This is a genomic window from Campylobacter sp. RM12640 (genome assembly GCF_020137595.1).
Taxonomy (GTDB): Bacteria; Campylobacterota; Campylobacteria; order Campylobacterales; family Campylobacteraceae; genus Campylobacter_E.
Map to the genome: position 1 here is coordinate 1 of NZ_JACGAU010000016.1, position 42,794 is coordinate 42,794.

The 42,794-nt window shown below is 28.3% G+C and carries 42 protein-coding genes, 1 pseudogene and 1 riboswitch; of the genes and pseudogenes, 30 read left to right on the top strand and 13 right to left on the bottom strand.

The window, feature by feature from the left end:
• Positions 1 to 253 precede the first annotated feature (253 nt).
• Positions 254 to 655: a putative quinol monooxygenase gene (locus AVBRAN12640_RS06875; protein WP_214150678.1), complete on the top strand. Its 402-nt coding sequence runs from the start codon at positions 254 to 256 to the stop codon at positions 653 to 655.
• A gap of 376 nt (positions 656 to 1,031) precedes the next feature.
• Here AVBRAN12640_RS06875 and AVBRAN12640_RS06880 read toward each other — a convergent pair whose 3' ends face one another.
• A complete protein-coding gene (locus AVBRAN12640_RS06880; protein ID WP_336608805.1) occupies positions 1,032 to 1,700 on the bottom strand; it encodes an HAD family hydrolase in 669 nt (222 codons plus the stop codon).
• Positions 1,701 to 1,811: 111 nt separating this feature from the next.
• Between AVBRAN12640_RS06880 and AVBRAN12640_RS06885 the strand changes: the two genes are divergently transcribed.
• Genes AVBRAN12640_RS06885 through hemH form a run of 7 tightly spaced genes read left to right on the top strand, consistent with a single transcriptional unit; the run spans position 1,812 to position 7,687 of the window.
• On the top strand, positions 1,812 to 2,210 hold the full coding sequence (locus tag AVBRAN12640_RS06885) for a MarR family winged helix-turn-helix transcriptional regulator (protein ID WP_214118266.1): 399 nt from the start codon (positions 1,812 to 1,814) through the stop codon (positions 2,208 to 2,210).
• A 9-nt stretch (positions 2,211 to 2,219) separates the two neighbouring features.
• A complete protein-coding gene (locus tag AVBRAN12640_RS06890; protein WP_214118268.1) occupies positions 2,220 to 3,470 on the top strand; it encodes an MFS transporter in 1,251 nt (416 codons plus the stop codon).
• Between the two features lie 8 nt (positions 3,471 to 3,478).
• Complete coding sequence (fabG, locus tag AVBRAN12640_RS06895; protein WP_336608804.1) at positions 3,479 to 4,222, top strand: 3-oxoacyl-ACP reductase FabG; 744 nt, start codon at positions 3,479 to 3,481, stop codon at positions 4,220 to 4,222.
• A gap of 55 nt (positions 4,223 to 4,277) precedes the next feature.
• Positions 4,278 to 4,511, top strand: a complete 234-nt coding sequence (gene acpP / locus AVBRAN12640_RS06900; protein WP_214118272.1) for an acyl carrier protein — start codon at positions 4,278 to 4,280, stop codon at positions 4,509 to 4,511.
• Positions 4,512 to 4,520: 9 nt separating this feature from the next.
• A complete protein-coding gene (locus AVBRAN12640_RS06905) occupies positions 4,521 to 5,774 on the top strand; it encodes a beta-ketoacyl-ACP synthase II (RefSeq protein WP_214118274.1) in 1,254 nt (417 codons plus the stop codon).
• A gap of 5 nt (positions 5,775 to 5,779) precedes the next feature.
• Positions 5,780 to 6,715 (top strand): acetyl-CoA carboxylase carboxyltransferase subunit alpha, encoded by a 936-nt coding sequence (locus AVBRAN12640_RS06910; protein WP_214118277.1) that lies wholly within the window; start codon positions 5,780 to 5,782, stop codon positions 6,713 to 6,715.
• A 42-nt stretch (positions 6,716 to 6,757) separates the two neighbouring features.
• The gene (gene hemH, locus AVBRAN12640_RS06915) at positions 6,758 to 7,687 is read left to right on the top strand and encodes a ferrochelatase (protein ID WP_336608803.1); all 930 of its coding nucleotides are present in this window, start codon (positions 6,758 to 6,760) and stop codon (positions 7,685 to 7,687) included.
• Positions 7,688 to 8,980: 1,293 nt separating this feature from the next.
• Here hemH and AVBRAN12640_RS06920 read toward each other — a convergent pair.
• From AVBRAN12640_RS06920 to nrfH, 3 genes are all read right to left on the bottom strand, one after another.
• On the bottom strand, positions 8,981 to 9,523 hold the full coding sequence (locus AVBRAN12640_RS06920; protein ID WP_336608802.1) for a hypothetical protein: 543 nt from the start codon (positions 9,521 to 9,523) through the stop codon (positions 8,981 to 8,983).
• A gap of 184 nt (positions 9,524 to 9,707) precedes the next feature.
• Positions 9,708 to 11,387 (bottom strand): ammonia-forming cytochrome c nitrite reductase subunit c552, encoded by a 1,680-nt coding sequence (locus AVBRAN12640_RS06925; protein WP_336608801.1) that lies wholly within the window; start codon positions 11,385 to 11,387, stop codon positions 9,708 to 9,710.
• An 11-nt stretch (positions 11,388 to 11,398) separates the two neighbouring features.
• On the bottom strand, positions 11,399 to 11,866 hold the full coding sequence (gene nrfH / locus AVBRAN12640_RS06930) for a cytochrome c nitrite reductase small subunit (RefSeq protein ID WP_214118286.1): 468 nt from the start codon (positions 11,864 to 11,866) through the stop codon (positions 11,399 to 11,401).
• Between the two features lie 279 nt (positions 11,867 to 12,145).
• On the opposite strand from nrfH, the gene napA reads away from it, so the two are divergent.
• The 9 genes from napA (at position 12,146) to AVBRAN12640_RS06975 (ending at position 21,046) form a co-directional block, all read left to right on the top strand.
• Positions 12,146 to 14,917: a periplasmic nitrate reductase subunit alpha gene (napA, locus tag AVBRAN12640_RS06935; protein ID WP_214118288.1), complete on the top strand. Its 2,772-nt coding sequence runs from the start codon at positions 12,146 to 12,148 to the stop codon at positions 14,915 to 14,917.
• A gap of 5 nt (positions 14,918 to 14,922) precedes the next feature.
• A complete protein-coding gene (gene napG, locus AVBRAN12640_RS06940) occupies positions 14,923 to 15,675 on the top strand; it encodes a ferredoxin-type protein NapG (RefSeq protein WP_214118289.1) in 753 nt (250 codons plus the stop codon).
• Positions 15,675 to 16,478 carry a quinol dehydrogenase ferredoxin subunit NapH gene (napH, locus tag AVBRAN12640_RS06945; protein ID WP_336608800.1) on the top strand — a complete coding sequence of 268 codons (804 nt, stop codon included), beginning with the start codon at positions 15,675 to 15,677 and terminating at the stop codon, positions 16,476 to 16,478. The genes napG and napH overlap by 1 nt, the downstream gene beginning before the upstream one ends.
• Positions 16,475 to 16,996 carry a nitrate reductase cytochrome c-type subunit gene (locus AVBRAN12640_RS06950; RefSeq protein ID WP_214118292.1) on the top strand — a complete coding sequence of 174 codons (522 nt, stop codon included), beginning with the start codon at positions 16,475 to 16,477 and terminating at the stop codon, positions 16,994 to 16,996. Before napH ends, AVBRAN12640_RS06950 begins: the two co-directional genes overlap by 4 nt.
• Positions 16,993 to 17,820, top strand: a complete 828-nt coding sequence (locus tag AVBRAN12640_RS06955) for a hypothetical protein (RefSeq protein ID WP_336608799.1) — start codon at positions 16,993 to 16,995, stop codon at positions 17,818 to 17,820. The genes AVBRAN12640_RS06950 and AVBRAN12640_RS06955 overlap by 4 nt, the downstream gene beginning before the upstream one ends.
• Positions 17,820 to 18,131 carry a chaperone NapD gene (locus AVBRAN12640_RS06960; protein WP_214118302.1) on the top strand — a complete coding sequence of 104 codons (312 nt, stop codon included), beginning with the start codon at positions 17,820 to 17,822 and terminating at the stop codon, positions 18,129 to 18,131. The genes AVBRAN12640_RS06955 and AVBRAN12640_RS06960 overlap by 1 nt, the downstream gene beginning before the upstream one ends.
• Positions 18,132 to 18,264: 133 nt before the next feature.
• Positions 18,265 to 20,349, top strand: a complete 2,085-nt coding sequence (locus tag AVBRAN12640_RS06965) for a carbon starvation CstA family protein (protein WP_336608798.1) — start codon at positions 18,265 to 18,267, stop codon at positions 20,347 to 20,349.
• On the top strand, positions 20,330 to 20,488 hold the full coding sequence (locus AVBRAN12640_RS06970) for a CstA-like transporter-associated (seleno)protein (protein ID WP_214118306.1): 159 nt from the start codon (positions 20,330 to 20,332) through the stop codon (positions 20,486 to 20,488). Before AVBRAN12640_RS06965 ends, AVBRAN12640_RS06970 begins: the two co-directional genes overlap by 20 nt.
• Positions 20,489 to 20,668: 180 nt before the next feature.
• A complete protein-coding gene (locus AVBRAN12640_RS06975; RefSeq protein WP_214118308.1) occupies positions 20,669 to 21,046 on the top strand; it encodes an NINE protein in 378 nt (125 codons plus the stop codon).
• 678 nt (positions 21,047 to 21,724) lie between these two features.
• On the opposite strand, the gene AVBRAN12640_RS06980 is transcribed toward AVBRAN12640_RS06975, so the two are convergent.
• Positions 21,725 to 22,333, bottom strand: a complete 609-nt coding sequence (locus AVBRAN12640_RS06980) for a LysE/ArgO family amino acid transporter (protein ID WP_336608797.1) — start codon at positions 22,331 to 22,333, stop codon at positions 21,725 to 21,727.
• Between the two features lie 53 nt (positions 22,334 to 22,386).
• On the opposite strand from AVBRAN12640_RS06980, the gene AVBRAN12640_RS06985 reads away from it, so the two are divergent.
• The 3 genes from AVBRAN12640_RS06985 to AVBRAN12640_RS06995 are packed head-to-tail and all read left to right on the top strand — an operon-like array spanning position 22,387 to position 23,296.
• Complete coding sequence (locus tag AVBRAN12640_RS06985; RefSeq protein ID WP_239802921.1) at positions 22,387 to 22,908, top strand: thermonuclease family protein; 522 nt, start codon at positions 22,387 to 22,389, stop codon at positions 22,906 to 22,908.
• Positions 22,909 to 22,962: 54 nt separating this feature from the next.
• Positions 22,963 to 23,118, top strand: coding sequence for a CstA-like transporter-associated (seleno)protein (locus AVBRAN12640_RS06990; protein WP_214120529.1), 156 nt, complete (start codon positions 22,963 to 22,965; stop codon positions 23,116 to 23,118).
• A gap of 46 nt (positions 23,119 to 23,164) precedes the next feature.
• On the top strand, positions 23,165 to 23,296 hold the full coding sequence (locus tag AVBRAN12640_RS06995) for a hypothetical protein (RefSeq protein ID WP_275591981.1): 132 nt from the start codon (positions 23,165 to 23,167) through the stop codon (positions 23,294 to 23,296).
• Positions 23,297 to 23,377: 81 nt separating this feature from the next.
• On the opposite strand, the gene AVBRAN12640_RS07000 is transcribed toward AVBRAN12640_RS06995, so the two are convergent.
• Positions 23,378 to 24,298, bottom strand: coding sequence for a bile acid:sodium symporter family protein (locus tag AVBRAN12640_RS07000; protein WP_336608796.1), 921 nt, complete (start codon positions 24,296 to 24,298; stop codon positions 23,378 to 23,380).
• Positions 24,299 to 24,428: 130 nt separating this feature from the next.
• On the opposite strand from AVBRAN12640_RS07000, the gene polA reads away from it, so the two are divergent.
• Genes polA through motB form a run of 4 tightly spaced genes read left to right on the top strand, consistent with a single transcriptional unit; the run spans position 24,429 to position 29,729 of the window.
• On the top strand, positions 24,429 to 27,035 hold the full coding sequence (gene polA, locus AVBRAN12640_RS07005) for a DNA polymerase I (protein ID WP_336608795.1): 2,607 nt from the start codon (positions 24,429 to 24,431) through the stop codon (positions 27,033 to 27,035).
• Between the two features lie 11 nt (positions 27,036 to 27,046).
• Positions 27,047 to 28,189 carry a GGDEF domain-containing protein gene (locus AVBRAN12640_RS07010; RefSeq protein WP_214118318.1) on the top strand — a complete coding sequence of 381 codons (1,143 nt, stop codon included), beginning with the start codon at positions 27,047 to 27,049 and terminating at the stop codon, positions 28,187 to 28,189.
• A 35-nt stretch (positions 28,190 to 28,224) separates the two neighbouring features.
• Positions 28,225 to 28,998, top strand: a complete 774-nt coding sequence (gene motA, locus AVBRAN12640_RS07015) for a flagellar motor stator protein MotA (protein ID WP_214118320.1) — start codon at positions 28,225 to 28,227, stop codon at positions 28,996 to 28,998.
• Between the two features lie 2 nt (positions 28,999 to 29,000).
• A complete protein-coding gene (motB, locus tag AVBRAN12640_RS07020; RefSeq protein WP_336608794.1) occupies positions 29,001 to 29,729 on the top strand; it encodes a flagellar motor protein MotB in 729 nt (242 codons plus the stop codon).
• Between the two features lie 285 nt (positions 29,730 to 30,014).
• Here the strand turns inward: motB and thiD are convergent, their stop codons facing one another.
• The 5 genes from thiD to AVBRAN12640_RS07045 are packed head-to-tail and all read right to left on the bottom strand — an operon-like array spanning position 30,015 to position 33,760.
• On the bottom strand, positions 30,015 to 30,770 hold the full coding sequence (thiD, locus tag AVBRAN12640_RS07025) for a bifunctional hydroxymethylpyrimidine kinase/phosphomethylpyrimidine kinase (protein WP_336608793.1): 756 nt from the start codon (positions 30,768 to 30,770) through the stop codon (positions 30,015 to 30,017).
• Positions 30,739 to 31,293, bottom strand: coding sequence for a hypothetical protein (locus AVBRAN12640_RS07030; protein WP_336608792.1), 555 nt, complete (start codon positions 31,291 to 31,293; stop codon positions 30,739 to 30,741). Before AVBRAN12640_RS07030 ends, thiD begins: the two co-directional genes overlap by 32 nt.
• Complete coding sequence (thiE, locus tag AVBRAN12640_RS07035; protein ID WP_336607409.1) at positions 31,269 to 31,886, bottom strand: thiamine phosphate synthase; 618 nt, start codon at positions 31,884 to 31,886, stop codon at positions 31,269 to 31,271. The genes AVBRAN12640_RS07030 and thiE overlap by 25 nt, the downstream gene beginning before the upstream one ends.
• A complete protein-coding gene (gene thiM, locus AVBRAN12640_RS07040) occupies positions 31,870 to 32,664 on the bottom strand; it encodes a hydroxyethylthiazole kinase (RefSeq protein WP_336608791.1) in 795 nt (264 codons plus the stop codon). Before thiM ends, thiE begins: the two co-directional genes overlap by 17 nt.
• Complete coding sequence (locus AVBRAN12640_RS07045) at positions 32,627 to 33,760, bottom strand: cytosine permease (protein WP_336608790.1); 1,134 nt, start codon at positions 33,758 to 33,760, stop codon at positions 32,627 to 32,629. The genes thiM and AVBRAN12640_RS07045 overlap by 38 nt, the downstream gene beginning before the upstream one ends.
• A 44-nt stretch (positions 33,761 to 33,804) precedes the next feature.
• Positions 33,805 to 33,905: riboswitch (TPP riboswitch) on the bottom strand.
• Between the two features lie 216 nt (positions 33,906 to 34,121).
• Between AVBRAN12640_RS07045 and AVBRAN12640_RS07050 the strand changes: the two are divergent.
• From AVBRAN12640_RS07050 to AVBRAN12640_RS07070, 5 genes and pseudogenes are all read left to right on the top strand, one after another.
• Positions 34,122 to 34,898: pseudogene (locus tag AVBRAN12640_RS07050) on the top strand (putative hydro-lyase); the annotation flags it as partial.
• A gap of 29 nt (positions 34,899 to 34,927) precedes the next feature.
• Positions 34,928 to 35,587 carry a 5-oxoprolinase subunit PxpB gene (pxpB, locus tag AVBRAN12640_RS07055; protein ID WP_214120413.1) on the top strand — a complete coding sequence of 220 codons (660 nt, stop codon included), beginning with the start codon at positions 34,928 to 34,930 and terminating at the stop codon, positions 35,585 to 35,587.
• The gene (locus AVBRAN12640_RS07060) at positions 35,584 to 36,507 is read left to right on the top strand and encodes a biotin-dependent carboxyltransferase family protein (RefSeq protein ID WP_214118339.1); all 924 of its coding nucleotides are present in this window, start codon (positions 35,584 to 35,586) and stop codon (positions 36,505 to 36,507) included. Before pxpB ends, AVBRAN12640_RS07060 begins: the two co-directional genes overlap by 4 nt.
• A complete protein-coding gene (locus AVBRAN12640_RS07065; protein ID WP_336608789.1) occupies positions 36,497 to 37,234 on the top strand; it encodes a 5-oxoprolinase subunit PxpA in 738 nt (245 codons plus the stop codon). Before AVBRAN12640_RS07060 ends, AVBRAN12640_RS07065 begins: the two co-directional genes overlap by 11 nt.
• A complete protein-coding gene (locus AVBRAN12640_RS07070) occupies positions 37,234 to 38,406 on the top strand; it encodes an NRAMP family divalent metal transporter (protein ID WP_214118343.1) in 1,173 nt (390 codons plus the stop codon). Before AVBRAN12640_RS07065 ends, AVBRAN12640_RS07070 begins: the two co-directional genes overlap by 1 nt.
• Positions 38,407 to 38,455: 49 nt before the next feature.
• Here the strand turns inward: AVBRAN12640_RS07070 and AVBRAN12640_RS07075 are convergent, their stop codons facing one another.
• Both AVBRAN12640_RS07075 and ppsR read right to left on the bottom strand, forming a co-directional pair.
• Entirely contained in the window at positions 38,456 to 39,433 is a 978-nt protein-coding gene (locus AVBRAN12640_RS07075; protein WP_336608788.1) for a catalase, read from the bottom strand.
• 76 nt (positions 39,434 to 39,509) lie between these two features.
• Positions 39,510 to 40,328 (bottom strand): posphoenolpyruvate synthetase regulatory kinase/phosphorylase PpsR, encoded by an 819-nt coding sequence (gene ppsR / locus AVBRAN12640_RS07080; RefSeq protein WP_336608787.1) that lies wholly within the window; start codon positions 40,326 to 40,328, stop codon positions 39,510 to 39,512.
• Between the two features lie 55 nt (positions 40,329 to 40,383).
• Here ppsR and ppsA point away from each other — a divergent pair, with 55 nt between their 5' ends.
• Positions 40,384 to 42,744 (top strand): phosphoenolpyruvate synthase, encoded by a 2,361-nt coding sequence (gene ppsA / locus AVBRAN12640_RS07085; RefSeq protein ID WP_336608786.1) that lies wholly within the window; start codon positions 40,384 to 40,386, stop codon positions 42,742 to 42,744.
• Positions 42,745 to 42,794: the final 50 nt, after the last annotated feature.

Below are 42,794 nucleotides of genomic sequence, written 5' to 3' on the forward strand. Positions count from 1 at the left end.
AAGAATGTTTTATTATGGTGTGTGTGTTTAATTGTTTTTAGTAGTTAGTGAAGGTTATTTTTAGAATGAGATTTTAATTGCTTTTTAGTTTTTAATTTAAAGTATTGCTTGTGTTGTTTAGAGTGGTTGGGGGGGGGGTTAATGGGTGTTTTTAGTATTTAATGGATTGGTGGTTTATGGTGGTGGTGGGGGGGGGGAATAGTTTATGTATTTATAGTATATTGTTTGGTTTAAAAAATTGAAAGGTTGAAAAATGAAAAAAATATTAGCTTTAATTTTATCGCTATTTGGATTATCTTCTAATATTTATGCTGATGATAATATTAATAATAAAATGTTGGTTAGAATTTCTGTTGTTGAAGTTTATCCAGAGTATCTTGATGAATACCTTGTTATTGCAAAAGAAGTTGCTGAAGCTTCAATTGAAAAAGAAAAGGGTGTAATATCTATTTATCCAATGATGCTTGTAAAAAATAATAATATAATTAATATTTTAGAAATTTATAAAGACCAAGAATCTTATAATAAACATATTAATTCCGAACATTTTCAAAAATATAAAAAAGGCACATTGCATATGGTAAAATCTCTTGAATTACTTGATTCTTATCAATTAAGTGATAAAAATTTTAAAGCAATTTTTAAAAGACAATAATTTCTATATGTTTTTTAATTAAAAGTATTAAATAGATTGTGTGTTTTATAGACAAGGAGTATAATAATTTATTTTAATATAAATTAATTTAATTAGTAATTATTATCTTAATTAATTATAGCAGTAATTTTTATAGTATTTTTAATGTATGTATGGATACTTAATTGCACTAAAATATATTATAAATATCAAAATATTATATTTTATACAGATATAATAGTCCTTATTAAACAATAGGTTTAATTAAGTGGTAATAATGAATATTTTATATAGTTAAAATTAAAATAAATATATTTATTAGTTTTTTAAATTCCATTCTAATTTATTGATATAAGTAAAACTAATTTTTTATTAAATTAGTTTTACTTTATAATATTTATTTTTTTAAAATATCTTGAACGCATTCAAGTGGGGTTTTAAATATTTTATCGCAACTTTGCTTGAGAGTATTCATATCTGTGTATTCAAATAAAGTTACATAAGCATTCACTTCAGCAGCTTTAGCAGCTTCTGTATCGTTTAAAGTATCTCCTATCATATAAATTTTACTAAAGTCAAATTCTTTTTTAAGTTCGTTAATTGCAAGCATTTCAGAGCCTTTTAAACGACTTAGTGCTTTATAAATTGGTTCTGGATTTGGTTTGCAGTATTTTACTTCATCACCACCCACAACTACGCTAAAATCATCTAAAATATCAAAATCTTTTAAAATTTCTTTAGCAAAATAAACAGATTTTGTAGTTACTAATCCTACTTTAGCATTTTTACTAGCAAGTTTTACTGCTTCTTTTGCCCCATTTAAAAGACTAGTTCCGTCTTTATAATATATTTTATAATTTTGTCTATATAATTTAACTATATCAGCAACTTGCTCTTTTGGCACTCCTATTGTTTCAAACATTCCTTCAGTAGACATTCCAATTAATGTTTTTATATATTCATCACTTAAATTAAAATTATAACTTTCTAAGGCTTTTCTAAGACTAGTAATTATTGGCTGGGTAGAATCGATTAAAGTTCCATCTAAATCAAAAAATATAATCATTTGTATCCTTTTTTTATTTTAAGCTTAGCAAAATAAAGCTAATTTATTGACAATTTACAAATTTAATTATAAAATCTAATTTAATTGACTTTATCAACTATTAGGAATAACATGTTTTTTAAAAAAATTACCTATGCAAATAGAAAAATCATCAGTAAAGTAAATGAAATTTTAAAGCCATTTAATATTAATGCGACTGATTGGAGAGTGTTTTATTATCTTAGCTCAACAAAAAGTGCTAGTTTAAGTGAGATTTGCGAGTTTTATCAGATGGATAAGGCTATTGCGTCTAGGATTTGTAAGAAACTAGAAAAAGCAAATTATTTAGAAATTTCAAGCTCAAATGATAAAAGAGAAAAAATCATTTCACTTAGTTTAAAAGGCAAGGAATTGTTTTTTGATGCAAATATTTTAATTTCTAATTACGAAAAGCAAATTTGTGATGATTTAGATTATGCTGAATTTGGATTGTTCATTAATATGCTTGATAAAATCAATAAAAAATTATAAGGAGTTTTTATGGGATTATCCAAAAAGTATAATATTTGGAATAAGAATTTTATTTGTGTTTTTATTATTAATTTTGTTATTTGTTTAGTGTTTTTTATCACTACTATTGCTTCTACAGATTTTGCAAAAACTATATTACAATCTAGCACAGCAATAGCAGGTCTTGCTAATGGTATTTTTGTAATTGGAGCACTATTATCAAGACTTTATTTTGGCTCAATTATTGATAATATAAACATAAAAAAAGTTATGATTATTAGTTTAGTTTTGTATTTTATACCTAATTTATATTACTTGTTTTTATCAACTAATTTTGAATTAATATTATCAAGATTGCTTGCTGGTATGTGTTATGGTGCATGCTCTTGTGCTTGTGGTGCTGCAGTAGCTAGACTAGTGCCTAGCAATAAAAGAGGAATTGGTATAGGATATTATGCGGTTAGTGTTGTATTAAGTTCTGCTATTGGACCATTTTTAGCAGTATATTTAGTGGGTAAAAATAATTTTAATTTATGTTTTATAATTTCTTTAATTAGTATATTAATAGCATTAATTTCAAGTGTAGTAATAAAAGTTAAAAGATTTAGAAAACATAAGATAAATCATGTTAAAAAATCTTTTTCAATTTTTAATTACATTGAAAAATCGGTTTTGGGTGTTGCTTATGTTGTATTTTGTATGGGTTTTGTTTATGGAGCAATTATTGCTTTTATAAGTTCTTATTCAAAAGAGCTTAATTTAATTGAAGCAGGTTCGTTATTTTTTGTATTTTATGCTTGTATTAGTGTGTTTTCAAGACCAATTTCAGGTAAAGTATTTGATAAAATAGGTGCGGATTATGTAATAGTTCCTTCTATTTTGTTTTATGTAGCAAGTTTAATAATTTTAGCTTATACAAACAATTCTTTAATGATGTATTTATCGGCTATTTTTTGTGCTTTAGGATATGGAAACGCTACTTCAAGTCTTCAATCACTTGCTATAAAATTATCTCCTAAAGAGAAAATGGGCTTAGCAAATTCAACATTTTTTATAGCTTTAGATGTTGGAATGGGTATTAGTCCTTATTTGTTAGGTTTGATTGAGCCTAGTTACGGGCATTCTAGGATTTATGAAATATGTGCGGGGATAATTTTGTTTTCTTTAATATTGTATTATGCCTTTGTTATGAGAAAATCAAAAGATTTTAAAAAAGATTTAAAAGATTATGAAGATAATTTTTTAGAAAAAAATCACTCGGATATTATCATTAAAGACTAGGAGAAAATATGAAATTTAGTGGAACAAATGTATTAATTACAGGTGCATCTAAAGGCATTGGTGCTGAAATAGCTAGAGTTTTAGCGGGATTTGGTCTAAAAGTATGGATTAATTATCGTTCAAAACCTGAACTTGCAGAGAATTTAAAACAAGAAATTGAAAAAAATGGTGGTAAAGCAGCAATTATTTGTTTTGATGCAAGTTGTGAAAGTGATTTTACAAATGCTATTAAAACAATAATTGATTGCGATGGAGAATTAAGTTATTTAGTAAATAATGCAGGAATTACAAAAGACAAATTAGTTTTAAGAATGAGTGAAGCTGATTTTGATGATGTTATAAAGGCTAATTTAAATTCAACTTTTATAGGTTGTAAAGAAGCATTTAAAGTAATGAGTAAAAAGCGTTTTGGTAGTGTTGTAAATATTAGTTCAGTTGTTGGTGAGATGGGAAATGCAGGTCAAGTAAATTATTCTGCTAGTAAAGGTGGAGTTATTGCTATGACTAAGTCTTTTGCTAAAGAAGCAGCTAGTAGAGAAGTTCGTTATAACGCAATTACTCCAGGATTTATAGAAAGTGATATGACAGATGTATTAAGCGATGAAATTAAACAAACTTATTATAAAGCAATTCCACTTGCTAGATTTGGTAAACCTAGCGAAGTTGCAAATGCAGTTGCGTTTTTATTAAGTGATTATTCTAGTTATATTACAGGTGAGATTTTAAAAGTTAATGGCGGAATGTATGTGTAATTTATTTACACTTTTTTGTAAGAATACGAGTTTAATTTTATTTTAGGAGAAAAAAATGTCTATTTTTGAAGATGTTAAAAAAGTTATTGTAGAAGAATTAGGAGCTGATGAAGCTAGTATTACACCTGATGCTAAAATTATTGAAGATTTAGGTGCAGATTCACTTGATGTAGTTGAATTAATTATGGCTTTAGAAGAAAAATTTGATATTTCTATTCCTGATGAAGATGGTCAAAAAATCGCAACAGTTAATGATATAGTAAAATACATAGAAGCAAAAAAACAATAAGGATTTAAATTGAGAAGAGTAGTAGTAACTGGCATTGGAATGATAAATGCCCTTGGGCTTGATAAAGAAAGTTCGTTTAAGGCGATTTGTGATGGAAAAAGCGGTGTTGGAGAAATTACTCTTTTTGATACCAGTGATTTAAGTGTTAAAATTGCCGCAGAAGTTAAGGATTTCGATCCTTTAACAGTATTAAATGCAAAAGATGTTAAAAAAGCTGATAGATTTATTCAACTTGGATTACACGCTGCAAAAGAAGCTATAAGTGATGCTAATTTTAAAATGGTTGATGGCGTGATTAGTGAAGTTGATTTAGATGAATTTGGAGTAGTAAGTGCAGCAGGAATTGGTGGCTTACCTAATATTGAGAAAAATTCTAATGTATGTTTGCAAAAGGGCGCAAGCAGGATTTCGCCTTTTTTCATACCTTCAGCTCTAGTTAATATGCTAGGGGGAATGGCTTCAATTGATTATAAATTGAAAGGTCCAAATTTATCTTGTGTAACTGCTTGTGCAGCAGGAACTCATGCAATTGGCGAAGCTTATAAAACAATAGTTTGTAATCAAGCAAATAAAATGTTAGTAATTGGAGCTGAATCAGCTATTTGTGCAGTAGGTATAGGTGGATTTGCTTCAATGAAAGCTTTATCTACTAAAAATGATACTCCAGAAACAGCTAGTAGTCCATTTGATGCTAGTAGAGATGGCTTTGTTATGGGAGAAGGTGCAGCTGCTCTTGTTTTAGAAGATTATGAAGATGCTAAAAAAAGAGGTGCTAGAATATATGCTGAAGTTATAGGGTTTGGTGAAAGTGCAGATGCAAATCATATAACTTCTCCAGCTTTAGATGGCCCATTAAGAGCTATGAAAAAAGCTTTATGTATGGCAAAGGGATTTGATTGCTCTGCTAATAAAATTAAAATTGATTATATTAATGCACACGGAACATCAACTCCAGCTAATGATAAAAATGAAACAGCAGCAATGAAAGAATTGTTTAAAGATGATATGCCTTTAGTAAGTTCTACAAAAGGTCAAACAGGACATTGTTTAGGTGCTGCTGGTGCTATTGAAGCAGTAATTTGTCTAATGGCTATGAGAGATAGTATAGTTCCACCTACAATAAATTATAAAAACCCTGACCCTGATTGTGATTTAGATTATGTGCCTAATGTGGCTAGAAAGCATACAATTAAAACAGCTATGAGTAATTCGTTTGGTTTTGGTGGAACGAATGCTTCAGTGATTTTTAGAAAATTGGATTAATTAAGATGGCAGCTTATTTAGATTTTGAGAAAAATATTCAACAATTAGATGAAGATATTATTAATGCTAATATTAAAGGCGATATAGAAGCAGTTAAGATTTTAAAAAAGAATTTAGAAAAAGAATTAACAAAAACCTATAAAAACTTAAGTGATTTTCAAAAGCTACAGCTAGCAAGACATCCTGATAGACCATATTCTCTTGATTATGTGAGAATAATTTTAAAAAATGCCCATGAATTACATGGAGATAGGGCATTTAGAGATGACCCTGCTATAGTTTGTTTTGCTGGTTATATTGGCGAGCAAAAAGTAATGTTAATAGGCGAACAAAAAGGTCGTGGAACAAAATATAAATTACATAGAAATTTCGGTATGCCACATCCAGAGGGTTATCGTAAGGTTTTAAGATTTGCTAAAATGGCTGAAAAATTTAAAATACCTATTGTATTTTTAGTAGATACTCCAGGTGCTTATCCTGGAGTAGGAGCTGAAGAGCGTGGTCAAAGTGAGGCAATTGCTACAAATTTATATGAATTAAGCGCTTTAAAAACAATAATTATTTCTATAGTAATTGGAGAAGGCGGAAGTGGCGGAGCTTTAGCTTTAGGTGTAGCTGATAAATTAGCTATGCTTAAAAATTCAGTGTTTTCTGTAATATCTCCTGAAGGTTGTGCTGCTATATTATGGAATGACCCAAGTAAAAGTGAAGCTGCAACAAAGGCTATGAAAATAAGTGCTGATGATTTATATGAGCAAGGATTAATAGATGATATTATAGAAGAAGGCATTGCTCATAGAAACAAAGAGATTACTGCAAATAATATACAAAATTATGTTTTAGAAAAAATAGAAGAACTAAAACCATTAAATCTTGATGAATTGGTTGCAAAAAGAATGCAAAAAATTCTCAAATTGGGTTCTTTTAATGAAGACAAATAATATTTATCCAAGTATCTTACTTGGATAATTTTAGGTTTGTATATGAAATATGTTTTTTTACTCAATATGGGTGGTGTAAATCAAATTGATGAATGTGAAGTATTTTTAAAAAATATGTTTAATGACCCAAATATTTTGGGAATAAAATCAGATTTTTTAAGAAGTCTTGTAGCGTTTATGATAAGAAAATTTCGTATTAAATCTATGAAAGAAAATTATAATAAAATAGGTGGTAAAAGTCCTTTAACTAAAATCCAAAAATCTCTTTGTGATAAATTAAATTCTTTGCAAAAAGATTTTCATTTTGATTTTATATCAACTTATGTTCCGCCTTTTGCTAAAGAAGTCTTAGCTAAATATGATTTTAAAGATAATGATGAAATAATACTATTTCCTTTATATCCACATCATTCTATAACCACTACTACATCATCTTTGCAAGATTTTTATAAAAATTTTGATAAAAAAATCAGTATAAAAGAAATACCTTATTTTTACCAAGATGAGCTTTATAATAATATTATTTTAAATGAGATACAAAAATATAAAAATATTGATTGTTTGATAATATCAGCACATTCTTTACCGATAAAAACTATAGAAAAGGGGGATATTTACGAAGAGCATATAAAAGAACATTTTGCTATATTAAAGGATAAATTGCAAAACGATTTTAAAGAAATTAAATTAGCTTATCAGTCAAAATTAGGACCTGTAAAATGGTTAGAACCTGCACTTAGTGATGAATTAGATAAATTAGGCAATAAAAGTGTTTTAATATATCCACTATCATTTTGTATTGATTGTTCTGAAACTATTTTAGAATTAGATATTGAATATAGACATCAGTATAAAGGTGATTATAATGTGTGTAAATGTCCAAATGATAGTGAAGATTTTGCTAAATATATCTTAAGCAAATTGGAATTTGCAAATACTAATTTAAATTATGAAAGTCAAAATAAAATTTAAGCTTAAAATGATTTTTTATAACTAATATAAATAACTTATCAAAAGAATTTCAATAATTTTACTTATTTATAATTAGTATCTTATTTATTCTTTACAATTTATATTAAGTTTTGAAATTCTTATTTCAATTTTTTAGATTTTATGGTATTTATAGATAGATTTATTTAGAGTATAAAATAGTAGTTTGGCTAAAATTAGATTTAAAAAATAAACTTTTATTTTAAATTCTATAGTTTTTAAGTTAAGATATATATTTTATTAAATTTTAAACTAATTTTAAAAATATAAAAGATTAGAGTTTTAAGTATTTTTGTTAGCAAAGCAAATAAAATTATAATTAAATTTGTAAAAATAACATTAAAAAATGTAAGTAGTAAATATATATCATATACAAAATGTGGCGAATTTTTAAAATCACTTAAAGTTTTATAATGGAATTTAAAGAGCTTTTAAAGTATAAAAACTAATGCACAAAATTATATACTTGTAATATATATAATCGTTATTAATTTTACAAAATAGGTAAAATTAAATTAATCTTATTAAGGCCTTAAAATCATATTTTAATGATATTTTATGCAGTTTGAGTTTTGCAAAAATAATATTGAATATTATTTGATAAAAATCCATGCAATAGTAAAAATGTTGCTAGTTTTAATTATCTTATTCTTAATTTATATTGAAGTGTTGCAGTAGTTTGAGTGATTTATAAGGAAATGTTTAATTTTACATTTGCCTATTTTAATTGAAAGAATATAAAATTAAAAAATTTTATATTCAAAAGCTTCTTTAAATTTATTTTTAAATATACTTAAAAACATAAAGAATTTTAATAAGAAATTTCAATAAATTTATTTTATTTCTTTTAGAACTGGAGCAAGGATAAATTTAATGTGATTTTTTGTATTCTTATTTTGTAATCTAGTTTCATGACTATTTAGTGTTTGCCTTTGCTTATACTTATAAAAAAGCTATGTAGGTTTCTTAACAGCAGTTTTTATATTCTAGTTGTTATTTCATTTATTTTGATGTTAAATATTATGGAATTTAAAATAAGAATTTGTATTTGAAATTTCATAATTTAAATTCCATAATTTAATATAAAAAATCACTAATAAAAGCTATTTAAAATACTATTAATTGCGTATGTTTTAAATTCTAATATTTTAGATTTTACAAATAAGTTTAGTTTTAAAATTTAGAATTTAAAATGAGAATTTGATTTTTAATACAGATTATATTTATGTTACTTTTATTAGCTGTAATACCTTTAAAACTCTTAATAACTTAGATTTAAATTTTAAAGATTTTATCTACAATACTAAAAACATTATAAAATATTTTATCATTTATGATTGAAACTTTTTTATTAATACCCTTTGCGTTTAATAATTCTATTAATTTTTCTAAATCTTCTGGATTAAGCAATTCGGTGTTTATAATGCTGCTAAAGAATTTGTTTTTATAAGATAGATGTAAAATTTTGTGTGATGAAAATCTAATTTTTAAATATTCGAAATAATATTCTTTTAAATCATCATAATATATCCTTGTTTTACTAAAAAGTCTAATGATTTCAAAATATTCATCATAACAGATTATTTTTCTTATCATAAGTGGAAAAAGCACAAAACGAAAATGGTGAGGCAAGATAAGAAAAGTAAGTAACAATGCCAACAAATAACCATCATTAAAATACAAAATACAAGCAAAAATTATAATGATATACAAGCATACAAAAACATTAGGAAGTAATAAAAATAGTGATTTATATATAGAAAACAATAAGCTTTTTTTAAGTTTTACTATCAGAATTATTTCTTTATCATTTTGCATAATATAAGCCTTTTTTTGATAATTTAAGATTACATTATTTTAGCAATTAAATTAGTTAGCTTTAACACTAATTAAAATATATTTAAACTAAATTCTTATTTTCAATTATATAATGTTTTAATTTTTATGCTATTAAAATTGGGCTTTAATTAATGAGTAAATTGCGAGAAAATCTCGCAATTTTTTATTTAAAGTTTAGATTTTTTACATCCTCATCAACTTTTTTCATAGCTTCTGTTGGTAGAGAACCTGTTGGTGGTTTATGGTCTAGTTTTAGAGGTGCTGCTGGAATTGTTGCTGTTTTTGTTAATTCAATTTTAATTCCATAAGGAGCTAACGCATTTGCTAACTCTGCTTGTCCTTCTCTAGCTACTTCTTTACATTGACCTATAATTCTCATAAATTCTTGTGGTGAGTGGAAGCCATAGCTATTTTCACTAAATGATACGTCCCATCTAATATGTGCTTTTCTATGAGCATATTGTGCTTTTTCTATAACTTTTGAAATAGCATCATCTCTTGCTTTATCTTCAAGATTTGCAAATTCAGGAAGTTTTGCTAATTCTTCACGAGCTGTTTTTATATCAGCAATTAATGCTAATAAGTTATTTTCACAACCTCTAAGCTCATAAGCGTGGCGATTTTGAATAAAGCTAATTCTATCTTTTAATACTTGTTCGCTTTGTGGATGGCAAGTTTTACAAGCTGCATTTATATCAGCTAATGGAGATAGTATATTGTGATTAGTTACTTTGTTTGCTCCATCTCTTTTGTATGGCATATGACAATCTGCACAAGTTACACCACTTCTATAATGTAAAGAGCTTGAATACATTTCAGCTTCTGGGTGTTGCATTTTAATTATTTTTGTTTTTGTATCTTTTTGAATGTAATCATATGGGAATTCACCATTTGCAAATTTTTCATCATAGTACTCATCAAAATTCTCTATTTTAAATGCTTCATCTTTTTTCCATTTTGTCCATGGGAATGTTAAAGTGCTATCTTTACCTTCAAAATAATACTCAACATGGCATTGCATACAAACATAATTTCTCATTTCTTTTCTACTAGCTTTGATACCACTTTTAGCGTCTGCTTCATAGCCTCTTAAAACCATAGCATTAACAAAAGCAGGGCGAGTTACACGAAGGCTCATATCATCTGGGTTATGACAATCCGCACAGGTTGAACCCATATGAGAGCCGTGAATTCCATCTCCGTATTTTTCTTCTACTTTTTTCATAACATCAAAATAAGGCATTTTATTCATATTTGTCCAAGCCTCTTTCATAGCTTCGCCTTTTTCACCAAATGCGTCAAAAAATCCCATTTTCTTTGCACCCATTACTTCAGTTTTACCTAGCATAAAACTTGGGCTTAATTTATCACTTTTATAAATAGCAGTTAAGTAACCAGTATGGCAATTTACGCAAGCACCAGGCTGACCTTTAAATGCAGGTAATCCGTGAGCATTTAGATATTCTTTATTGTTTCTTTTTGTTTCCATTTGGTCAATTTGTGAGTAATAGTGAGTTCTTGGTTTAGAATAATCAACCGCAAAAGCGTATCCATTCCAAAATGTTGTCGCAGCCGGCCAGCGAATAATCTTACTATAAGGTAAACTTCCACCAAATGGTGTTTCAATATACTCATCTTTCATTTGTAAATAACCATCTAATTGAGCTGGGAAATTTCTACCCCATTTTGCAAAATCTGGTTCTTCATCACTAATTTCAAAAGTTTTTAATGGTTGAGTTTTACTTTCACCTTTATGTTCTGCAATGTTTGTATTAAGTGCAAATAAGCCTGCACCACCTAAAGCAGCTACCACAATAGCCGCAACATAAACTGATTTTGACATATTTTCTCCTTTTAATTATGTAAATGACCTATTGTTCTATGACAGCTAAGGCAATCAAGTGGCTCGCTATTTAATTTTGTCGTTGCATTGATTGCATTATGTGCGTAGTCTTTATGACAAGTCGCACAATTGCGATTAACATCTTCGTGTGTCATTTCGGTAGGTTCTAAATTAGGTGGATTTCCTCCTACTGTAAAATAATAGCCGTGTTTTAATCCGTGATAAGCTTTTTTAGTCCAATAAGCTACCACATCACCTTGAGGTAAATGACAATCTACGCAACCTGCATTGCTTGAATGCTCACCTTTTGCCCAGCTATCATAAACATCTGTCATAATATGACATTTACTACAGGCTTCAGGTTTAGAAGTCATCATTAAAAAGCCATCTGCTATTATAAAAGTATAAATTCCACCACCAATAAAAATCCCAATTACTATGCAAAGGGCTAATAAAAGTTTGTTTGTTGGTTTTTTCATTTATACACCTTGTGAAAATTTGAAACACTACTTTAATATAAAAAAGCTTAAAAATAATTGATGGCAATTAATATATTTTTTTAAATTTAATTTAATTTTTAAATATTTTATATTATTTTATGAATGTTTTTTCAATTTTTATTGAATTAAGAATTTTAAGTTAATTTAATGTTGATAATATTTATGTGCTTTACTTTAAAAAAAATATTAATCTTAATCAATAAGATTTTAAAGCAAATAATCTAATCTATTTTTACATTATTATTATAAGGAGAATAAATGCAAAGACGAGATTTTTTAAAGAGCACAGCAGTTGCAAGTGCAGCAGCTTGCATAAATCCTACTATTGCTTTAGCAAAAGACGAAACAAGTGAATGGACTTGGGATAAAGCAGTTTGTAGATTTTGTGGAACTGGCTGTGGTATTATGGTTGCTACTAAAAATGGCAAAATTGTAGCTACTAAGGGCGACCCTGAAGCACCTGTAAATCGTGGTTTAAATTGTATTAAAGGATATTTTAATGCAAAAATTATGTATGGAGAAGATAGACTTGTAACGCCTTTATTAAGAGTAAATGCTAAGGGTGAATTTGATAAGAACGGAAAATTTGCTCCAGTATCTTGGAAAAGAGCTTTTGATGAGATGGAAAAACATATGAAAAAAGCTTTAAAAGAACAAGGTGTAAATGGTATAGGAATGTTTGCAAGTGGTCAGCATACTATTCAAGAAGGATATGCTGCTTCAAAATTATTTAAAGCTGGTTTTAGAAGCAATAATATAGACCCAAATGCTAGACATTGTATGGCAAGTGCTGTTATTGGTTTTATGCAAACATTTGGCATTGATGAGCCTGCAGGTTGCTATGATGATATTGAACTTACTGATACTATTATTTGTTGGGGTTCAAATATGGCTGAAATGCACCCAATTTTATGGAGCCGTGTAAGTGATAGAAAATTAAGAGACCCTGAAAAAGTAAAAATTGTAAATCTTTCAACCTATACAACAAGAACTAGCGACATTGCTGATATGGAACTTATATTTACTCCAAGTTCTGATATTGCAATATGGAATTATATTGCTAGAGAAATTGTATATAACAATCCAAAAGCAATTGATTGGGAATTTGTAAAAAATCATTGTGTATTTACAACAGGATTTGCTGATATTGGATATGGAATGAGAAATAATCCAAATCATCCAAGCTTTAGCGAAGCTGAAAAAGATACCGTAGCTAAAGAAAATGCAATCACTTTAGATAAAGATGAAGCAATAGCATTAAGTCATTTAGGTGTAAAAGATGGCGAAAAATTTGAAATGAAACATCAAGCTCAAGCAGCACTTAACTGGCAAATTCAATTTGAAGATTTCAAAAAAGCACTTGAACCTTATACATTAGATTATGTTGCAAGCGTAGCTAAAGGAAATCCTGATGAAGATATAGAAGAATTTAAGAAAAAATTAAAAGCATTAGCTGATTTATATATTGAAAAAAGTAGAAAGGTAGTAAGCTTTTGGACTATGGGCTTTAACCAACATACTCGTGGTAGTTGGGTAAATGAACTTGCATACACTGTGCATTTATTAGTAGGAAAACAAGCAAAACCAGGTGATGGAGCATTTTCTTTAACAGGTCAGCCAAGTGCTTGTGGAACAGCAAGAGAAGTTGGAACTTTCGCACACCGCTTACCTGCTGATTGGGTTGTAGCAAATCCTAAACATAGAGCTAAAAGTGAAGAACTTTGGAAAGTTCCTGAAGGAACAATTAATGGTGTTCAAGGAAATCACTTTATGCAAATGATGAGAAATCTTGAAGATGGAAAACAAAAATTCGCATGGGTTATGGTAAATAATCCTTGGCAAAATACTGCAAATGCAAATCACTGGATAAAAGCTGCTAGAGAAAAAGATAATTTTATAGTAGTAAGTGATTGCTATCCTGGAATTAGTGCAAAAGTTGCGGATTTAATTTTACCTACAGCTATGATTTATGAAAAATGGGGAGCTTACGGAAACGCAGAAAGAAGAACTCAACATTGGAGACAACAAGTATTGCCAGTTGGCGAAGCTATGAGTGATTTATGGCAATTATTAGAGCTTAGCAAACGCTTTAAATTAAGCGAAGTTTGGAATGAAGTAAAAATTGATGAAAAGACAACATTACCAAGCGTATTAGAAAAAGCTAAAGAAATGGGATATAAAGAAGATGATACTTTATATGATGTTTTATTTGCTAATAAAGAATGTAAAGAAATTTCATTAGATGATAGTGAAAGCTTAAAAGATTGGTTAAATAGCGAAGTTAAAGGCGATAGTAGAAATGTAAAAGGTAGTGATGGCAATGTATTTAAAGGCTATAATTTCTTTATTCAAAAATATTTATGGGAAGAATATAGAAAATTCGGAGCTGGTCACGGACACGATTTAGCTAGTTTTGAAACTTATCATAAGGTAAGGGGCTTAAGATGGCCTGTTGTTGATGGTAAAGAAACTCAATGGAGATTTAATACAAAATACGATGTATATGCTAAAAAAGCAAATCCTGAAGGTGATTTTGCATTCTATGGGGATTTTGATAAATCAATTAAAAGTGGTGATTTAGTAAAACCAACAAGCGAAGAAGCAACAGCAATTACAAATAAAGCTAAGATTTTCTTTAGACCATTTATGAAAGCACCTGAAAGACCATCTGAAGAATATCCATTCTGGTTATGCACTGGTAGGGTTTTAGAGCATTGGCATAGTGGAACAATGACAATGAGAGTTCCTGAATTATTCCGTGCAGTTCCTGAAGCTATGTGCTATATTCATCCAGAAGATGCTAAAGCTTTAGGAGTTGAGCAAAGAGAATTAGTATGGATAGAATCTCGCCGTGGAAAAGTTAAAGCTCGTATTGATATGCGTGGAAGAAACAAACCACCAAGAGGTCTTGTTTATGTTCCTTGGTTTGATGAGAATGTTTATATTAATAAAGTTACATTAGATGCAACTTGTCCAATTTCAAAACAAACTGATTTTAAAAAGTGTGCAGTAAAAATAACTAAGGCGTAATATTTATGAGAAGGCAATTTTTTACAAATACTATAAAGATTTTAGCAGTTGGTGTTGGAACTTTTAGCATATTCAAACTAAACGATACACCAAAAAGTGAAAGCAAAATTGAACTTAAAAAGAGTTTTTTTCTACGCCCACCAGGAGTTGTTAGTGAAAAACATTTTTTGGCTAATTGCATTCGTTGTGCTAAATGTGTAAAAGCTTGCCCTTATAATACTTTAAGTTTAGCTAAGATAGGGGAATTTGCTAGTTTAGGAACTCCTAAATTTAGTGCAAATGAAATTCCTTGCTATTTATGCGATGATTTGCCTTGTATTAAGGCTTGTCCGACAGATGCGCTAGATAAAAGTATTAATAAAATTTCTTTAGTAAATATTGGTCGTGCAATAGTAGATGAAAGCTCTTGTGTAGCTCATTTTGGAATTCAATGTGATGCTTGCTATAGGGCGTGTCCTTTTATAGATAAAGCTTTAAAGCTTGAATATAAAAGAAATGAGCGAACTAAAAAACATGCAATGTTAGTGCCTAAGGTTGATTATGATTATTGTGTGGGTTGTGGTTTATGTGAAAAAGTTTGTATTACTAAAAAGCCAGCTATTGTTATTTTGCCTACTAGTTTTATATTGGGTGAGAGAAATGATAATTATGTTAAAGGCTGGGTTAGTGGTGATGATGAAAGATTAAAACACATAGATACTAGTAAAAAACACGATGAGAAAAAAGCTATAAATTACCTAAATGATGGAGAATTTTAATGAAGATATTAAAAAATAAATATTTGATTTTAAGAAGATTTATCCAATTAGGACTTTTAGCTTTATTTATATTACCTAGTGCTGATTTTATTTTAAAAGGAAATCTTAGCTCTTCGCTATTATTTAATAGTATTAGCTTAAGCGATCCTTTTGCGTATTTGCAAATATTTTTAGCAACTTTTACTCTTAATGTGGGATTATTTATATCTGCATTTTTAGTTTTTATTATTTATGCTTTATTTTTGGGTCGTGCATTTTGTTCTTTTGTTTGTCCTGTTAATTTGATTACAAATTTAGCAGATTTTATCAAGCAAAACACAAGTTTTAAAAGCTCTAAGCTGACTAATTTTAAACAAAACACTAGATATTTTATATTATTTAGTATTTTGATTTTGTGTTTGATAGCAAATGAGCCAGTATTTGAAAAGTATTCTCATATAGGAATAATTACTAGGGGAATAATTTTTATTCAAACTTCGGCTATATTTGTTGCAATTATTATATTTTTACTTGATTTATTTGTGCAAAGGAATTTAGTTTGTTCGCATCTTTGTCCATTAGGTGCTTTTTATAGTTTAATTTCAAAATTTGCTATGTTAAAAGTAAGTTATGATTTAAATAAATGCACTAAATGTATGAAATGCAAAATGATTTGTCCAGAAGCTCAAGTATTATCACTTATTACAAAATATAGTGGTAATGTTAGCAATAGTGAGTGCATTAAGTGTGCTAGATGTATTGAAGTATGCGATGATGATGCACTTAATTTTAATTTAATTAATTTTTTGAAAGGAAAAAAATGAAAAAAATATTTTTAAGTTTAGCTGCTAGTAGTTTGTTGATTGCTGCTAGTGTGAGTGATACTGAAATTGGTTTAAGAAAACATTCACTAAACGATGAAACAAAATTAGAAATCAAGAATTTTACATACTCTGAAAAAGAAGCTGGAGAAGCAGAGCGTTTTGAAAGAGCTTATTTAAATGCTCCACCACAAATTCCACACAATGTAGAAGATTTTTTACCAATTACTCAAGATAATAATATGTGTCTTAGCTGTCATGATTTAGGTGCTGACAATGAGCGTGTAAAGCTTAGTATTGAAGAAGCAACTCCTATGCCAGCAAGCCATTATTATGATTTAAGAAATGAGAAAAAACTTGATTCTATATCTCAAGCAAGGTATAACTGCGTTCAATGCCACGCACCACAAGCAAATATTGATAGTGGAATCAAAAACACATTTAAGCCTGATTTTAGAAATGATGAATTAGGCAAACATCGTTCAAATTTACTTGATGTAATAAATGAAGGATTAAAGTGAAAAAATTGCTATTATTTATAGCTAGTTTAGGTTTAGCAAGTGAGCTAAACCTAAATGAATTAGAATATTTAGAATATGATTGTTATATAAACTATATTAATAATGAATTTGTGGCGTGTGGCAATGATATTTATAAAAATAATGATAAGGTTTTAAGCCTTGATGATAATATTATTTTTATTGATGATTACGATAGTAACATTTTAGCAATTAGCTCAAAAGATGGATTAAAGACTTTAAACATTTATAAAGATAATAAATTATTGAAATTTAAAATCTCAAGCGATATTAATAAGGCATTTTTATATAAAGATAAAATAATTCTTACTTCTTTAGGAAGCGAACTAATCATAAGAGATTTATCATTTAACTTAATAAAAAAAGTTCATTTTTCAAATGCAAGCATAAATGCTGCAAGTATTAATAAAGAAAAGGCAAAAATTGCTTTAGGATTTGAAAGTGGAAAAATAGTTGTTTATGATTTAAATTCTAATGATTTTATAAGCAAGGAAGTTCATAAAGATAATATTTATAATGTAGATTATAAAAAAGATAATATTATTTCTTGCTCAACTGATAGAAAAGTTATAATTAATGATGACAAATTAAATGAAATTACTAATATAGAAAGTGATAATTTAGTTTATAATTGCGCTTTAAGTGATAATTTAAATTTTGCTTATTCTTGCGATTTAGAAAATAATATTTGTATAGGTAAGGATAAAATAAATATAGGTAATTTATATCTTAATTCAATATTATTTGATAAAAATACATTAAAGCTCAATGCTTATTCAAAAATTTTATACAAAAAGGATTTTTAATGATTTCATCTTTAGTAGTTATTGCAAATGAAGAATTTGAAAACGAAATAAAAAATATAAAAGATGCCAACATAGAGCAAGTAATTGATAAAAAATTTATCGTTTTAATTGAAGCTAGTGATTTTGACAATACTTTAGCAACTTTTAATGCCATTAAGCGATTAGATAGTGTTATAGATGTTAATATGGCTTTTAGTGAAGCTAGTGAATTTGATTTAGAAATTAACGCTCAAAAAATAGCAGATAAAGTAAATGCTTTAGGCAATGCAGAGAATATTGAGTATTATGGAAACATTTATAATAAATATTAATAATTTAACTCGTAATTTTTTTATATTTTTATCTTTTAATATAAAATTCTTATAAGTATTATAATTTTAGATTATAATACTTACTCACATTTTTAATTAGATTAAAAAATTAATTTATTTTTAAGGAGAAGCTATGAATAAGCTTTTATGGATAGTTGTTGCTATTCTTGGAGCATTTTGTATGGGCGTTATTGCTTTAAATAATGGCGAAACAATAAATGCTGCTTGGATAGTTGTAGCTGCTGTTTGTATTTATACAATCGGCTATAGATTTTATGCTTTGTTTATAGAAACTAAGCTTTGCGGCGTTGATGCTACTAAGATTACTCCTGCTGTAGCACTTAATGATGGAAAAGACTTTGTTCCTACAAACAAATATGTTTTATTTGGCCATCACTTTGCTGCAATTGCAGGTGCAGGACCACTTGTTGGACCAATCCTAGCAGCTCAAATGGGATATTTACCTAGTGTATTATGGATATTAATTGGTGGCGTTTTAGTTGGTAGCGTGCATGATTTTGTTGTGCTTTTTGTATCAAGCAGACGCGGTGGAAAAAGTCTTGGCGAAATGATTAAAGACGAGATGGGGAATTTCGTTGGTGTTGTTTCTATGATAGGAATTTTTCTTATTATGCTAATTATCATTGCTATTTTAGCTATGGTTGTTGTAAAAGCTTTAGCACATTCTCCTTGGGGGACATTTACAATAGCTTCAACAATTCCTATTGCTATTTTTATGGGAATTTATATGAGATTTATTCGCCCAGGTGCAGTCGGAGAAGCTAGTATAATTGGCTTTGTTTTACTTATGATAGCTTTATATTTAGGAAAAGTTGTAGCAAACGACCCTGATTTAGCAAGACATTTTGATTTTAGTGTTCTTGAACTTAGCTTTATAATGATGGGCTATGGAATGATAGCTGCGATTTTACCGGTTTGGTTTTTACTTGCGCCAAGAGATTATCTTTCAACATTTTTAAAAATCGGTGTAATTTTGATAATGGCTATTTGTGTTGTTTTAGTTTCTCCTGAAATTAAAATGGCAAAAGTTACACATTTTATAGATGGCACAGGCCCTGTGTTTGCAGGTGGATTATTTCCATTTTTATTCATAAATATTGCTTGTGGGGCGATTTCAGGCTTTCACGCATTAATTTCTAGTGGAACAAGTCCAAAAATGCTAGAAAATGAAACACAAGCAAAAATGGTAGGCTATGGTTCAATGCTAATGGAGAGTGCGGTTGCTATTATGGCTTTAATTGCTGCTTGTATACTTCAACCTGGAGTATATTTTGCAATAAATTCAGCACCAGCAATTATAGGCACGACACTTGAGAGTGCGAGTGCAGCTATTAGTGCTTGGGGATTTAGCGTAACTCCTGCTGATATTCAAACACTTGCTAATGATATAGGTGAGAGCACTATATTAAGTAGAACAGGTGGAGCACCTACATTTGCAATAGGCTTATCATTAATTATTCATGAGCTAATCGGTGGAAAGGAAATGATGGCATTTTGGTATCACTTCGCTATTTTATTTGAAGCATTATTTATCTTAACAGCAGTTGATGCGGGAACTAGAACTTGTAGGTTTATGGTTCAAGATATGTTAGGAAATGTTTATAAGCCACTTGCAAACACAAGTAATTTAGGAGCAAATATATTCGCTACTTTAATTTGTGTTGCTGGATGGGGCTGGTTCTTATATGGTGGTGCGATTGACCCACTTGGCGGAATTTATTCACTTTGGTCGCTTTTTGGCGTATCAAATCAACTTTTAGCAGTAGTTGCTATGTTTTTATGTGGCTCTGTATTTATTAAAATGGGAAAAAGAAAGTATATCTTAGCTATTGTTTTACCTGCGCTTTTTGTAATCTCAACTACATTTACAGCAGGTATTGCAAAGGTATTACCACAAAGTGAAAGCAAAATCGCAAACTCAATTTCTCACGTAGCAACAGCTCAAATTAATTTTGCTAAAGCTGATGAATTATTAGTAAAAATTAATGCAGGAGATAATAGTGAAGCGACTTTAAAAGAATTTAATAAAGCTAAACAAGTGGCACATTCTAATGTAGTAAATGCTATTTTAACGATTTTCTTCTTATTAGTTACCATAATAGTTGGAATTAAATTCGTTCTAATTTGGAAAGAAAGTTATTCTAATAGGTTTAGCATTCCACTTAAAGAAGTGGTTTATGAAAAAGCAGCTTCGTGAGTTTTTTTACGCAATGCTTGGAGCACCTGATTATGAAAAATATTTAGAGCATTTTAAGAAAATGCACCCTGATAAAACTCCTTTAACTAAAAAGGAGTTTTTCATAGAACAAACAAGCAAGCGTAAAACAAAATGCTGATAAAGATAAGTAGCTAGTTAGCTAATACAAATTATCTTTATTAGCAAATATTTTTTATCTTTTTTTTATAATTTTATTTTTAAAAATCTTGAATAATTATTAAATAATTTTAATCCATTAACTTCTTGTTAGCGGGGGGGGGTATTACAATAGCTCTTTTATTTAATCAAAGGAGTCATTATGGACAAAAGTTCTTATTTAATGTTGCTTGATAATAAAATATCAAGCGAGCAAAAGTTTATGCTAAGCAATAAACTTGACAGCTTAAGTGAAGAGAAATTCAAAAATCTTTCTTGTATTAATTACAAACACCCTATATTGGCAATGAATTTAGGGTTTTTCTTCGGGATATTAGGTATTGATAGGTTTTATCAAGGTAATAGGTCTTTAGGTTTTTTAAAATTAGGAATATTTTTAATAGGCTTAATTAGTGTATTTCTTTTTATAGGGATATTTATTTTATGGGCTTTATATATTTATGTTTTAATAGATATTTATTTTGTATATAAAGCAATTCAACAAAGTAATTATCAAAAAATTTTACAAGCTATAGGCTAAGTAATAATTGGTTTTCAATACCAAATAACGGCAAAATTAGTGCAAAAGATAATAGCAAAGAACAGAATTATTAAAAGCTAAATAATTTGTAAGATTAAATATTGCAAAGTTATTTTGCCTATATTTTGCCTTTAATCCATTTTAAATTTAAAAATAAAGAAAATAAAATTAAAGGAAAAAAATGAAAAAAAAGAAAAATATCGGTATTGGTGTTATATTGTAGGTTTAATAGCTGCTAGTTTATTTAGCACTAAGGTATTTGCTTTTATGTTGTATTTAAAGAATCCTAATAACCCTTATAACTCGTTGAAAAATATTGAAGCAACAATTAACTTAGTAAAAAGTGTAGGGGAATTTGATAAATATATATCGCAATAGCGTTTGGCATTAGAACTATATGCTTCTTATGGTTTAACTTTTATCTTAGGATTTGTAATAGCGTTAATAGCATTATATTTTGTGCAAAAAGCTAAGAATAAAAACAAAACACAAAACTGATTTAATATTTTTATCTTAAAGTTATAAAAACATTAAGCTCTGTTATTTTTATAACAAAGCTTAATGTATAAATAAAAATTAAAATTATGATTAGACTAATTTTTTAAATACTAGAATTTAAAATCATCAAGAAGTTAAAATTAAAAAGCGTAAAATAATAACGAAAAAGCTATTTTACGGCTAATTGATTAAAATTTTTAATAAATCATAAGCTATATAAATCATTATTAAGCTAGTTAATATTTCTATAAAAAAATATATTTTTTTATTTAAAAGTATTTTACTAATTTTACTAACTCCTAATCCTAAAGAAAAAAACCACAAAAAAGAAGCACATACACCACCTAAGAAAAATAATATCCTTTCATTTTGTTGAATATTTATAGCGTTTGCTCCAACTAAAAATATGGTATCTAAATAAACATGTGGGTTTAGTAAAGTAATTGCTAAGGTTAAAATTATTGCTTTTTTTACACTTAATTTTTCATTATCATTTTGAAAATCACAATTAGTGTTCATAAAGGCTGATTTTAGTGAAATCATCGCATAAGTGATTAAAAATAATATACCTAAAATTGTAACTATTAAACTCATTGTTTCATTTTTTAATAATACTTTACCAACTCCAAATACTCCACAAGCAAGTAAAATAGCATCGCAAATAAAACAAATACTGCATATTAAAATTATATGATTTTTTAATATTGCTTGTTTTATTATAAACATATTTTGAGCTCCGATAGCAACAATTAATGATAATATTAATATAAAACCTTTTATAAAAACCATTGTAAAATCCTTTTAAAAATAATATTATATAAAAAATAATTTTAAGGATTAATATGAAAAAACCAACAAAAGCACAAATGCAATTAATTAAAAAATTACCATTTAAATATCAAATAATTGCTTTAATTGTTTTTTTAGTAGTTGCAAATTTTTCTTATTTTACTTCTTTTACTAAAGAGTATTCACTAGAAAAAGTAAGTGATGGAGATACTATAGTTTTGCTTAGCAAAGGAGAAAAAATCAAAGTGAGATTTTATGGTATAGACGCACCTGAAAGCGCTCAAGAATACGGGCAATTTTGTAAAAATATGCTAAGTGATTTTCTTAAAAATAAAGATATTAAGTTAGAGATTAAAGACAAAGATAAATATGGACGGGTTGTAGGTATTGTCTATGCTAATGGCGAAGATATAAATAAAGCAATGGTAAGAAATGGTTGTGCGTGGTCGTATCAAAACTATACGAAAAAATATTTAGATGATGAAAAATACGCAAGAGCCAATAAATTAGGATTATGGCAAGGTAAAAATCCACAAAATCCAAGAGAATTTAGATTAGAGCATAAAAGAGATTGATTAGCAAATATTTTATGTTATCTTTAGATTTTATTTTAACTTAAGGAGAAAGCTATGGGATTTTTTGATAAACTCAAAGCAGCTTGTGGTATTCCTGATTATGAAGCTTATTTAAAAGAGCATAAGGAAAAATACCCAAATGAAGAGCCTTTAAGCAAAGAAGAATTTTTAAAGCGTGAGAAAGAGCGTTTAAATTCTAATTGTGCTTGAGGTTAATTAAGAAGCAAGTTTGCTTATACAAGATTAAGGACAAGCAATGTTTAAAAAGCTTAAAGCATTTTTTAAAACAAAAACTCAAAGCTATGAAAAATACTTAGCTGAATGTGAAAAAACAGGCGAAAAGCCAAAAAGCGAAGAAGAATTTAAAACGATTAAAAAAAGTTGTTGATTATTTAAAAGAAGCTAGTTTAGTTTTACAAGTTAATTTAAAATAATTCCTATTTTAAAATTAAAATAGGAATTTCAAATATTAAAATCTTCTAAAAATTGTTGCTAAAATCCCACCTGAAATATTGTGCCACACGCTAAATAAAGCAGCCACAACAGCAGCTAAAGGATAAGCAGCAAAATGAGTAGTTGCTAGTGAAGCAGCTAAGCCTGAGTTTTGCATTCCTACTTCTATTGCTAGAGTTTTTTGTTTTGCTAATTCTAATTTAAAGATTTTTCCCGCAAAAAAGCCTAAAAGATAGCCTAAGACATTATGAAGCATTACAACTACTAAAATAATGCCTAAATTATCTAAGATTTTTGTTGCGTTCGCACCAACTACGCTCATTACTATAGCTACAATTCCAAAGGTTGAAATAAGTGGCAAAATATCTTGTAATTTTTCAGTAATTTTAGGTAAAAATTTATGAGCTAAAACACCTAATAAAATAGGAATAATTATTACTTGAATAATGCTAACAAACATTGAAATAGCGTTAATATCAATGCTTTTTCCAACTAACAAATAAGTAATAAATGGAGTAATTATCGGAGCTAAAATCGTAGTGCAGCTTGTAATACTAACTGATAAAGCAACATCAGCTTTTGCTAGGTAGCTAATCACATTTGAGCTAGTGCCACCAGGACAAGCACCAACTAAAGCAACACCTATTGCTAAAGCACTATCAAGTTTGAAAACAAAAATCAAAACAAAAGCTATAAAAGGCATTATTATAAATTGTGCAAAAATACCTATAATCACATCTTTAGGTCTTAAAAATAATTCCTTAAAATCACTAGCTCTAACGCTAAGCCCCATTCCAAACATAATAATTCCAAGCAAATAATTAACATAACTTGTCTTAATAATATTAGAAATACTTGGATAAAACAAAGCAAAAGCAGTGCAAACTAAAACCAAAATAGCTAAATTTTTTGAAATAAAATCGCTAATTTTTTTCATAAAATCTCCTTTAAAAAACACGAAATTTATTAAATTAAACTTTAAAGTAAATTAAAAATGAAAATTAGTTTTTATTAGTTTTATTAATTATTCTTTTGATAACATAAAGGCAAAATCAAAGGTAGAAAATATGAAAAAAATAATAGTAGTAGATACTTTAAATGTGCTATTTCGCTCTTATTATGCGATGAGGAATTTAAAAAGTGCAAAAGATGAAAAACCAATAGGAATGATATTTGGTTTATTAAATTTTATGTTAAAAATTGTTGAAGAAATTGAATGTGATTATGTAGTTTTTGCACTAGATAGCTCGGGCGGGTCATTTAGAAAAGAGCTTTTGCCTGATTATAAGGCTAATAGAAAAGAATTAGAGCCTGAATTAAAAGAGCAAATTCCAGTATGTATCGAGCTTATTAAAAAATCAGGATTTTTATCAATAGAAATTCCTAATTATGAAGCTGATGATATTATTGCTAGTGTTAGTAAGTTTGCTAAGCAACAAGGCTTATTTACTAGCATTTATTCAACCGATAAAGACCTTTATCAATTGCTTGATGATAATAATACCGAGTTAATTGGTAAGAATTATGAGATTATAAATGAGTTAGCTTGTATTGAGAAATTTGGAGTTAAGCCTTATCAAATGCTTGATTATTTAACCTTAGTAGGCGATAGTGCTGATAATTTTAAAGGTATTCCTGGTATTGGACCAGTTGCTGCTAAAAAATTATTAAACGAATACGATAGCCTTGATAATGTATATAAAAATCTAAATGTATTAGGCAATAAAAGTTCTCAAAAAAAATTAGCCGAACATAAAGATGATGCGGTTTTATCTAAAAAATTAGCAAAATTAGTTGATGATTTGCCTTTAGGAGATTTTCTAAGCAAGGCTAGTAAGCCAAGTATTAATATATTTAATAATATTGAAGATGAATTAAGAGAATTTGAATTATTTAAATTCTTAAAATTTATAGATAAACAAAGCGAGATAAAAGAAGAAAAACAAGTAAGCTTAAAATATACAAAAACCTTATTAGATGATAAAGAAGAATTATTTAAGATTATAGACAATTTAGGCGATGAGGTTGGATTTGATACCGAAACAACAGGGCTTAATTATGATGATAAGATAGTTGGATTTTCGTTTTGCAATCAAGATAAAAGCTATTATGTTCCAATACTACATAAAAATGCAAAAAATATTGCTAAAGAAGATGCAATAAAAGCTATAAATAAGATATTTGAAAAAGTAATAATAGGTCATAATCTAAAATTTGATTTAAAAATGCTGAAAAATGACTTAGGTATTTCATATCCAAAGAAATTTAAAGATAGTATGATAGCTGCTTGGCTACTTGATTCAAGTTCTAAATACTCACTTGATTATCTTGCTAAGGAGTATTTTGATTATACTTGTTTAGCTTATGAAGAAGTAGTTAAAAAGGGCGAAAATTTTAGCGATATTGATACCAAATTAGCTTGTGAATATGCAAGTGAAGATGCGTTTATAACCAAAGCAATTTATGAACACGCTTTTAAAAACTTAGATGATGAACGTAAAAAAGAATTTGATTTTGAATGTGAGTTTATTAAAGTTTTAATTTCTTTAGAAAATAATGGAATTACACTAAATAAAGAAAAATTATTAAATCTTCAAAATATATTAGAACTTAATTTAAAAGAATTAGAAAATCAGATATTTAATATGGTTGGCTTAAGCTTTAATTTAAATTCTCCAAAGCAACTTAAAGAGATTTTATATGATAAATTAAAATTACCTGATAATCATAAAGGCTCAACCAATGAAGCAGCCTTGCAAAGCATAGAGCATCCTATTGCTGAATTGATTTTAGAATATAGAACCGCTAGCAAAGTCCTTAGCACCTATGTTTTACCATTGCTTGAGTTAAATGTAGATAATCAAGAGAATTTCAAAGTGCGTTCAAACTTTTTACAAACAGGCACAGCAACAGGAAGGCTTAGCTCAAATAATCCAAATCTACAAAATATCCCTGCTAGAAGCAAATATGCAAGTTTTCTAAAAGAAGCTTTTATCCCGCAAACTGGTTATTCGTTTATTAGTCTTGATTATTCTCAAATTGAGCTTAGAATGTTGGCTCATTTTAGCCAAGATGAAAATTTATTAAAAGCATTTTTATTTGATGAAGACATTCATACAAGAACTGCTATTGAGATTTTTGGCACGAGCGATAAAGATAAAAGAAATTATGCAAAAAGCATAAATTTTGGTCTAATTTATGGAATGGGTGCTAGAAGACTTAGTGAAGAGTTAAAAATACCATATAGTGATGCTAGTGATTATATTAAAAAATATTTTGCTTCTTTTAGTTTGATTAAAGAATATTTTGAAAATACAAAAAAACAAACAAAAGACTTAGGTTATATCAAAACGCTTTTAGGTAGGAAAAGATTTTTCAAATATACAAATGATATTAAGATAAATAATGCAAACGATAGAGAATGTATAAATAGCATTTTGCAAGGTTCGGCAGCAGATTTAATTAAATTAGCTATGATTAAGATTTATCCATATTTGAGTGAAAATGCAAAATTGATATTGCAAATTCACGATGAGTTAATTTTTGAAGTAAAAGATGAATATGTATTAGAATTTTCAAAAATAGCTCAAAATATAATGGAAAATGCTTATGGTTTAAAAGTTAAACTAAAAACGAGTTTGAGTGTTGGGAAAAGTTGGGATAAATTAAAATAAAGGGAAAGGTTATGGAAATAATATTTGCTTGGAATAAAGACTATGAAACAAATATTGATAATGTTGATAAGCAGCATTATTATTTAGTGCAATTAATCAATGAACTAGCTTTAAAATTAAGCGAAAAGAATTTAAATAAAAATGAGTTAGATGAAGCTTTTAATGGTATTTTAAACTATGCTAAAGAGCATTTTTCAGAAGAAGAAATGCTAATGCAAAATGTAAATATTTTTAGTGATTTTTTTCAAGAGCATAAATTAAGTCATAAAATGTTTATAGAACAAACTAAGCAATTATATGATGATGTTGGAGATGGCACTAATAAAGAAGCTGTTAAGAGTTTGTTAGAGTTTTTGATTTCTTGGCTTGCTTTTCATATTTTAGGGATTGACCAAAATATGGCAAAACAAATAGAATTAATTAATCAAGGTCTTGAAGCTAAAGAAGCTTATGAGATAGTGGTTCAAAATGAAAATAAGCAAACAGCACCTTTAGTAAAAGCTCTTAGTAATCTTTTAAATGTTGTAGTTAAGAAAAATAGCGAATTATTAGAGCTTAAAAGAAATCTTGAATTAAAAGTGAAAGAGAAAACAAGAGAATTAGCAGCAACAAATCAAACTTTAAGAAGTATAGCTTTAACAGATGTATTAACAAATTTACCAAATAGAAGACATTTATTTGAAGTTTTAGAAGTTATTTTAAATGAAGCGAAAGAAAATTCGTTAATTACAAGTGGTTTAATGATTGATTTAGATAATTTTAAAGAAGTAAACGACACTTATGGACACGAAATGGGCGATAAGGTATTAAGAGAGTTTTCGCAAACAATCAAAGAAACTATTAGAACTGATGATGTTTTAGCAAGACTTGGTGGAGATGAGTTTTTTGTTTTACTACCAAATACAGATATTGATGGTGCTATGTTGCTAGCAAAAACACTTTTAAATGTTACTAGAAGTTTAAATATTCAAGTAGGAAATAAGTTAGATGATAGATGGAAAAGTAGTATTAGTATAGGAGTGGCTACAATTTTACCTACTACTATTACAAATTCTAATGATTTTATGAAAAAAACCGATTTAGCAGTGTATGCTGCTAAAAATGCTGGCAAAAATTGCATAAAAGTATATAATGAAGAAATTTTAACTAAATGAATGTAATATTTTAAGATTTAAATAAAGGAAAAAATGTGGATTTAACAACGGTCTTAGGAATGGTTTTAGCTCTTACATCTATTTGCGTAGGGGATATTTTAGAAGGTGGTAACCCATTACACCTTATTCATATTTCATCGGTTTTAATCGTTTTACCAACAGCATTTTTCTCTACTATGGTTGGAACGAATAAATATTTTATAAAAGGAGCTTTTAAAGAGCTTAAAATAGTTTTTAAAGGTAGTGGGGTTAATTTTCAAGCAAGAACCGATCAGTTAATAGAATTTGCTTCTATTGCTAGAAAAGATGGGCTTTTAGCACTTGAACCAAAAGTAGCTGAAATAGATAATCACTACTTAAAATCAGCAATGATGATGATGGTTGATGGTAAAGATGTTGAAGAGATAAAAGAAAGTATGGAGCTTGATATTTCTCATTCAGAAACTTATTATGATGAGTGTAGGGAATTCTTTTGTCGTGTAGGTGAGTCTTGTCCTACATTCGGACTTGTTGGAGCGGTGTGCGGTCTTATGCTAGCACTTCAATTACTTGATAATCCGCAAGCAATGGCAATGGGTATTGCGGGTGCATTTACGGCTACGGTTACAGGGATTTATTGTTGTTATGGAGTGTTTGTGCCTTGGGGAAACAAAATCAAAGGTAACGGACATGATTTAATAGTAGAAAAAGAGCTTATGATGGCTGGGGTAGTTGGTATAGCAGAAGGTGCAAATCCAAGAGATTTAGAGCAAAAGCTATTTTTATATTTCCCACATGGTTTAGTGCCTAAATCACAATTTGGTGAATAATAATGTCTAAGAAAAAAAAGTGCCCACCAATACCAGCATGCGAGAAATGGGCTGTTCCTTTAGCAGACTTTTTCTCATTATTACTAGCGTTATTTATCGCACTTTATGCTATTGCTTCGGTAAATACTGATAAAGCAAAGGCTTTAACTAAAGAATTTGTAAAGATTTTTGATTTTCCAAGCACGCAGGTGGTAGAAAAAGAGAGTAAAACAGATGGCAAACATAGTCCATCAAATAACGAAGAATCTCGTGCTTTACAAGCTCAAAATATAAATCAGCAAGAAAGTATAGAAAAACTAAAAGCTATTTTAGATCAAAGAGAAAACCAATTTTATATGGAACTTCCTTCAATATTGTTTTTTAACAAAGACGAAACTAGAGTTGCAAATAGTGATGATATTTTATATCTTAAAAGAATTAAAATGATTATGCAAGGCTTAGGAGATGGGGTTCAGCTTGAAATTCGTGGATTTAGCGATAATGATGATAGTTATTTAACAAGTTTTGATTTAGCAACTGCAAGAGCTAGAGAAGTCCTTGAGATACTTATTAAAAGCGGGGTTGATTCATCAAAACTTAGTATCAAAAGCTATGGAGCAAACAATCCTAGATTTGATAATAATAGTTTAGAATCTATCAAAAATAATAGAGTTGAATTATATTTTAAAACTGATATAAACGATATAAAATCTCAAAAAACAATACTTGATGCAGTAGAAAAAGTTAAATAATTTTATATATTTAAAGTTTTAAGGAATTTCAAATTCTTTTAAAGCTTTAAATATTATATTTTTACTACTTTTATCTTTTATAAATTAATAATAAAAACCTTATACTTATTTTACATATAATTAATTGTGTAATTTTGTAACAATTTTAGTTAAGTTTTTATATTTTTACTTTTCTTCACATTTTTTCACACTACATTTTCAAAAAGGAGAAAAAATGAGACCAGAAGAGTTAAGAGCTTTAATTTCAAAAAACATATTTTAAAATTAAAGCTTAAAACTATAATGCTAAAAATGATTTAATAATTTTACTTTGTAATTAAAATTAAAGCTATTTTTTAAAGCATTACTTACATAATCTTTTGCATTTTTACAAGCTGTTTTAATATCTTCGTTTAAAGCTAAATTACAAGCAATTGCAGAGCTTAGAGTGCAACCCGTGCCGTGAGTTACAATATTTTTTATTTTTTCGCCTTTAAAAATCGTAATTTCACCATTTTCGCTTAAAAAATCACTTGCTTTTAAATGCCCGCCTTTTAATAAAACCTTGCATTTTAGAGTTTTTTCTAAACTTTTTGCTGCATTTATTGCATCTTTTTCATTTGTGATTTTTTCGCCTAACAAAACTTCAGCTTCATATAAATTTGGAGTAATCAAATAAACATTTTTTGCAAAACCTTTTATAGCATTAATTGCCCTTTCATCAAGTAATCTTGCACCACTTGTAGCCACCATTACTGGATCTAGTACGATTTTACTATATCCATTTAGAGTATTTTTAACACAATTTATAATTTCTTCATCATAAAGCATTCCGATTTTTATGTAATCTATTTCGCATTCATCAAAACAAGCTTTTATTTGAGCTTTTATAAAATCTGCATCAACCCTTAAAACGCCAAAAACCCCGCTAGTATTTTGAGCAGTTAAGGCTGTAATTACACTCATTGCATACATTTTATGAGCTTGAATTGTCTTTATATCAGCTTGCAACCCAGCCCCACCAGATGGGTCACTTCCAGCTATACTTAATATCTTTTTCATTTAATTCTCCTATGTTTTTAATGTTTATTTTTGCATTTTCGCAATTGATTCCAATGCTAAAAATGTCGTTTTTATTAGCTAAATCAATTATTTTAGAGCTATCATCAATTAAAATAAATTTATTAGTATTTAGCTTATTCATACAAGTTTTTAAAGCTATTTGAGTAGTTTTTAAATATTTTCTTTCATCTTGAATGAAAACAAATTCATCTAAAATATCAAATCTTTTTAAAACAAGTTTTGCAAATGGACTAGCTGTATAAATACACTTTTTATAAGCTTTAAATTTGGCTAAAAACTCATTTACACCTATACATAAATTAGCTTCTTTGCTATAAAAATCAATGCAAGTTTTAATGATTTTTTTACTTAATTTAGTTTTGTTTAATTCATCAATTTTTTTAAGCCCATCATAAAAACTTAAATCATCTAAATTATATCCATTAGCTAATTCTTGCCAAAAGCCAACGCTATCAATGATTACGCCATCAAGGTCAATTATAAAAGAGAAATCTTTTTCCATAATTTTTCGCAATTTGCTTTATAATTTTGATTTTCATAAATCGCACTTATACAAGCTATATTTTTTATTTTAAATTCTTTTAAATTGTCTATATTTTGATAATTTAATCCTCCTATTGCCACTTTAGGAATGTTTATTTCTTGCACTATTTTTATTAGGTCATTTTTGCTTAGCATTTTTGCATCTTTTTTAGTATTGCTCTCATAAATTGCTCCAATGCCTAGATAATTTGCTCCTAATTGTAAGCCTTTTAACGCTTCTTCATAATTACTTGCACTTATTCCTAAAAACATATTTTTTGGTATTTTTAGATTTTTGTTTATATCACTTTGTCCTAGATGAATACCATCAGCATTTAGCTTAATTGCAAGGTCTAAATCATCGTTTATTATTAAAGCTACTTTTTTTATTTCACAAAGATTTTTTAATTTTAAAAGTGTATTAAGGCTATAATTGTTCGCTTTATTTCTTACTTGAAAGCAAGTTACATGATTTGCAAATAAAATCTCACAAATATCTAATAATTCATCTTCTTTAGTGTATATATCATCACTAATTGCATAAAATCTTAAAATTTCATCTAAGTTTTTCAATTTTTATCCTTTCTTTTATGGTAGTTCCATCAATTTTGCTTAACTCATCAATTAAGTGCATTTTAAACGACATAGTGCCATTTGCTTTAGTTTCGGCTATTTCAGCACTTATGTTAAATGCACTTATACCTGTGATTACAGAATTTAATTTATCATCATTTGCCCCAACAAAAACGGCTAAGATATTGCCTAGCATACAACCTGCACCTGTGATTTTCGTCTGCATTGCCGAACCATTGCTTAGTATAAAAACATTCGTTTTGCTGATAATAAAATCATTTTTACCTGTGATTACCAAAATAGTTTTATGTTTTTTAGCAAAATCAATGTATTTTTCTAAATCATTTTGATTTATTTCATCACTACTATCGCAGCCACTTGCATTTAATGTCTTATTTACTAGATAATTTATCTCGCTTGCATTGCCTTTAATTACACAAAACTTTATATTTTGCATTAAATATTTACATAAATTATTTCTTGCATTACTAACTCCTGCTGCAACGGGGTCAAAAACAATAGGAATATTTAATTCATTTGCCTTTAAGGCTGCGTTTTTATGGGCTTTTATTAGATTTTCGTTTAACTGCCCGATATTTAGCAAAACCGCATTACTAATTGTAACAATTTCGCCAACTTCTTCATAAAAATCTCCCATAATAGGTGAGCCACCAACAGCTAAAATAGCGTTAGCTGAGTCGTTTATCGTTACATAATTTGTAATACTTTCTACTAAAGTTTTATGATTTCTTGTTTTTTGCATAATGTTTTGATACATATTCTCCTCCTAAGGTTAAAATTAAAATGATTAAAAAAGTTAAAATTGATGCTAAAAAATCAAAATAAATCAGTATTTGATAAATTAAAAATCCAATAAACCAAATTAAAAAATTTAATTTAGCTGAATTTTTTAGTTTAAAACAATATACACATACCATAACCGATGCCATAGGTAAAAATACTGAACTTAATGTATATAAAAAATTTTCATATAAAGAAAAAGGTATAAAAATAGCTATTAATAAAGCAATAAAGATTATTAATAAAATTGTAATTTTATTACCAAATTTATTATTTATATTTTTAATACTTTCATTAGCTGAAAAAATGTCTAAATATGTTGTTGTTATTGTTGAAAAAATAATCAAAAATATTATTAACATTGATAATTTTAAAGTGATTAAAAAACTAGAAAGGTCGCTATAGTATTTCATAGTTAAATATCCAATTATATACATAAGCGAACTTCCTAGAAAATACGCAACTGAAGCTATTAAGCTATCTTTTATTGGATTTTTAAAATATTTTGTATAATCACCAACTAATGCAAGCCAAGAAATTGGCATAGCAATACTTAATTCAATAGCATTTATCAAGTTTATTTTATTAACTTCTATTTGGTTTAAATTAAGATTAATTAAGTTATAAAAAATATAAATTACTATCAAAAAAAGTATGCAAACTATAAAATTATTTATTAACATTAATAAATTTTGTTTTAAGAATAGCCATATTATTAAAAGTGATGATAACAAAATTGTTACTAAGTTAAAATTTATATTTGGATATAGTCCATTTAGCAGTATTGCTGCATTCATAATCATAACTGCACTCCAGCAAATTAAAGCTAGAAAATTGCAAAATGAAAAGAATATTTTGCCATTTTGTGAGTAAAAATATTTAAGACTACCCATAGCATTGCATTTTAGTTTAGTACTAATATACATCATAGCAAAAAATAAAATTCCACCTAAAAAATGTCCAAAAAATATAGCAAATAAAGAATCGCTTAAAATAAGACCTGAAAATAAACTACCGGCTTCAATTTCAGCTAGCGAAATACTAGCTCCAAGCCACAAGAAAAAATTACTCATACAACTCTCCATAAAATCAATTTATGGGAATGCTAAGAAAGGATTAGAAAAATTTTGCATCTCCCTACGCTGGCATTACCCAAACAGGTTCAAAGGGTCAAGACTATTACGCCTACTCTCAGCTTTCGCTCCCCTAAAATTATTATTCTAATTAAAATTAGTTATGAAATAGATATATAAAATATTACAATAATTATTTGTTATATTGCAATAATTTCTTAATTTTTAATATAAATAATCAATATATTTAATACTTATTTTATATATAATTAATTGTGTAATTTTGTAACAATTTTAGTTAAGTTTTTTATATTTTTACTTTTCTTCACATTTTTTCACACTACAATTTCAAAAAGGAGAAAAAATGAGACCAGAAGAGTTAAGAGCTTTAATTTCTAAAAATGAATTTAGCAAACCTACAGCAGGGGTTTGTAAAGGTTATGTTCAAGCTAATCTTGCGATTTTGCCTAAAAGTGATGCTTATGATTTTTTATTATTTTGTCAAAGAAACCCTAAACCTTGTCCTTTAATTGAAGTCTTAGACGCGGGAGAATATCTTACAAAAACAAGTGCAAATAATGCAGATATTAGAACTAGTATTCCTAAATATAGAATATATAAAAAAGGCGAATTAGTAGAAGAGACAAGCGATATTATTAATCATTTTAAAGATGATTATGTGAGTTTTTTAATAGGTTGTTCGTTTTCATTTGAAGCAGCTTTATTAAATCACAATATACCTTTAAGACATATTGAAGAAGATCATAATGTGCCTATGTATATTACAAATATTGATTGTGCAAGTGCCGGTAAGTTTTATGGAAAAATGGTTGTTTCAATGCGACCAATTAAACATAAAGATTTAATCAAAGCTACAACTGCAACAGCTCTTTATCCTAGCGTGCATGGAGCACCTGTTCATATAGGAAATCCTAGTGTAATAGGTATTAAAGATATTAATAATCCTGATTTTGGAGACGCATCTACTATTTATCCTGATGAAGAATGTGTATTTTGGGCTTGTGGGGTAACTCCGCAAAGCATAGCACTTACTAGTAAGCCTGATATTATGATAACTCATTCTCCTGGATATATGTTTGTAACGGATAGAAAAGATAGCGAATATAGTGTGTTTTAGTATTAAAAAAATAAATTTAAAGGATGATTATGTATAACAAATTTAAAATTACAAGCGAAACTTCATTGCTTTTATATCTTGAGCCTCCAATAAGCATAGAAAAACAACGCCTATGCTATGCACTTAATTTAGTAATTAAAGATATGCCTTATATAAAAGAAGTAGTGGTCGGAATGAATACTCTTTATGTCTTAACAAGTGATTTAAATTATAAGGATTTATTAGATTTACAAAGTAAATTAAATGAGTTAATTACTAGCACTAAACCACTAGAGCTATCAGGAAGATTGATTGAAATTCCTGTTGATTATGGTGGGGATTTAGGACTTGATTTAAAAGTAATTGCAAAGGCTAAAGGTATGAGTATGAGTGAGTTTGCTAAATTACACGCCGAGCCTATTTATGATGTTTATTTTATAGGTTTTCAACCAGGATTTGCATATTTGGGTGGATTAAATGAGATTTTACACACTCCAAGGCTTAGCACCCCAAGACTTAAAATTCCAGCAGGTTCGGTTGGTATAGGTGGAGCTCAAACAGGAATATATCCTTATCAAAGTCCAGGTGGATGGAATATCATAGGAAATACAAAGGCAAAATTATTTGATGTAAATAGCGAAAATCCGAGCCTTTTAAAAGCAGGTGATAGATTAAAATTTGTAATCAATAGCATTAAGGAGAGATTATGAAAATTACAAAAATATCATCAATTGCAACTATTCAAGATTTAGGTAGGTTTTCATATAAAAGTTATGGGGTAAATGAGAGTGGGGCTTTAGATAAGTGGAGCTTTATGTTAGGTAATGCTTTATTAGGAAATGACTTAAATGCACCTGCAATTGAAGTGATTTTAGGTGGGATAGAAATATATTGCAATAAGGCAATGACTTTTTGTATCACAGGGGCAAATTATGAAGCATTCATAGATGAAAAGCCAATTCATAATAATTATAGAATTAGAATTGAAGCAGGAAAAACTCTTAGATTAATAAGAGCTATGTCAGGAATGTGTGCTTATATTTGTGCTTATGGTGGTTTTAGTGCTGATTTTGTTCTTAATTCAGCTTCTACAAATCTTAGCGCATCTTTTGGTGGATTTAATGGTAGAGCATTAAAAGTAGGCGATGAATTAAGCATAGGTTCAAGAATGAATTTATCTCAAATAGCAGTATCTAGGATAAAACCAAGAGATAAAATAAGAATAATTAAAGGTGCTGAATGGGAGCTTTTTAGTGATGAAGCAAAGCATAATTTATTAAATCAAGAATTTAATATATCAAGCTCAAGTAATAGAATGGGATATAGGCTAAATAGTGATTTTAAACTTAATTTAATCAATGAATTAAGCTTACCATCTCACGGAGTTAGTGCAGGAACTATTCAAGTTCCAAGTAGTGGAGAGCCTATAGTTTTATTAAAAGACGCACAAACAACAGGCGGTTATCCAAAAATTGCTCAAGTTATTGAAGCTGATTTAGGGCTTTTTGCTCAAAGTAGAATTAATTCTAAGATTAGTTTTGAATTAGTAAGTATTGAAGAAGCTCTAATGGCAAAAAAAGAAAGAATTTCACATATAAATCAAATAAAGGAGTATGCAAGTGAGAATTGATTTTAATTCAGATTTAGCTGAAGGTATGCAAAATGATGATGAGATATTAGCTTTAATAAGCTCTGTTAATGTATGTTGTGGGCTTCACGCTGGCGGATATAAAGAAATATATAATACCTTAATTAAAGCTAAAGAATATAAGCTAAGAATAGGAGCTCACCCAAGCTTTAATGATAGGGCAAATTTTGGAAGAACTAATGAGAATTTAAATAAAGAATTATTACAAGCACTACTTGCTTATCAATTTGGTGCGATTAAGCAAATGTGCGAATTAGTAGGGGTAAAATTAAGCTATGTTAAACCGCACGGAGCTTTATATAATATGGCTTGTGTTGATTTAGACTTAGCAAAAAATATTGCAATAGAAGTTGCAAAATTAGGCAAAAATATAGCATTAATGGGGCTTAGCAATTCTTGTTTAATTAGTGCAGCAAATGATGTAGGTATTAATAGTATTAGTGAAGTTTTTGCTGATAGAAGATATACAGATGATGGTTTATTAGTATCAAGAACTAAAGAAAATGCTTTAATTGAAAATGAAGATGAAGCAATAAATCAAGTATTAAATATGATAAAACATTCATATGTAATCAGTGAAAATGGTAAAAAAATTAATATAAAAGCTGATAGTTTATGCGTTCATGGAGATAGCAAAAAAGCACTTTTATTCGCACAAAAAATCAAAAAAACTTTAGAAGAAAACAATATAAGCATAAGGAGTAATTAATGAAAAATAATAAAGCTATATTAGGTGCTGCATTTTTAATGGCTACTTCAGCAGTTGGACCTGGATTTTTAACTCAAACTGCTAGCTTTACACAAAGCTTAGGGGCTAGTTTTGCTTTTATTATTTTAATGTCGGTTTTAATGGATATTGGGGTTCAATTTAATGTATGGAGAATTATTGCAGTTAGTAAATTAAAAGCTCAAGATATTGCTAATAAGGTCTTTCCAGGTGTAGGATATTTATTATCATTTTTGATAATTTTAGGTGGACTTGCATTTAATATAGGTAATATTGCAGGTGCTGGACTTGGATTTGAGACTATTTTTGGGATAAATCCTATTTTAGGAGCTTGTATTAGTGCAGTAATTGCTATAGGTATTTTCATTAATAAAGACGCAGGTGCACATATGGATAGATTTGCTAAGATTTTAGGTGCTATATTAATACTTATAATAATTTATATTGTGTTTAAATCAAATCCACCTTTAAAAGAAGTGGCTATTGAGACATTTGCTCCATCAAAATTTGATGCTTTAAGCTTAGTTACTTTAATAGGCGGAACGGTTGGCGGATATATTACTTTTTCAGGTGCTCATCGCTTACTTGATGCGGGGATTTGTGGTGTTGAAAATCTAAAAGAAGTTAGTAAAAGTTCGGTTTCAGGAATAATTATAGCTAGTATTATTAGGGTATTTTTATTTTTAGCAGTTTTAGGGGTTATTTCTTTAGGCGTTAGTTTAAATCCTAACAATCCAGCTCTTACTCCTTTTGAATATATTTTGGGTAATTTTGGTAGTGTTGTTTTTGGTATTGTAATTTGGGCTGCTTCTATTACTTCAGTGGTTGGTTGTGCTTATACATCAGTTAGTTTTATATCAAGCTTTAGTCCTTGGCTTAAAAAGAATGAAAATAATATAATAATAGCTTTTATTATATTTTCTACTTTAGTATTTTCAACTATAGGAAAACCAACTGCAGTATTAATTTTGGTAGGGACTTTAAATGGTTTTATATTGCCTATTGCTTTATGTGTGATATTAATTGCAGCTTATAAGAAAAACATAGTAGGAGATTATAAACACTCTAAATTACTAGCTTTAATAGGTTGGTTAATTACCATTGCTATGGCGTATTTGTGCTATGTAACTTTAATGAAATATATAAACTCTTAAAATAATTAGAATTTGAAATTAATATTTCAAATTCTAAAACCCCTTTAGCTTATTGTCTATAACCAAAAGTTATTACATAAGCTTCGTTTCTTGGTATAAAAAGTTCATCTTTTGGCTCATATACTCCTTTTGCCATATCCCAAGGAAAATATACATCAAGATTGCAATCTAAGCCATTATATTGTGTAAGTTGCAAAGTCCCTGCGAAAATTTGCTTGTGTTCTCCTTGCCATAAAGCATTTGTTGAATACAATTCATCATTTTCATTTGGTAATGTAAAAAATAATTCATATTCAATAGGAGCATTTTTTATTTTTTCTTGAAAATCTTTTGCTAAATAATCATTGCTTGTTGTTTTTATTTCTTCTTCGCTTAAAAATTTAACTCCATCTTTTGGTTTAAAAGTCCATCTAGCTGGAAATTTGTTATTGTTTTTATCATCAAAGAAAAAAGTATGAACGCTATAAAATTGAGTATTAGCAACGCTTTTTGAAAACCCTATATTTTTAGTATATTCTGCAAAATTTTTAAAAGATTGAACTTCGCTAAAAGCTTGTTTTATTTTTTCTTTATTTACATTACCATTTTCATCAGGTAATTGCATTTCGTGAAAATATCCAAATTCTTTTAGAGTTTTTGCAAAATTAATTGGATTGCTTAGCATTACCATAGTCCAATTATCATTATCTCCTTCTAACTTAATAGCTAAACCCCTTGCTTTACTTTTATCATTTAATTCACCACCACCTAAAGAAACTCTTCCATTTACAGGTATGCTTTTTTGTTTAAATAGCTCAATATTGAAATATTTATTAATATTACTATCTGGCTTAAAAACTCCACCTACGCAAAAACCCTTATGATGATTTGGTTTTTTGCTTTTATCTCCCATAACATTCAACTTTACAATAATATCTGCTAGTTTTTGAGCATCATATTCTTTTGCAGCAATTTCTTCATTTATATTGTTAGCATACAAACTAATTGAAAGAGTTGTTGCGATACTAATTTTTATAAGATTTTTCATTTTTATCTCCTTAATATAAATATAAAAAATCTTATAAAATAAATATTAATAATTAATAATTATTTTTAAGTAATAATTAATTATGTATATCAAATATATCTAATAAAGTAGAAGTTACTTCTTCTATGCTTTTATTTGTGATATTTAAAAATGGGATATTGTTTATCTTCATTAAAAATTCTGCATTTTTTACTTCATTTTTACAATTAATTATACTTGCGTATTCAGAATTAGGCAGCCTTTCGTTGCGTATTTCACTTAGGCGATATGGGTCTATGCTAAGACCAAAAAGCTTGTTTTTATAAGGTTTTAAAGCATTAGGCAAAGCACAAGCCTTAAAATCATCAGGAGTTAGTGGATAATTTGCTACCTTAATTCCATATTGCATAGCAAGATAAAGGCTAGTTGGTGTTTTTGCTGATCTTGAAACCCCTATTAAAATTATTTGAGCATTATCAAGTGCGTAGATGAATTGTCCATCATCGTGCTCTAAAGTAAAATTAATAGCTTCTATTCTATTTTGATAATTTTTATTATGAGTGTTTGAGTGAGATAGACCTTGTTTTATGCTAGGTTTTACATTTAATTTATTTGAAATTAAGCTAACAAAAGGCTCTAATAAATCTATAAAAACACAATTAGAATTCTTAATATAATTAGCAATATTTACATTAATTAAAGTGCTAAATGCTAGCGGAATATCAGTTTTTGCTAATTCATTAATTTTATTTGCAACCTTAATTGCCTTTTCTTCAGTATTTATAAAAGGCTCTCTAATTTGTGTGAAAACATATTCATCTTCAAATTGAGCTAATACCGAGTGAGCAAATGTTTCAGCGGTTATTCCTGTTCCATCACTTATAAAAAACACAATTTTTTTATTTAATTGTTTCATTTAAGTTATCCTTGCTTGTTAAAATAAAATAATTCTATCAAAAAGGAGTGTGAAAATGGAATATGTTTTAGCTTTTTCAAAACTTAGAATGAGCGATGTAGAAATAGTTGGTGGTAAAAACGCTAGTTTAGGCGAGATGATTTCAAATCTTGCTAGTAGTGGGGTTAGAGTGCCTGATGGTTTTGCAACTACAGCACAAGCTTTTAGAGATTTTTTAAAATACAATAATTTAGATGAAATAATTACTAATGAGTTAAAGAATTTAAATCCTGATGATTTAGATGCACTTGCTAAGTGTGGTGCAAAAATTAGAAGCTTAATAACTAAAGCTAATTTTCAGCCTTTATTTTTAGAGCAAATCATTAAGTTTTATAAAGAATTAGATAGCGATGGGTTAGGCACTTTTGCTGTTCGTTCATCAGCTACCGCAGAAGACTTGCCTGATGCTTCTTTTGCTGGTCAGCAAGAAACTTTTTTGAATGTTAGTGGAATTGATGATATATTGGATAAAATCCGTTTGGTTTTTGCATCACTTTATAATGATAGGGCGATTTCTTATAGAGTGCATAAGGGTTTTTCACATTTTGAAGTATCGCTTAGTGCTGGTATTCAGCGTATGGTAAGAAGCGATAAAGGAAGTAGCGGGGTTATGTTTAGCCTTGATACTGAAAGTGGATTTAAAGATGTTGTATTTATCACTTCATCTTATGGATTAGGCGAATGTGTGGTTCAAGGCTCGGTGAATCCTGATGAGTTTTATGTATCAAAAATTTGCCTAAAAAACAATAATAAAGCAATAATTTCAAGAAAAATCGGCTCAAAGCTAATTAAGATGGAATTTAAAGAAGAAAGAAAAGCAGGAGAAAACGCCGTAAAAGTAGTAGATGTAGCTAAAAATATGCAAGATAAATTTAGCCTAAATGATGAGCAAATAAACGAACTTGCAAGATATGCTTTAATTATAGAAGAGCATTATAAAAGACCTATGGATATAGAATGGGGATTAGATGGATTAGATGGTAAGATTTATATACTTCAAGCAAGACCTGAAACCGTTCAATCTCAAAAGAAAAAAGATATAAGCTATAAATTAAAAGAAGAATCAAAAGTCCTAATAACAGGTAGAGCAATAGGACAAAAAATAAGCGTTGGGGTAGTTAAGGTTATAAACGATATTAGCGAGATTTCTCGTGTAAATGCTGGAGATGTAATAGTTACTGATATGACAGATCCAAACTGGGAACCTGTTATGAAAAAAGCCGCAGCAATAGTTACAAATAGGGGTGGTAGGACTTGTCATGCAGCAATTATTGCAAGAGAGCTAGGAATTGGTGCAGTTGTTGGCACTAGCAATGCTACAACTATATTAAAAGATGGAGATTTAGTAAGCGTTAGTTGTGTTCATGGAGATGAAGGTAGGGTTTATGAAGGGGCATTAAAATACGAAGTAATTGAAAATGAAGAATTTGAAATGCAAAATTGCGGTGTAAAAATAATGATGAATGTGGGAAATCCTGCATTAGCATTCAAATTCGCACAAATGCCAAATGATGGTGTAGGACTTGCTAGACTTGAGTTTATTATAAATAATCACATAGGCATTCATCCTAATGCTATTTTAGATTATGACAATATAAATGATGATTTAAGAAATAAAATAAATGAAGCTAGTAAAGGCTATTCTAATGCAAGAGAATTTTTTGTATCAAAATTAGCCGAAGGTATAGCTACAATTGCGACTGCTTTTTATCCTAAGCCTGTGATTATTAGACTTAGTGATTTTAAGACTAATGAATATAGAAAATTATTAGGCGGAGAATTTTACGAAATGCACGAAGAAAACCCCATGCTAGGATTTAGAGGTGCAAGTAGGTATTTAGCTCCTAGTTTTGCGGAATGCTTTAAGCTTGAATGTGAAGCTTTAAAAATAGCAAGAGATGAAATGGGGCTAAATAATATTGAAATTATGGTGCCTTTTGTAAGGACTTTATCACAAGCAAATTCAGTTATAAATCTATTAGCAAAAAATGGCTTAAAGCGTGGCGTAAATGGCTTAAGAGTGATTATGATGTGCGAAGTGCCTAGTAATGCTATTTTATGCGATGAGTTTTTAGAATATTTTGATGGTTTTAGTATAGGCAGCAATGATTTAACCCAGCTTACTTTAGGACTTGATAGAGATAGTGGAATGGATATTTTAGTGGCTGATTTTGATGAAAGAGATGAAGCGGTTTTATTTATGTTAGAAAGAGCAATTACAGCTTGTAAAAAAGCAAACAAATATGTAGGAATTTGTGGTCAAGGTCCAAGTGATCATATAGATTTAGCTGTTTGGCTAAAGCAAAAAGGCATTAGCTCAATGTCACTTAATCCTGATAGCGTTATTAGCACTTCAAAACGCCTAGCTAATATTTAAAAATAGTTAATTTACATTGCTAAAAATAAAAAAGCAATGTAAATTTATTT

What these genes read in the sequence shown, in the direction of transcription:
- napG (WP_214118289.1), top strand. Translation starts at nt 14,923, where the DNA reads ATGAGAAGGCAATTTTTTACAAATACTATAAAGATTTTAGCAGTTGGT.
- AVBRAN12640_RS06995 (WP_275591981.1), top strand. Translation starts at nt 23,165, where the DNA reads ATGTTTAAAAAGCTTAAAGCATTTTTTAAAACAAAAACTCAAAGCTAT.
- AVBRAN12640_RS06965 (WP_336608798.1), top strand. Translation starts at nt 18,265, where the DNA reads ATGAATAAGCTTTTATGGATAGTTGTTGCTATTCTTGGAGCATTTTGT.
- acpP (WP_214118272.1), top strand. Translation starts at nt 4,278, where the DNA reads ATGTCTATTTTTGAAGATGTTAAAAAAGTTATTGTAGAAGAATTAGGA.
- AVBRAN12640_RS06925 (WP_336608801.1), bottom strand. Translation starts at nt 11,387, where the DNA reads ATGTCAAAATCAGTTTATGTTGCGGCTATTGTGGTAGCTGCTTTAGGT.
- AVBRAN12640_RS06875 (WP_214150678.1), top strand. Translation starts at nt 254, where the DNA reads ATGAAAAAAATATTAGCTTTAATTTTATCGCTATTTGGATTATCTTCT.
- AVBRAN12640_RS07070 (WP_214118343.1), top strand. Translation starts at nt 37,234, where the DNA reads ATGAAAAATAATAAAGCTATATTAGGTGCTGCATTTTTAATGGCTACT.
- napA (WP_214118288.1), top strand. Translation starts at nt 12,146, where the DNA reads ATGCAAAGACGAGATTTTTTAAAGAGCACAGCAGTTGCAAGTGCAGCA.
- AVBRAN12640_RS06880 (WP_336608805.1), bottom strand. Translation starts at nt 1,700, where the DNA reads ATGATTATATTTTTTGATTTAGATGGAACTTTAATCGATTCTACCCAG.
- AVBRAN12640_RS06975 (WP_214118308.1), top strand. Translation starts at nt 20,669, where the DNA reads ATGGACAAAAGTTCTTATTTAATGTTGCTTGATAATAAAATATCAAGC.
- napH (WP_336608800.1), top strand. Translation starts at nt 15,675, where the DNA reads ATGAAGATATTAAAAAATAAATATTTGATTTTAAGAAGATTTATCCAA.
- AVBRAN12640_RS07000 (WP_336608796.1), bottom strand. Translation starts at nt 24,298, where the DNA reads ATGAAAAAAATTAGCGATTTTATTTCAAAAAATTTAGCTATTTTGGTT.
- AVBRAN12640_RS06980 (WP_336608797.1), bottom strand. Translation starts at nt 22,333, where the DNA reads ATGGTTTTTATAAAAGGTTTTATATTAATATTATCATTAATTGTTGCT.
- AVBRAN12640_RS06920 (WP_336608802.1), bottom strand. Translation starts at nt 9,523, where the DNA reads ATGCAAAATGATAAAGAAATAATTCTGATAGTAAAACTTAAAAAAAGC.
- AVBRAN12640_RS07045 (WP_336608790.1), bottom strand. Translation starts at nt 33,760, where the DNA reads ATGAGTAATTTTTTCTTGTGGCTTGGAGCTAGTATTTCGCTAGCTGAA.
- thiM (WP_336608791.1), bottom strand. Translation starts at nt 32,664, where the DNA reads ATGTATCAAAACATTATGCAAAAAACAAGAAATCATAAAACTTTAGTA.
- hemH (WP_336608803.1), top strand. Translation starts at nt 6,758, where the DNA reads ATGAAATATGTTTTTTTACTCAATATGGGTGGTGTAAATCAAATTGAT.
- motB (WP_336608794.1), top strand. Translation starts at nt 29,001, where the DNA reads ATGTCTAAGAAAAAAAAGTGCCCACCAATACCAGCATGCGAGAAATGG.
- AVBRAN12640_RS07075 (WP_336608788.1), bottom strand. Translation starts at nt 39,433, where the DNA reads ATGAAAAATCTTATAAAAATTAGTATCGCAACAACTCTTTCAATTAGT.
- AVBRAN12640_RS06890 (WP_214118268.1), top strand. Translation starts at nt 2,220, where the DNA reads ATGGGATTATCCAAAAAGTATAATATTTGGAATAAGAATTTTATTTGT.
- ppsR (WP_336608787.1), bottom strand. Translation starts at nt 40,328, where the DNA reads ATGAAACAATTAAATAAAAAAATTGTGTTTTTTATAAGTGATGGAACA.
- AVBRAN12640_RS06910 (WP_214118277.1), top strand. Translation starts at nt 5,780, where the DNA reads ATGGCAGCTTATTTAGATTTTGAGAAAAATATTCAACAATTAGATGAA.
- AVBRAN12640_RS07030 (WP_336608792.1), bottom strand. Translation starts at nt 31,293, where the DNA reads ATGGAAAAAGATTTCTCTTTTATAATTGACCTTGATGGCGTAATCATT.
- AVBRAN12640_RS06960 (WP_214118302.1), top strand. Translation starts at nt 17,820, where the DNA reads ATGATTTCATCTTTAGTAGTTATTGCAAATGAAGAATTTGAAAACGAA.
- AVBRAN12640_RS07060 (WP_214118339.1), top strand. Translation starts at nt 35,584, where the DNA reads ATGAAAATTACAAAAATATCATCAATTGCAACTATTCAAGATTTAGGT.
- ppsA (WP_336608786.1), top strand. Translation starts at nt 40,384, where the DNA reads ATGGAATATGTTTTAGCTTTTTCAAAACTTAGAATGAGCGATGTAGAA.
- AVBRAN12640_RS06970 (WP_214118306.1), top strand. Translation starts at nt 20,330, where the DNA reads ATGAAAAAGCAGCTTCGTGAGTTTTTTTACGCAATGCTTGGAGCACCT.
- polA (WP_336608795.1), top strand. Translation starts at nt 24,429, where the DNA reads ATGAAAAAAATAATAGTAGTAGATACTTTAAATGTGCTATTTCGCTCT.
- fabG (WP_336608804.1), top strand. Translation starts at nt 3,479, where the DNA reads ATGAAATTTAGTGGAACAAATGTATTAATTACAGGTGCATCTAAAGGC.
- AVBRAN12640_RS07010 (WP_214118318.1), top strand. Translation starts at nt 27,047, where the DNA reads ATGGAAATAATATTTGCTTGGAATAAAGACTATGAAACAAATATTGAT.
- thiD (WP_336608793.1), bottom strand. Translation starts at nt 30,770, where the DNA reads ATGAAAAAGATATTAAGTATAGCTGGAAGTGACCCATCTGGTGGGGCT.
- AVBRAN12640_RS06950 (WP_214118292.1), top strand. Translation starts at nt 16,475, where the DNA reads ATGAAAAAAATATTTTTAAGTTTAGCTGCTAGTAGTTTGTTGATTGCT.
- AVBRAN12640_RS06990 (WP_214120529.1), top strand. Translation starts at nt 22,963, where the DNA reads ATGGGATTTTTTGATAAACTCAAAGCAGCTTGTGGTATTCCTGATTAT.
- nrfH (WP_214118286.1), bottom strand. Translation starts at nt 11,866, where the DNA reads ATGAAAAAACCAACAAACAAACTTTTATTAGCCCTTTGCATAGTAATT.
- AVBRAN12640_RS06985 (WP_239802921.1), top strand. Translation starts at nt 22,387, where the DNA reads ATGAAAAAACCAACAAAAGCACAAATGCAATTAATTAAAAAATTACCA.
- AVBRAN12640_RS06885 (WP_214118266.1), top strand. Translation starts at nt 1,812, where the DNA reads ATGTTTTTTAAAAAAATTACCTATGCAAATAGAAAAATCATCAGTAAA.
- pxpB (WP_214120413.1), top strand. Translation starts at nt 34,928, where the DNA reads ATGTATAACAAATTTAAAATTACAAGCGAAACTTCATTGCTTTTATAT.